48 protein-coding genes and 1 tRNA gene are annotated in these 51,800 nt (G+C 58.9%); 31 read left to right on the top strand and 18 right to left on the bottom strand.

What is annotated here, in order from left to right; translation table 11 throughout:
* Positions 1-274 precede the first annotated feature (274 nt).
* From hpf to nagA, 15 genes are all read left to right on the top strand, one after another.
* The gene (hpf, locus tag I2D41_RS02285) at positions 275-859 is read left to right on the top strand and encodes a ribosome hibernation-promoting factor, HPF/YfiA family (RefSeq protein WP_035137685.1); all 585 of its coding nucleotides are present in this window, start codon (positions 275-277) and stop codon (positions 857-859) included.
* 79 nt (positions 860-938) lie between these two features.
* Positions 939-1,892, top strand: coding sequence for a DegV family protein (locus tag I2D41_RS02280; RefSeq protein ID WP_195363403.1), 954 nt, complete (start codon positions 939-941; stop codon positions 1,890-1,892).
* Between the two features lie 98 nt (positions 1,893-1,990).
* Positions 1,991-3,070: an NAD(P)-dependent oxidoreductase gene (locus I2D41_RS02275; protein WP_195363402.1), complete on the top strand. Its 1,080-nt coding sequence runs from the start codon at positions 1,991-1,993 to the stop codon at positions 3,068-3,070.
* Between the two features lie 5 nt (positions 3,071-3,075).
* Positions 3,076-3,504, top strand: a complete 429-nt coding sequence (locus I2D41_RS02270) for a hypothetical protein (RefSeq protein ID WP_006236251.1) — start codon at positions 3,076-3,078, stop codon at positions 3,502-3,504.
* A 15-nt stretch (positions 3,505-3,519) separates the two neighbouring features.
* Entirely contained in the window at positions 3,520-4,218 is a 699-nt protein-coding gene (locus tag I2D41_RS02265) for a hypothetical protein (protein WP_195363401.1), read from the top strand.
* Between the two features lie 6 nt (positions 4,219-4,224).
* Positions 4,225-5,310, top strand: coding sequence for an isocitrate/isopropylmalate dehydrogenase family protein (locus tag I2D41_RS02260; protein ID WP_022094615.1), 1,086 nt, complete (start codon positions 4,225-4,227; stop codon positions 5,308-5,310).
* A gap of 126 nt (positions 5,311-5,436) precedes the next feature.
* Positions 5,437-6,522, top strand: a complete 1,086-nt coding sequence (locus tag I2D41_RS02255) for a hypothetical protein (protein ID WP_195363400.1) — start codon at positions 5,437-5,439, stop codon at positions 6,520-6,522.
* A gap of 631 nt (positions 6,523-7,153) precedes the next feature.
* Complete coding sequence (locus tag I2D41_RS02250) at positions 7,154-7,597, top strand: PTS sugar transporter subunit IIA domain-containing protein (RefSeq protein ID WP_055310428.1); 444 nt, start codon at positions 7,154-7,156, stop codon at positions 7,595-7,597.
* Positions 7,597-7,878 carry a preprotein translocase subunit YajC gene (yajC, locus tag I2D41_RS02245; protein ID WP_022094612.1) on the top strand — a complete coding sequence of 94 codons (282 nt, stop codon included), beginning with the start codon at positions 7,597-7,599 and terminating at the stop codon, positions 7,876-7,878. Before I2D41_RS02250 ends, yajC begins: the two co-directional genes overlap by 1 nt.
* A gap of 36 nt (positions 7,879-7,914) precedes the next feature.
* Complete coding sequence (gene agaV, locus I2D41_RS02240) at positions 7,915-8,397, top strand: PTS N-acetylgalactosamine transporter subunit IIB (protein ID WP_022094611.1); 483 nt, start codon at positions 7,915-7,917, stop codon at positions 8,395-8,397.
* 90 nt (positions 8,398-8,487) lie between these two features.
* Entirely contained in the window at positions 8,488-9,288 is an 801-nt protein-coding gene (locus I2D41_RS02235) for a PTS mannose/fructose/sorbose/N-acetylgalactosamine transporter subunit IIC (RefSeq protein ID WP_022094610.1), read from the top strand.
* The gene (locus I2D41_RS02230; RefSeq protein WP_055251210.1) at positions 9,278-10,360 is read left to right on the top strand and encodes a PTS system mannose/fructose/sorbose family transporter subunit IID; all 1,083 of its coding nucleotides are present in this window, start codon (positions 9,278-9,280) and stop codon (positions 10,358-10,360) included. Before I2D41_RS02235 ends, I2D41_RS02230 begins: the two co-directional genes overlap by 11 nt.
* A gap of 185 nt (positions 10,361-10,545) precedes the next feature.
* On the top strand, positions 10,546-11,277 hold the full coding sequence (locus I2D41_RS02225; RefSeq protein WP_022094608.1) for a GntR family transcriptional regulator: 732 nt from the start codon (positions 10,546-10,548) through the stop codon (positions 11,275-11,277).
* 114 nt (positions 11,278-11,391) lie between these two features.
* Positions 11,392-12,558, top strand: coding sequence for an SIS domain-containing protein (gene agaS, locus I2D41_RS02220; RefSeq protein WP_035137674.1), 1,167 nt, complete (start codon positions 11,392-11,394; stop codon positions 12,556-12,558).
* Positions 12,559-12,675: 117 nt separating this feature from the next.
* Positions 12,676-13,845 carry an N-acetylglucosamine-6-phosphate deacetylase gene (gene nagA / locus I2D41_RS02215; RefSeq protein WP_022094606.1) on the top strand — a complete coding sequence of 390 codons (1,170 nt, stop codon included), beginning with the start codon at positions 12,676-12,678 and terminating at the stop codon, positions 13,843-13,845.
* A 75-nt stretch (positions 13,846-13,920) separates the two neighbouring features.
* Here the strand turns inward: nagA and I2D41_RS02210 are convergent, their stop codons facing one another.
* A complete protein-coding gene (locus I2D41_RS02210; RefSeq protein ID WP_055310431.1) occupies positions 13,921-14,505 on the bottom strand; it encodes a flavodoxin domain-containing protein in 585 nt (194 codons plus the stop codon).
* Positions 14,506-14,662: 157 nt separating this feature from the next.
* Here I2D41_RS02210 and I2D41_RS02205 point away from each other — a divergent pair, with 157 nt between their 5' ends.
* The 3 genes from I2D41_RS02205 to I2D41_RS02195 all read left to right on the top strand — a co-directional run bounded on the left by I2D41_RS02205 (position 14,663) and on the right by I2D41_RS02195 (position 17,210).
* On the top strand, positions 14,663-15,544 hold the full coding sequence (locus tag I2D41_RS02205) for an aldose 1-epimerase family protein (RefSeq protein ID WP_195363399.1): 882 nt from the start codon (positions 14,663-14,665) through the stop codon (positions 15,542-15,544).
* A gap of 59 nt (positions 15,545-15,603) precedes the next feature.
* Complete coding sequence (locus I2D41_RS02200; RefSeq protein WP_195363398.1) at positions 15,604-16,539, top strand: hexose kinase; 936 nt, start codon at positions 15,604-15,606, stop codon at positions 16,537-16,539.
* A gap of 197 nt (positions 16,540-16,736) precedes the next feature.
* Positions 16,737-17,210 (top strand): YhcH/YjgK/YiaL family protein, encoded by a 474-nt coding sequence (locus I2D41_RS02195; protein WP_117654927.1) that lies wholly within the window; start codon positions 16,737-16,739, stop codon positions 17,208-17,210.
* A gap of 206 nt (positions 17,211-17,416) precedes the next feature.
* Here the strand turns inward: I2D41_RS02195 and I2D41_RS02190 are convergent.
* Positions 17,417-17,492 (bottom strand) — tRNA-Thr (locus tag I2D41_RS02190).
* A gap of 157 nt (positions 17,493-17,649) precedes the next feature.
* Here I2D41_RS02190 and I2D41_RS02185 point away from each other — a divergent pair.
* Entirely contained in the window at positions 17,650-18,132 is a 483-nt protein-coding gene (locus tag I2D41_RS02185; protein ID WP_195363397.1) for a PTS system mannose/fructose/N-acetylgalactosamine-transporter subunit IIB, read from the top strand.
* Between the two features lie 245 nt (positions 18,133-18,377).
* On the opposite strand, the gene I2D41_RS02180 is transcribed toward I2D41_RS02185, so the two are convergent.
* The gene (locus tag I2D41_RS02180) at positions 18,378-19,430 is read right to left on the bottom strand and encodes an aldose epimerase family protein (protein WP_195232833.1); all 1,053 of its coding nucleotides are present in this window, start codon (positions 19,428-19,430) and stop codon (positions 18,378-18,380) included.
* Positions 19,431-19,635: 205 nt separating this feature from the next.
* Between I2D41_RS02180 and I2D41_RS02175 the strand changes: the two genes are divergently transcribed.
* Complete coding sequence (locus tag I2D41_RS02175) at positions 19,636-20,400, top strand: DeoR/GlpR family DNA-binding transcription regulator (RefSeq protein WP_271741628.1); 765 nt, start codon at positions 19,636-19,638, stop codon at positions 20,398-20,400.
* On the opposite strand, the gene I2D41_RS02170 is transcribed toward I2D41_RS02175, so the two are convergent.
* From I2D41_RS02170 to I2D41_RS02150, 5 genes are all read right to left on the bottom strand, one after another.
* Positions 20,401-21,657, bottom strand: a complete 1,257-nt coding sequence (locus tag I2D41_RS02170; RefSeq protein WP_195363396.1) for an ATP-binding protein — start codon at positions 21,655-21,657, stop codon at positions 20,401-20,403.
* A 168-nt stretch (positions 21,658-21,825) separates the two neighbouring features.
* Complete coding sequence (locus I2D41_RS10190) at positions 21,826-22,131, bottom strand: type II toxin-antitoxin system RelE/ParE family toxin (protein ID WP_195363395.1); 306 nt, start codon at positions 22,129-22,131, stop codon at positions 21,826-21,828.
* Positions 22,121-22,387 (bottom strand): type II toxin-antitoxin system Phd/YefM family antitoxin, encoded by a 267-nt coding sequence (locus I2D41_RS02160; RefSeq protein WP_195363394.1) that lies wholly within the window; start codon positions 22,385-22,387, stop codon positions 22,121-22,123. Before I2D41_RS02160 ends, I2D41_RS10190 begins: the two co-directional genes overlap by 11 nt.
* A 457-nt stretch (positions 22,388-22,844) precedes the next feature.
* A complete protein-coding gene (gene lacG, locus I2D41_RS02155) occupies positions 22,845-24,266 on the bottom strand; it encodes a 6-phospho-beta-galactosidase (RefSeq protein WP_229042055.1) in 1,422 nt (473 codons plus the stop codon).
* Positions 24,267-24,341: 75 nt separating this feature from the next.
* Positions 24,342-26,120, bottom strand: coding sequence for a PTS lactose transporter subunit IIBC (locus I2D41_RS02150; RefSeq protein WP_195363393.1), 1,779 nt, complete (start codon positions 26,118-26,120; stop codon positions 24,342-24,344).
* Between the two features lie 284 nt (positions 26,121-26,404).
* Between I2D41_RS02150 and I2D41_RS02145 the strand changes: the two genes are divergently transcribed.
* A complete protein-coding gene (locus tag I2D41_RS02145; RefSeq protein WP_195363392.1) occupies positions 26,405-27,406 on the top strand; it encodes a LacI family DNA-binding transcriptional regulator in 1,002 nt (333 codons plus the stop codon).
* A gap of 173 nt (positions 27,407-27,579) precedes the next feature.
* On the opposite strand, the gene I2D41_RS02140 is transcribed toward I2D41_RS02145, so the two are convergent.
* The gene (locus I2D41_RS02140; RefSeq protein ID WP_117564764.1) at positions 27,580-29,340 is read right to left on the bottom strand and encodes a PTS lactose transporter subunit IIBC; all 1,761 of its coding nucleotides are present in this window, start codon (positions 29,338-29,340) and stop codon (positions 27,580-27,582) included.
* A 176-nt stretch (positions 29,341-29,516) separates the two neighbouring features.
* The gene (lacG, locus tag I2D41_RS02135) at positions 29,517-30,959 is read right to left on the bottom strand and encodes a 6-phospho-beta-galactosidase (protein ID WP_022094683.1); all 1,443 of its coding nucleotides are present in this window, start codon (positions 30,957-30,959) and stop codon (positions 29,517-29,519) included.
* Positions 30,960-31,309: 350 nt separating this feature from the next.
* Here lacG (I2D41_RS02135) and I2D41_RS02130 point away from each other — a divergent pair, with 350 nt between their 5' ends.
* On the top strand, positions 31,310-32,338 hold the full coding sequence (locus tag I2D41_RS02130) for a LacI family DNA-binding transcriptional regulator (protein WP_055310566.1): 1,029 nt from the start codon (positions 31,310-31,312) through the stop codon (positions 32,336-32,338).
* Between the two features lie 267 nt (positions 32,339-32,605).
* Here I2D41_RS02130 and lacG (I2D41_RS02125) read toward each other — a convergent pair whose 3' ends face one another.
* Positions 32,606-34,045 carry a 6-phospho-beta-galactosidase gene (gene lacG, locus I2D41_RS02125; RefSeq protein WP_195363391.1) on the bottom strand — a complete coding sequence of 480 codons (1,440 nt, stop codon included), beginning with the start codon at positions 34,043-34,045 and terminating at the stop codon, positions 32,606-32,608.
* Between the two features lie 67 nt (positions 34,046-34,112).
* Positions 34,113-35,888 carry a lactose/cellobiose PTS transporter subunit IIB gene (locus tag I2D41_RS02120; RefSeq protein ID WP_195363390.1) on the bottom strand — a complete coding sequence of 592 codons (1,776 nt, stop codon included), beginning with the start codon at positions 35,886-35,888 and terminating at the stop codon, positions 34,113-34,115.
* A 355-nt stretch (positions 35,889-36,243) separates the two neighbouring features.
* Here I2D41_RS02120 and I2D41_RS02115 point away from each other — a divergent pair, with 355 nt between their 5' ends.
* The 6 genes from I2D41_RS02115 to I2D41_RS02090 all read left to right on the top strand — a co-directional run bounded on the left by I2D41_RS02115 (position 36,244) and on the right by I2D41_RS02090 (position 41,676).
* Positions 36,244-37,248, top strand: a complete 1,005-nt coding sequence (locus I2D41_RS02115) for a LacI family DNA-binding transcriptional regulator (RefSeq protein WP_195363389.1) — start codon at positions 36,244-36,246, stop codon at positions 37,246-37,248.
* A 214-nt stretch (positions 37,249-37,462) separates the two neighbouring features.
* Complete coding sequence (locus tag I2D41_RS02110; protein WP_006234827.1) at positions 37,463-37,801, top strand: PTS lactose/cellobiose transporter subunit IIA; 339 nt, start codon at positions 37,463-37,465, stop codon at positions 37,799-37,801.
* A 280-nt stretch (positions 37,802-38,081) separates the two neighbouring features.
* Positions 38,082-39,095 (top strand): hypothetical protein, encoded by a 1,014-nt coding sequence (locus I2D41_RS02105; RefSeq protein ID WP_195363388.1) that lies wholly within the window; start codon positions 38,082-38,084, stop codon positions 39,093-39,095.
* Between the two features lie 307 nt (positions 39,096-39,402).
* Positions 39,403-39,831: a galactose-6-phosphate isomerase subunit LacA gene (lacA, locus tag I2D41_RS02100; RefSeq protein ID WP_006234830.1), complete on the top strand. Its 429-nt coding sequence runs from the start codon at positions 39,403-39,405 to the stop codon at positions 39,829-39,831.
* A 63-nt stretch (positions 39,832-39,894) separates the two neighbouring features.
* Positions 39,895-40,419, top strand: coding sequence for a galactose-6-phosphate isomerase subunit LacB (gene lacB / locus I2D41_RS02095; protein ID WP_006234831.1), 525 nt, complete (start codon positions 39,895-39,897; stop codon positions 40,417-40,419).
* Positions 40,420-40,740: 321 nt separating this feature from the next.
* Positions 40,741-41,676, top strand: coding sequence for a hexose kinase (locus I2D41_RS02090; RefSeq protein WP_195363387.1), 936 nt, complete (start codon positions 40,741-40,743; stop codon positions 41,674-41,676).
* Between the two features lie 108 nt (positions 41,677-41,784).
* Here the strand turns inward: I2D41_RS02090 and I2D41_RS02085 are convergent, their stop codons facing one another.
* The 3 genes from I2D41_RS02085 to I2D41_RS02075 form a co-directional block, all read right to left on the bottom strand.
* Positions 41,785-43,413 (bottom strand): UDP-glucose--hexose-1-phosphate uridylyltransferase, encoded by a 1,629-nt coding sequence (locus I2D41_RS02085; protein ID WP_229042054.1) that lies wholly within the window; start codon positions 43,411-43,413, stop codon positions 41,785-41,787.
* Complete coding sequence (locus tag I2D41_RS02080) at positions 43,404-44,609, bottom strand: galactokinase (protein WP_195363386.1); 1,206 nt, start codon at positions 44,607-44,609, stop codon at positions 43,404-43,406. Before I2D41_RS02080 ends, I2D41_RS02085 begins: the two co-directional genes overlap by 10 nt.
* Before the next feature lie 124 nt (positions 44,610-44,733).
* Positions 44,734-45,810 (bottom strand): aldose epimerase family protein, encoded by a 1,077-nt coding sequence (locus tag I2D41_RS02075; RefSeq protein WP_195363385.1) that lies wholly within the window; start codon positions 45,808-45,810, stop codon positions 44,734-44,736.
* 344 nt (positions 45,811-46,154) lie between these two features.
* On the opposite strand from I2D41_RS02075, the gene I2D41_RS02070 reads away from it, so the two are divergent.
* Together I2D41_RS02070 and I2D41_RS02065 are read left to right on the top strand one after the other, a co-directional pair.
* Positions 46,155-47,141, top strand: coding sequence for a LacI family DNA-binding transcriptional regulator (locus I2D41_RS02070; protein ID WP_195363404.1), 987 nt, complete (start codon positions 46,155-46,157; stop codon positions 47,139-47,141).
* A 129-nt stretch (positions 47,142-47,270) separates the two neighbouring features.
* Positions 47,271-48,431, top strand: a complete 1,161-nt coding sequence (locus I2D41_RS02065; protein WP_195363384.1) for an FprA family A-type flavoprotein — start codon at positions 47,271-47,273, stop codon at positions 48,429-48,431.
* A 74-nt stretch (positions 48,432-48,505) separates the two neighbouring features.
* Here I2D41_RS02065 and I2D41_RS02060 read toward each other — a convergent pair whose 3' ends face one another.
* Complete coding sequence (locus tag I2D41_RS02060; protein WP_195363383.1) at positions 48,506-49,309, bottom strand: DeoR/GlpR family DNA-binding transcription regulator; 804 nt, start codon at positions 49,307-49,309, stop codon at positions 48,506-48,508.
* A gap of 334 nt (positions 49,310-49,643) precedes the next feature.
* On the opposite strand from I2D41_RS02060, the gene I2D41_RS02055 reads away from it, so the two are divergent.
* The gene (locus I2D41_RS02055) at positions 49,644-50,501 is read left to right on the top strand and encodes a class II fructose-bisphosphate aldolase (protein WP_022095149.1); all 858 of its coding nucleotides are present in this window, start codon (positions 49,644-49,646) and stop codon (positions 50,499-50,501) included.
* A 226-nt stretch (positions 50,502-50,727) separates the two neighbouring features.
* On the opposite strand, the gene I2D41_RS02050 is transcribed toward I2D41_RS02055, so the two are convergent.
* Both I2D41_RS02050 and I2D41_RS02045 read right to left on the bottom strand, forming a co-directional pair.
* Complete coding sequence (locus I2D41_RS02050; protein WP_195363382.1) at positions 50,728-51,351, bottom strand: HAD family hydrolase; 624 nt, start codon at positions 51,349-51,351, stop codon at positions 50,728-50,730.
* A 56-nt stretch (positions 51,352-51,407) separates the two neighbouring features.
* Positions 51,408-51,800 (bottom strand): helix-turn-helix domain-containing protein (locus tag I2D41_RS02045; RefSeq protein ID WP_195363381.1); only part of this gene is annotated, 393 nt, incomplete at its 5' end.

Genomic DNA, 51,800 nt, shown 5'->3' with positions numbered 1-51,800 from the left:
GCCCGGGGCCCGTGGGTTATACCCTAAGAGCAAACCACCCTTTTTAAGGGTGGTTTTGATTTCCATAAAACCAGCAGGTCAAAGACACTTTTTAAGTGCAAAACCAAAGTCGCCGTCGCCCTCCTATAGCGCACTTTGCCACAGAAAAGTGCGAGACTTCGGTATGCGGTATCAAGCAATCGTTATTCGGGTCTTTAGGAATCCGCGTGATTAAATGCACGGCAATGGGTACATAGCCAGTACAGTAAGTCCCCGAGGCAGATTGGAGCCACGTATGGATATCAAGGTTTCTGGACGCAAGACGACGGTAACCGATGCTCTGCGTGCGCATGTGGATGAGAAGATCGGCGAGGCGCTCAAGGTTTTCGATATCGAGCCCATGACGGTCGACGTTGTACTTCGCTATGAGAAGAACCCCTCGAACCCCAACCCGGCAATCGTCGAGGTCACGGTTCGTGCCCGCGGTTCGGTGATTCGCGTTGCCGAGCACGGTGCAGATATGTACGCCGCCATCGACCTCTCCGCCGATAAGGTCACCCGCCAGCTGCGCAAGTTCAAGACCAAGGTCGTGGACAACCGCCAGGGCGGTGCCAGCGCCGCGGATGTCGCGCCGGTCGAGCGCGTCGAGGATCTGGCCGACCTGCTGCTGCCCGAGGAGGAGGACGACCTGCTCGTCCGCGAGAAGGTTATCGACGTCACCCCGATGACTGAGGAGCAGGCGCTGGTGCAGACCGATCTGCTCGGCCACGACTTCTACGTGTTCGAGAACGCGACGACCGGCCTTATCAATGTGGTGTATCACCGTAAGAATGGTGGATATGGCATCATCAAGCCCCGCATCGAAACACTTGACGAGTAAAATACGTTAACTTGCATGAGTTAACGGTTGGCGGCCATCCCATGCGGGTGGCCGCCTTTTTACGTAAGGAGTCGCTTTGATGGACAAGGCCGCATCCGCCGGTCATTCGAACCGTTGCCGCATCGTCGTCGATACCTGCTGCGACTTTAGCCCCGAGGTCGCCGCGAACCTCGATGTCGATATCCTGGGTTTCCCCTTCATTATCGATGGCGAGGAGCGCACAGACGACATCTGGTCGAGCATGAGCCCTAAGGAGTTCTACGACCGCATGCGCGCCGGTGCCCGTGTGTCCACCTCGGCTGTGTCGCTCGGTCGCTATATCGAGTTCTTTACCGAGTGCGCCAAAGAGGGCACGCCCACGGTCTACCTGTGCTTTACCTCGGCGCTGTCGTCGAGCTACAACTCCGCGTGCCAGGCGGCAGATGCCGTGCGCGCCGAGTATCCCGATTTTGAGCTGTACGTGGTCGACAACGCTCTGCCCTGCGCGACCGGCGCGCTCTTGGCGCTCGAGGCCGTGCGCCAGCGTTCGGCGGGACTGACCGCCAAGCAGCTGGTCGATTGGGCAAACGAGGCAAAGACCTACGTCCACGGCTACTTTACGCTCGAGAGCTTCGACGCACTGGCTGCCGGCGGCCGCATTCCGCCCGCGGCGGCGCAGCTCACGGCAAAGCTCGACGTCAAGCCCGAGCTCTCCTACGACCTGGCCGGCTCGCTGTCGCTGATCGGCGTCAACCGCGGCCGCAAGAAGGCGCTCAAGTCCATCCTCAAGTCGTTCCGCGAGAACTACGTGCCCGATCGCACCATGCCCATCGCCATCATGACGGCCGATGCCGAAAAGGATGGTGACTGGCTCGAAGCCGCCATCCGCAAGGAGGAGGGTTGCGCCGACGTCACGATCATTCGCGGCTCCGTGGGTCCCACCATCGGCTCGCACGTGGGCCCCGGCATGGTGGGCTGCGCGTTTTGGGGTAAGAACCGCGCCGACAAGGCGTCGCTTTCCGACCGTATCGCCCGCCGCGTGCGCGGTCAGTAGGCAAGCGCTGCGTCCGTAATCGCCCTCGACTCACAGCCCAAACGCTGGCACCGAGTATTCAACCTGGTAACAACACCCAACCCAAAAGGAAAGGTTTCATGGCAAACAAGCTCTCCGTCGCATTCATTGGCACCGGAATCATGGGTGCCCCCATCGCCGGCCACATTCTGGACGCCGGCTATTCCGTCACGGTCAACAACCGCACCAAGTCCAAGGCGGCGGCGCTTATCGAGCGCGGCGCCGTCTGGGCAGATACGCCGGCCGATGCCGCGGCGAACGCCGATGTCGTCTTTACCATGGTGGGCTATCCCTCCGAGGTCGAGGAGCTCTACCTGGCGGGCGACGGTCTGCTCGCGTGCACTAAGCCCGGCGCGGTGCTGATCGACCTCACTACGAGCTCGCCCGAGCTCGCCCGTGACATTGCCGAGGCCGCCCAGGTTTCTGGTCGCATGGCGTTTGACTGCCCTGTCACCGGCGGCGAGTCGGGTGCTATCGCCGGCACGCTCACGGCTATCGTGGGCGCTACCGAGAACGACATCGCGCCGGTCCGCGATATCCTTTCCACCTTTGCGGCAAACATCTGCTGCTTCGACGGCGCCGGCAAGGGCCAGGCTGCCAAGCTTGCCAACCAGGTGTCGCTGGGCGCCTGCATGGTCGGCATGGCAGACGCCATGGCGTTTGCCGAGCTGAGCGGCCTCGATCTGGAGAAAACCCGCCAGATGATCCTGGGCGGCACCGGTAAGTCCGGCGCTATGGAGAGCCTAGCGCCCAAGGCGCTCGACGGCGACTACAAGCCCGGCTTTATGGTCGAGCACTTCATTAAGGACCTGCGTCTGGCGCTCGCCTACGCCGATGACCGCGAGCTTGCGCTGCCCGGCGCCGACGTCGCCTTTACGCTTTACGACATGCTCGACGCCATCGGCGGCGCCAAGCTGGGCACCCAGGCCATCACGGTCCTCTACAAGGAGGAGGCCGACGCTATCGCCGCCGGTCTGGACTGGTCGCAGTATCGTCCCGAAGAGCACGGTGCTCACGAGGACGGCTGCGGTTGCGGCGAGCACGGCGACGATCACGAGTGCGGTTGCGGCCACCACCATGGCGAGGATCACGAGTGCTGCGGCGGCCACGGCCATGATGACGGCCACGAGTGCTGCTGCGGCCACCATCACGGGGAGTAGCGCCCATGAGCTGGACGTTCGTGGTGCTCGCGCTGGTGCTCTTTCTCTTCGCGATCTACATTGGCTTTTTGTGCGGCCAGTGGGCCTGCGAAAAGCGCGTGATCACCAAGCGCGACTACTGGATTGCCAATTTTGCAGGCGCGGCGGCAGTCGTTCTACTGACCTGGGTGTTTTCGCTGTTCCCGCTGGTGCAGTTTGCGCCGATCGGCTGGCTCGGCGGCTTTATCGCCGGCCTTAAGATGAGCTTTGGCGAGTCCGTCGGTCCGTGGCGCAAGCACGACGAGGTCTTTAACGTCAACAAGGCTCACCGCGCCGCCGCCGACGCGGGCGACGCCGAGGAGCGTCGCCGTGCGCGTCACAATGGCGCAGCCGACCGACAGCTCATCTCGGTCACCGATGACAGCAAGGGTGCTGGCAAGCACGCTAAGAAATAGTAAGAAGAGGTAACTATGGCAGAAAACAAGGAAGAACAGCTCACCGACGAGGAGCTGGCACAGCTTCAGCTGGCAGAGGAGAACGAGAACGCCGTCGACCGTCTGGTCAAGGAGCTCGGCTGCCCCACACGCCGCATCCGCCAGTTTGCCGCCCGCGTGCTGCATTTGCTGGCTGAGCGCGACCCGCAGCGCGTCGTGCCCTGCGTGCCCGCGCTGATCGAGGCGCTCAACCGCCCCGAGGCTCAGACCCGCTGGGAGGCTCTCGACGCCCTGGCGGCGCTCGCCACCACCTGCCCCGAGCAGCTGGGCGATGCCTTCGAGGGCGCCGAGACCGCGCTGTTCGACGAGATTTCCTCCACGCTGCGCTACGCCGCCTTCCACCTGCTGTGCGCGTGGGGTGCCACGAGCGTCGAGCGTTCGCGCGAGGCTTGGCCGATCCTGGATGAGGCCATCCAGTGCTACCACGGCGACCTTGAGTATCGCGATATGCTCGGTTGCCTGTACGAGTTTGGCCAGGGCGAGATCGACGCCGAGGTTGCCGAGAAGCTCGCGCTGCGTCTTAAGTTCGACGCCGAGAACGGCAAGGGCAGCTATCTCAAGGCCCGTTCGAGCGAGATTTGCGAAATGCTTGTTAAACGTTTTGGCCTTGATCTCTCCAAAAAGAAGAAGCGTGCTAGCGTTAAAAAATCTGACGACGCCGAAGACGAGGAGTAACAGATTATGGCGCACGATGTAGTCCTGATTCCCGGTGACGGTATCGGTCCCGAGATTACGCAGGCCATGCGCCGTGTGGTCGAGGCCACCGGTGTCCAGATCAACTGGAACGTCCAGGAGGCCGGTGCCGGCGTCATGGACGAGTTTGGCACGCCGCTGCCCCAGCACGTGCTCGATGCGGTCGCCGAGACCAAGGTTGCCATCAAGGGCCCCATCACCACGCCGGTCGGTACGGGTTTCCGCAGCGTTAACGTTGCCCTGCGCAAGCACTTCGACCTGTACGCCTGCGTGCGCCCCTGCCTGTCGCAGCCGGGCGACGGCTCGCGCTTCCGCGACGTCGACCTGGTCATCGTGCGCGAGAACACCGAGGACCTCTACGCCGGCATCGAGTTCGATGAGGGCGCTGCCGAGGTCGAGGAGCTCTCGCAGCTCGTCGAGCGCTCGGGTCAGAAGACCTTCGCCGCTGATTCCGCCATCTCGATCAAGCCCATCTCCATCGCCAAGAGCCGTCGCATTGTGGAGTATGCCTTTGAGTATGCCCGCCGCTGCGGCCGCAAAAAGGTGACGGCCGTGCACAAGGCCAACATCATGAAGGCGACCGATGGCCTGTTCCTGCGCGTGGCGCGCGAGGTGGCCGCCAACTATCCCGATATCGAGTTCAACGACAAGATTGTCGACGCCACCTGCATGGGCCTGGTCCAGAACCCCAACGACTTCGATGTCCTGGTGCTGCCCAACCTGTACGGCGACATCGTGAGCGACCTGTGCGCCGGCCTAGTGGGCGGCCTTGGCATGGCCCCCGGCTCCAACATTGGTGCCGACTGCGCAATCTTTGAGGCGACGCACGGCTCCGCGCCCGATATCGCTGGCCAGGATATCGCCAACCCCACGGCCGAGATCCTCTCTGCTGCGATGATGCTCGATCACCTGGGCGAGAACGACGCGGCCAATCGCATTCGTGCCGCCGTATCTGCCACGCTTGACGAGGGCGAGCAGGTTACCGGTGACGTGCGTCGTGCCCAGACCGGCTCCGTTGAGGGCGCTGTGGGCACGCAGGCCTTTGCCGATGCCGTTATCGCGCACCTGGCCTAAGACATGCACACTGCAAACGCCTAAATAGTACTTAAGTGTTTGCGTATAACCTGAGAATCAATACGCCCGGCGCTCTGTCGGGCGTATTCTATTGCGGACTATGTTTCCTAACAAGGAGTAACTGATATGGGTCTGATTCAAAAGAAGGACGAGAAGGACGAGATCGACGGCATCCAGATCATCGAGCGCGGCGAAGGCCCCGACGGTGACGAGGACGAGAAGATCGACCTGGTCGCCGGTACGTCTGCCGAGCACATTGCCGCCGGTACGACGGCCGAGGAGGAGGACGCCCGCCTGGAGGCTCAGATTGCCGCGGATGCCGCCGACGAGAATCTGATGCCCGAGGAGCAGGATGAGGTCAACGACTCCGACGTGGACGACCATGCATCCAAGCACAAGAAGACGATGATTGCCGCCTTCGTGGTTGCAGTCGTGATCGCTGCTGTGGTCGGCTTCTTTATCGGCAACGGTGGTTTTGGCGGCAAGGGCGTCGGCTCGGCGACCCTCACCGAGGACCAGCTCGATTCGACCGTGGCAAGCTACAGCTACAACGGCAAGAAGAGCGACATCACCGCGCGCGAGGCCATTGAGAGCCAGTACAGCCTCGACACCGTCAAGGATGGCGATGGCAACTACACCGCTCCCTCTGCCGACGTCATCCTGTCCTACGTGCGCAACAAGATCCTGCTCGACGCTGCCGAGGACGAGGGCATTACCGTCTCTTCCAAGGAAATGAAGCAGTATGCCGAGGATTCCATCGGCACCTCCGACTACAAGACCATGGCCACGCAGTACGGCGTGTCCAAGGACCAGGCCAAGCAGATCGTCCGCCAGTCCGCGACGCTGCAGAAGCTCTACAAGAAGAAGGTGGGCGATAGCTCCGCAAGCATGCCGACCGCCCCGACCGAGCCTGCTGACGGCAACGAGGAGACCGCGAGCAAGGACTACGCCGATTACATCATCAACCTTGCCGGTGACGAGTGGGATAGCGAGAAGGGCACCTGGAAGGATGCCGACAGCACCTATGCCAAGGCCTTCGCTGACGATGCCTTTACGGCCGATAGCGCTACCTATAAGCAAGCCATGACCGCCTATTACACCGCCTACCAGCAGTATTCCTCGCAGGCTTCGAGCGCCAGCTCCAAGTGGACCGAGTATGCGAACGGCCTCTACGCCAAGGCCAACATCAGCATCTACGGCCTGTTTGCGTAAGGTTTGCCTGCACTACTGCGCGCTAACCGATCTACCTGATTGAGCCCGCTAGAACGGACAACGTTCTAGCGGGCTTTTTGTTGCCGAAATCAATAGGATAGGCCTCGCGCCCGCACAAGCGCTCCATCGGGTTCCCCTAATTCATCTGGGAAAACAACTGCAAACGATTGCAAGTGACCGGTGAACGGTCGAAAACTACCGTTCACCGATAATCTCAAAACTGGTTCTAACTGGTATTAAGTCAAAAAGACCAATTCACATATCTTCACAATGACCTGCAATTTTTCTACACGCTATTTTTAGCCGCCCTGCGTTGTTTAGACACCGGGAAAGATCCGTTCTTTTGCCAAAGCGTTTCGAAACGGTTTCAAAACCGCAGGTAGAAGTGTTAACGAGCGGTAAACGGTCGAAATATCACCGTGAGCGGTGCAAAAACGTTTTACTGTTTGAATCAGCGAAAGCGATCTCTTCTGGGGTGATATAGTGACAACAACACGTCACGTGGTTACTACCAGTTTAGAAACCACTGGTCTTCAAAGAACGCTTTCTAAGAAGCTTTAAGGGCAAGTGCCCGCTGGCTTCCGAAAATCATCGGACTCAGATCGTACACACCTTCGGAAGGGAAATTTGAATGGTTGGCTTTATTCTTACCGGTCATGGACAGTTCGCACCCGGCCTTGCAAGCGCTATCGCTATGGTTGCCGGCGACCAGCCTGCTTTTACCGTCGTTCCTTTTGAGGGCGATCAGGCCGCATCCTACGGTGAGGATCTCCGCGCCGCTATTACCGCCATGCGCGAGGAGTGCGATGGCGTGCTCGTCTTTACCGACTTGCTCGGTGGTACCCCGTTCAACCAGTCGATGATGATTGCCCAGGATGTCGACAACGTCGAGGTTCTGACTGGCACCAACCTTCCCATGGTTATTGAGCTCCTGTTCCTCCGCGGCAATGCCACGCTCGCCGAGCTTGGCGAGCAGGCCGTGACCGTTGGCCAGACGGGCATCACCGCCCAGACGGTCGCATCCGTTGCCGGCTCCGAGGAAGAGGATATCTTCGGCGACGAGGACGGCATCTAATGGCCGATTTCGGAGCCAACGTCCTGAGCTCCTCGGTCGCCCTTTTAGGCCTGCTTGTCATCATGGGCTTGATTTACACCATCTGGTCGCAAATCAACATGAAGAAGAAGCAGAAGTACTTCAAGGAGCTGCACACCGAGCTCAAGCCGGGTCAGGAGGTTCTTTTCGCCGGCGGTATCTACGGAACCGTCAAAGGCATCGAAGGCGAGAAGGTCCAGATCAAAGTCCGATCCGGAGCCGTCGTAGATGTTTCGCGTTACGCGATTCAGGAGATCAAGTAACTGTCGTCAGCAAATATCGAAAGGAAGCTGATCAACATGGCAGAACCCAACATTCTTCTTACCCGCATCGATAACCGACTGGTTCATGGTCAGGTTGCCACCCAGTGGAACTCCACTCTGGGCTCCAACCTCATCCTCGTCGCCAACGACGACGTGGCGTCCAACACCATGCGCCAGAACCTCATGAAGATGGCCGCTCCCGCCGGCGTCGCTACGCGTTTCTTCTCCCTGCAGAAGACCATCGACGTCATTGGCAAGGCGAGCCCGCGCCAGAAGATCTTCATCGTGGCCGAAACACCGGAAGACGTGCTTACGCTCGTCAAGGGCGGTGTGCCTATAAAGAAGGTAAACATCGGCAACATGCACATGTCGGAAGGAAAGCGCCAAGTCGCCACCTCCGTCGCAGTTAACGACGAGGATGTCGCTGCGTTTAAAGAGCTGCAGGAATTGGGGGTGGAGTTGGAGATCAGGCGCGTTCCGAGCACGCCTGTTGAGGACACGAGCAAGCTCTTCTCGTAATCCTCGTGATCCACGTTGTCAGGAGTGAAACCCTGACGTTCTGTACGTGATATCCAAAGTGCGTACATTCATTTTGAAAGGAGGAGCAAGATGGAATACTCGATCATCCAGATCGCTCTGGTCTTCGTCGTCACGTTCATCGCGGCAATCGACCAGTTTGACTTCCTCGAGTCTCTCTATCAGCCCATCGTCACCGGCGCCGTCATCGGTCTTATCCTTGGCGACCTCAACACCGGTCTTCTCGTGGGTGGTACCTATCAGCTCATGACGATCGGCAACATGCCGATCGGAGGCGCTCAGCCGCCTAACGCCGTCATCGGCGGCATCATGGCAGCCATTCTCGCTATCGCCACGGGCCTCGAGCCCAACGCGGCAGTCGGCCTCGCCATTCCGTTCGCTCTGCTTGGCCAGCTTGGCGTTACCCTGGTCTTCACGCTTATGTCCCCGCTTATGTCCACGGCCGATAACATGGCTCACAACGCGGACACCAAGGGCATCGAGCGCCTGAACTACTTCGCCATGGCTCTGCTTGGCCTGATCTTCGCTGTCGTCGTCACCCTGTTCTTCATCGCTGGCGCTACCATCGGTCAGACCATCGCTTCTGCCATCCCGACTTGGCTGCAGACCGGTCTGTCCGCTGCAGGCGGCATGATGCGCTTCGTCGGCTTCGCCGTCCTGCTCAAGGTTATGATGAACCGCGATATGTGGGGCTTCTTCCTCATGGGCTTTGGCCTCGCGCTCATCACCGTTGCCAACGATTCGCTGGCAACCCCTGCTCTGCTCATCCTCGCTCTCATCGGCTTCGGCATCGCTTTCTGGGACTTCCAGCAGCAGACCGAGCTGAAGGGTGCAGCTGTTTCTGACGGAGGTGACTTCGAAGATGGCATCTAATGAGTATGTGATCCCGGAGCACTACGAGGATCTCACTCCTGCTCCGCAGCTCGACCAGAAGACCCTCAACAAGATGGCTTGGCGCTCCTGCTTCCTGCAGGCATCGTTCAACTACGAGCGCATGCAGGCCGCTGGCTGGCTTTACTCCATCATCCCCGGTCTGGAGAAGATCCACACCAACAAGAACGACCTCGCGGCTTCCATGAGCCACAACCTGGAGTTCTTCAACACCCACCCGTTCCTTGTCACCTTTGTTATGGGCATCGTGCTTTCGCTCGAGCAGAACAAGGTTGACATCCCCACGATCCGCGCCGTCCGCGTCGCCGCAATGGGCCCGCTCGGTGGTATCGGTGACGCCCTGTTCTGGCTGACGCTCGTGCCTATCACGGCCGGCATCACCTCCAACATGGCCATCAACGGCAACGCCGCTGCACCGATCATCTTCCTGGTGATCTTCAACGTCGTCCAGTTCGCTCTGCGCTTCTGGCTCATGAACTGGTCCTACAAGCTTGGCACCAGCGCTATTGACGCTCTGACCGCCAACATGCAGGCCTTCACGCGTGCCGCTTCCATCATGGGCGTCTTCGTCGTCGGTTGCCTGGTCGTCACCATGGGTGGCACCCAGATCAACCTCCAGATCCCCAACGGCACCACCCGTGGTCTCTCCGCCACTACCGTGATCGTCTCCGAGAAGGAGGCCGAGAACTTCACCGGTATGGAGGGCATCGATACCGAGACCGCTGAGGCCGGTACCATCGCCATGACCGATAAGGACGGCAACGCCCTTACCGCTTCCGATGCCGACGGCAACGCTGTCGAGTGCGGCGTCACCGATCTGGGCAACGGCATGGAGTCCGTGACCTATGGCACCGTTACCGAGGATCCGGTCAACTTCTCTGTTGCCGACACCCTCAACACCATCGTCCCGAAGCTCGTCCCGCTTATGCTTACGCTGCTGCTTTACTACATGTTCGCTAAGCACAGCTGGACCCCGACCAAGGGCATTCTCCTGCTCTTCGTCCTTGGCATCCTGGGCGCTGGCCCGCTTGGTCTCTGGCCGAGCATCTGGTAAGGCTCTAGCTTGAGGGGTGTGTCCCTACGCGGCTCACACCCCGACCCCTTAAGCCATGTGTATGTTAAAAGCCGCGTGCTCGAAAGAGCGCGCGGCTTTTGTTTTCTTAATGATTCGGGTGTGGCAGACAGATAATGCATAACACCCTAGGTAGTTAGCCGAATTCGAGCAAAAGGGAGGATAGGATGGCGATCGGAGCGCGTAAGCAACCGCTGTACGATCAGCTGGTCGATATTCTGACCGAAAAGATTGACCATGAATATCGCGCCGGTGACATGATTCCTTCCGAGCGCGAACTTTCGGAGCGCTATGGTCTCTCGCGCACTACGGTACGCCTGGCTCTGCAGGAACTGGAGCGTTTAGGACTGGTGGTTCGGCAGCACGGTCGCGGTACCTTTGTGACCGACCGTTCGGCAAAAGCAACCAATCTCATGCAGTCCTACAGCTTTACCGAGCAGATGCGCGCGATGGGTCGAGAACCCGAGACCACGATTCTCGAGTTTTGCGAGATGGAGGCCGATAAGAATCTGGCCGAGCATATGGGATTGCGCATCGGTGATCGCATTTTTAAGCTCAAGCGCCTTCGCTCTGCCGACAACATGCCCATGATGGTCGAACGCAGCTATCTACCGGTTCGTCAATTTCTGTCCCTAAAGCGACCGCTGCTGGAGCGTAAGCCGCTTTACGATGTGATTGAGCAGGACTTTCAGCAAAAGATTCGCGTGGCCGAAGAGGAGTTCTATGCGAGCATAGCCCGTCCCACCGATGCCCACCTTTTGGGAATTGTCGAGGGCTCGCCTGTGCTCGATTTGGTCAGGACTACGTATAACGAGTCAAACGAGGTTGTGGAGTACACACTCTCGGTTGCTCGTGCCGATCAGTTTAAATACAAGGTTTACCACCAGCGCAGTAACTAGTGCTCGCATCGTTTCCATATGGTGATTCTTTGCATTTAACTGGTTACTACCAGATAACCAACCGAAGTGTATAATTGCACGTCAGAGGATTACTTCTAGAGAGAGGTATTAGAAATGTTCGAGAAGAGTGTCGAGGAGCTCACCGAGCTCGGCGCCCAGATCACCACGGCCGAGATTGCTCAGCAGCCCGAGCTTTGGCGTGATACGCTCAACATCTATCGCGAGAACAAGGAGGCCATCGAGGCTTTCCTGGCCGAGGCTCGCGCTATGGGCGAGGGTCGTCTGTCCGTTGTCTTCACCGGTGCCGGTACGTCCGACTACGTTGGCGATACCTGCGCCCCGTACCTGCGTCACGCTGGCAACACTGATCTCTACGACTTTAAGCCCATCGCCACGACCGACATCGTGAGCGCCCCGCGCGACTTCCTGCGCGCCGAGGATCCCACGCTCGTGGTTTCCTTCGCCCGCTCTGGCAACAGCCCCGAGAGCCTTGCCGCCGTTGCCGTTGCCAAGGAGCTCGTCCACAACGTCAAGTTCCTCAACATCACCTGCGCTCCCGAGGGCAAGCTCGCCGTCGAGTCTGCCGATGATCCCAACGCGCTGACGCTGCTCATTCCGCGCGCCAACGACAAGGGCTTCGCCATGACCGGTTCTTATTCCTGCATGACCCTGCTCTCTACCCTTATTTTCGACACTGCCTCTGATGAGCAGAAGGCCGAGTGGGTCGAGACGATTGCCAAGATGGGCGAGGAGGTCATCTCCCGTGAGCCCGAGATCGCCGATTACCTGGCTGGCGACTTCAACCGCGTGACCTACTTGGGTTCTGGCTCCTTCGGTGGCCTTGCCCAGGAGAGCCAGCTCAAGATCCTTGAGCTCGCTCACGGTCTGGTCGCTACTTCCTACGACACCTCCATGGGCTATCGTCACGGACCTAAGTCCTTCGTCGACGATAAGACGCTCGTCTTCGTGTTCGTCAATAACGACGCCTACACCCGTCAGTACGACATCGACATCCTCAACGAGATCGGTGGCGACGAGATCGCTCAGCACACCATCGCCGTTCAGCAGGAAGGTGCCACCGTCTATGAGGGTGAGTCCTTCACCTTTAAGGGCTACGAGGCACTTCCCGAGGGCTACCTTGCTCTGCCGTTCGTGATGTTTGCCCAGGCTATCAGCCTGCTCAACTCCGTGCGCGTGGGCAACACGCCCGATACGCCGAGCCCCACCGGCACGGTCAACCGCGTGGTTAAGGGCGTGACGATTCACCCCTTCACCGCTTAATCGCGTCCCCCTGTAAAGGCGCCCGTCCGCTCATAACGGCGGGCGGGCGCTTTTTGTTTTACGTGAGCTGGGTATAAGCATCACTACAGTCAACTGCTTTAGAAGCAAGGAGTGCATATGAGCACGTACGCAATTAAGGCTGACAAGTTCTTCTTGCCGGCAGGCCCGCAACTGGGCGGCTATCTTATGGTCGAGGATGGCGTCTTTGGCGCCTGGCAGGCCGACGAGCCCTCTTGCGAGATTAAGGACTACACGGGATCGTGGATCGCACCGGGTATGGTCGATACTCACATCCATGGCTTCTACAACCACTCAACAACCGATAACGATCCCGAGGGCATCGATATCAGCTCGACCGAGCTCGCCCGTCGCGGCACCACCAGCTGGCTGCCCACGACGTTCACCGATGGCGTCGAGCAGATCAAGGACGCCTGCGCCGCCATCGCTCAGGCGGACGAGGGTCGCGGCCCCGACTTCTGCGGTGCTCGCATTCAGGGCATCTACCTGGAGGGCCCCTTCTTTACCATGAAGCACGTGGGCGCGCAGAACCCCGCTTACCTCATCGATCCCTCCGAGGAGGTCTTCGATCAGTGGCAGGAGGCTGCGGGTGGTCGCATCGTTAAGAGCGCCATGGCGGCCGAGCGCGACGGTGCCGCTGCTTATGCGGCTGCTCTGAACGCCAAGGGTGTGGTGACCAGCATCGGTCACTCCGACGCCACCTACGATGAGTGCATCGCCGCCATCAACGCCGGTGCCAGCTGCTTTACGCATACCTATAACGGTCAGCGCGGGCTGCATCACCGTGAGCCCGGTGTCGTGGGCGCTGCCATGTCCACGCCCGAGACCTACGCCGAGATCATCTGTGACGGCAAGCACGTTAACCCTGCCGCCATCAAGGCGCTGCTGCAGGCAAAGGGCTGGCAACACACGGTGCTCATCACTGACTGCCTGGGCTGCGGCGGCATGCCCGAGGGCAGCTACACCAGTGGTGGCATGGACGTCATCATGAAGGACAACCTGTGCTGGCTCGCCGACGGCAAGAGCATTGCCGGCTCGGTGCTCACGCTTGCCCAGGGCGTCAAGAACATCGTTGACTGGGGCATCGCCAGCGCCGATATCGCCATTCGTATGGCAACCGAGGTGCCGGCACGCTCCGCGCACATCGAGGATAAGTGCGGCAGCATCATGCCGGGTCGCGACGCCGACTTTGTCGTGTTCGACCATGAGCTTACCCTCGTCGAGACGTATGTTGGCGGCCAGAGCGTCGGCAACGCCTTTACCGAGTAACGATAGAAAAAGACGGCGGGCCCGAATCTGCTCGGACCCGCCGTATGGGTTAAACGCTCAAAAGCACCTTCACAGTTACAGCTTGTTAGCGATCTTCTTTGCCGTGCGCTTAACGCCGGCCACCAGGCCTCCTGCAGGATGCTCCTTCTCGTATGCTAGACGCTTCTCACGTTTGGCGTACTCTTCGACGATGATATCGCCGTACTCATCTTCGATCTTGTCGAAGAAGTCGACGGCGCCCTTAATTTCCTCAGCGGTCGGGTGTCCCTTTTGGACACCGCCGGCGAGTTTGAACGGCCCCCACGTATCAAAGCCGGGGCAGCCGTAGACACCCATAAAGATGGCCTGCCTCATGCGGCAGATGCCATCGATATCCTTGCCGTACCACTTGTTTTTGCCACCGTAGGTCATAAGGCCAAACACCTTGTCCTGCGGCTGCAGCACGTTAGTGAGCACGCGTGCCATGTCCTTATCGATCTCGGAGTAATAGATGCCCGTGGCGACGCCGATCAGATGATATTCGTGCAGGTCGGGATACTCGTTTTTACCGAGCGCCTTGACGTCGAGGGTATCGATTTCGGGGTGCGCCTCGACGATGGCGTCCACGAGCTTTTTCGTATTGCCGTGGTGGCGTGAGGCATAGAGGATGATGGTTCGCATAAGAAGGCCTTTCAGCTGTAATTGCATCAATGTCTGTATGGTACCCCGTTGTATGGCTGGGATACCGGACGCATCGATGAACGTGCGGGTTTGTCCTTTGGTTAGGGCCGAGGCGGGTTCTTGCGAGCAAAAAAGCAGTTGTTCGAAAGGATGGGCAATGGAATACGCTCTTTCAAACGATTCGATTTCTATTAAGGTTTCCACGGCTGGCGGCTCGTTTACCTCGATTGAGGCTGACGGTCGTGAGTATGTGTGGCAGGGCGATCCCGCCGTGTGGTCCGGCCAGGCGCCGATTTGCTTCCCGATTTGCGGAGGCTTGCGCGACAACAGCGCCATGACGTTTGCCGGACATCATGTAAAGCTCGCTCGCCACGGGTTTGCGCGCAAGCAAGAGTGGAAGCTGCTTAGCCAGAGCGAGAACGAGCTGGCGATGTGCCTGGCTTCGGAGGATAACGCCGCGCTGCTGAGCGCTTATCCGTACCCGTTTAAGCTTGTCGCTCGCTATACGCTTGAGGGGGATGCCGTGCGCGTCTCCTATGAGGTGACCAACGAGGGAACCGAGGACATGCCGTTCTTTATCGGTGGACACCCCGGCTTTAGGTGCCCGCTCGATGAGGGCGAGGCCTATACGGACTACGAGCTGCGCTTTGAGAAGGACGAAGCTGCTGAGCTTTGCACCGCTGTCCCTTCGACTGGCTTGATTGACGTGGACAGGCGCTCCAAGAACCCCATGGTGGGAAAGACTTTGCCCCTGTCGCACGAGCTCTTCGATTTTGCGGAGACCATCTTTGACGTGCTCGAGAGCCGTCAGGTCACGCTTTCCAAGAAGGGCGAGGACAAGGGTGTTCGCCTGAGCTTTGAGGGCTTCCCGTATCTCATTGTGTGGAGTAAGCCCGAGGGCGATTTTGTGGCGGTTGAGCCCTGGGGCGGCCTTTCGACCTGCTCCGATGAGGACGACGTGCTTGAGCATAAGCGCGGCTGCCTTGTCGCCAAGCCCAAGGAGACCGTCGTTCGCTCGTTCACGATTGAGATTCTGTAATTCCGTTTTGTCGACTCGTATCGCGAGGCACAAGGAGCCTGCGAGATAAGGAGCTAAAAATGATCCTCACCGTTACGATGAACCCGTCTGTCGATACGCGCTATCAGCTCGATGAGCTCATTATCGACGACGTTAACCGTGTGACGCCCGAAAAGACCGCTGGCGGCAAGGGCCTCAACGTGGCCCGTGTGCTGGGTCAGCTGGGCGACGACGTTGTGGCAACCGGTCTGCTCGGCGGCCACATGGGCGCCTACATGGCTGAGCTCATGGACGCCAACGGTATTAACAACGACTTTGTGCCCATCAAGGGCGAGACTCGCATTTGCCTCAACATCCTCCACGCCGGCAACCAGACCGAGCTGCTCGAGAGCGGCCCGACGATTGCCCCCGAGGAGCTCGATGCCTTTACCGCCAAGTTCGCCGAGCTTGCGAGCAAGGCCGATGTCGTTACCATCTCGGGTTCGCTGCCCCGCGGCGTCGAGGCGGACTACTACGCCAAGATCACGGGCATTGCCGAGAACGCCGGCGCCAAGGTGCTGCTCGATACCTCGGGTGCCTCGCTCGAGGCAGCGCTCAAGTCCGAGGTCAAGCCTGAGCTGGTTAAGCCTAACCTGACCGAGATCAACGGCCTTCTGGGCACGAGCTTTACCACCGACGATGTGGACGAGCTCCGTTCCGCGCTCGCCTCTGACGCTCGCTTCTCCGATATCCCCTGGGTCGTCGTGTCCATGGGCGCTGCCGGCTCCGTTGGCTTCCACAATGGCCGTGCGTTCCGCGCAAAGACGCCCGATATCCCTGCCGTTAACGCCACGGGCTCTGGTGACTCCACTATCGCTGGCTTCGCGCATGCCATTGCTGCTGGCGCAGACGACGAGACGGTGCTGCGTACCGCCAACACCTGCGGCAAGCTCAATGCCATGGATCCCATGACTGGCCATCTGGTCATGGACCGTTGGGACGAGGTCTACAACGGCGTTGTCGTGACCGAGCTGTAAGGGCTTGGGCGTCGGCCCCGGCATCGATTGCTAGCTCATGTCGACGACAAGTGCGATAGCATTATGTCGGGGCGCGACGCCGACGTTGTCGTGTTCAATCCCGACCTTACCCTGGTCGAGACGTATGTGGGTGGCAACAGCGTCGGTAACGCGTTTGCCGAGTAGCCGCCAAAGAAGCGATCCGAGAGGGGATTTAGATGATTTACGGTGCATTGGGCGATATCGAGGAGTACCGCGGAATGCTCAAGGGCCTCGACGTGCTGATCGACTGGCTCGAGGAGAACGACCCGGCGCAGCTCGAGGTCGGCAGCCATCCGATTCTGGGCGACAAGGTCTTTGCGAACGTCATGGCCCCCACGACGCGTCCGGAGGCCGAGGCCCACTATGAGACGCATCAGCGCTATCACGACCTGCAGATCGACGTCGAGGGTCGCGAGGCCTTTAAGGTCGCCACGGGCAGCCTGACGCTGGTCCAGGAGTTTGACGAGAAGGACGACTACGACCTGGTCGATTCAGACGCCTCGATCGCCGGCGATCTTGCCGACGACAAGTTCGCGCTGTTCGTTGCCGGCGAGCCTCACATGCCCACGCTCGAGTTCCCGGGCGATGGCGCGCAGCCGGTCAAGAAGATCTGCTTTAAGCTGCTTGCAGACGCTTACTGGGAGGAGTAGCGCACTGCTCGGCTGAGCTGCTCGTCTGATGACGTGATTCCATTGAGGAGCGCGCTTGAGCCCCGTTAATCGCGGTTCCCTTGGGGATTGCGGTTGGCGGGGCTTTTTTGTTGAGTAGGGGAGTTGCCGGCGGCGTTGTGCTTGGATTGGCATTGTGCGATAAATCGGCAAGAAAAAAGCCGCCCGAAGGCGGCTATCTTGTGCAATGGAGCCAGCGACCGGGCTCGAACCGGTGACCCCCGCTTTACGAGAGCGGTGCTCTACCAACTGAGCTACGCTGGCGGCCATGTGGTGACGCAACTGAGGCGTCAACGGCTGTTTATGATACGGGACATCGCACATCCGCGCAAGGGTTCTGACGGCTTTTCTCACTTTAAATGCACTAATATTGGAGACGTGATGTCCCGCTCGTATGGGTCTCAAACAGAATGGGGCAGCCATGGCTCAACCCAAGATTCTTCTCACGCGTATCGATGACCGTTTCATTTACGGGCAAGACGTTGAGCTGTGGAACGAGGCGACTGGTTCCAACCTTGTCCTAATCGTCAACGATGAGATCGCGGCGGATTCGCGCCAATGGGCACCCATGAGGGCGGCGGCGCCAGAAGGCGTCTGGACAAGGTTTTTCTCGGTGCAAAGGACTATCGACATCATTCATACCGCAACGCCGCGTCAATGGATTCTGATCATGGTAGCCTCACCCGTCGATGCGCTCGCGCTAGTTAAGGGTGGTGTGCCGATTACCAAGATCAGCATTGGCCATATGCAGGCAGGGGAGGGCAAACGCTCTGTAACGCCCGCAGTCGCTATAGACGATGCGGACATCGTCGCCCTCAAAGAGCTGCAAAAGCTCGGCATAGAACTAGAAATCCGTTACCTCCCCAGCTCCAATCCCGACCCCATCCAACTAGTCATTGGGTAGTCATTGGGGACGTTCTTAAATGACTAGTCAAGCGGGACACCCTTGGCACTTGGGGACGTTCCTTATGTGCCGGCCTTTTAGGAGCGTCCCCAAGTGCCGGCAGATTGGGACAGTCTTTCTTGCCAAACGTTAAAGACTGTCCCCAACGACTAGTCATTTAAGAACGTCCCCAATGACTAGATAGCAAAACGCCCGTCGGCGGTGGTGCCGGCGGGCGTTGCTGTGCAATATGTTGCATTGTGGGCTTAGTGCCTCATAAAGTGGTACTCGATCACATTGCTGTAGGGGTGACCCGGGCCCACAATGCCCTGCGGGAACAACGGCTGGTGCGGCGTGTCGGGGTACATCTCGGCCTCGAGAGCAAAGCCGGCGCCCCAGCCATAGTTAGCATCGTCCTTGGCGTGCTCGTCGCCCAGCCAGTTGCCGGTGTAGAGCTGCACGCCCGGGGCAGTGGTGTAGTAGTCCAGCTCGCGGCCGGTCCACATCTCCTCGACGTGCATCGCGCGGCGGAGATTGCGGCCGTACTGATAGCCATCGATGCACAGACAGTGATCGTAGCCACGGGCCTGCTTAATCTGCGGGTCGTCGGCCTCCATGCCGGGAGCGACGGGGCGCAGCTCGCGAAAGTCAAACGGTGTTCCCTCGACCGGAGCGATCTCGCCGGTGGGGATATTCTGCTCGTTGATGGGCAGGTAGTGGGCAGCGTTGGCAACAAAGAAGTGCTCGCAGTCCATGCCGGCGTTATGGCCGGCAAGGTTAAAGTATGTGTGGTTGGTCATGGACACGTAGGTGGCGCGGTCGCTCTCGCAGCCATACTCGATGCGAAAGACGCCGGTGCGTGTAACGGTAAACACGGCCGTAAAGGTGCGTTTGCCGGGAAGGCCCAGTTCGCCATCCTCAAGCGAGGTGGTCATGCGCACGGCGTTGTGAGTCTCGTCGAGCTCAACGTCCCACACGCGTTTATGCAGACCGTGCTCAAGATTGCTGTGCAGGTTGTTGGCGCCCTCGTTGGCGGGCATATGCCAGTCCGTACCGTCGATGGTGATCGTGGCGCCCGCGGTGCGGTTTGCCACGGGGCCGATGGTCGCGCCAAAGCAGGCGGGGTTGTCAAAGTAATCCTCGAGCTTATCGAAGCCCAGCACCACATCGCGCACGTTGCCGGGAATGTCGGGCACATCGATACCCAGCACGGTGGCGCCATAGTCCATAATGCGAACGCAGATCTCAGGCCCGTTGAGGGTGTAGCGATGAACGGGGGTACCGCACGGCGCGGTGCCGAAAAGCTCGGAAGTGATCATTTGGTTCCTAACATCGAGGTATTTCGGACAAACTGTAGCGCGAACAGGCGAGATTATCACTACACCCCACTAAAGCAGGGGGTATTTTTCTCAAAAAAGTGATGATTGGAGCTGTGCGGGCGTTCATTTCTGACGCGCGCGAGTCTGATACAATTTGTTCGTTATTGTTTGAATTGACGTGAGCGTGGAACAGCGAGGACTCATCGTGATTAAAGCGGAGCGACAGGATAAGGTTCGGCAGCTGCTCGAGGAACAGGGAACGGTCTCGGTCAAGGAGATTTCGGATGCGTTAGGTGTCTCGGATATGACGATCCGCCGTGACCTTGAGGAGCTTGCGAGCCTGGGCGAGATCGAGCGCGTGCACGGCGGAGCCCGCAGTGCGCAGAGCCGTCCACACGCTATGCTGCGCCATGAGTATTCGCACAGCGAAAAGCGCACGAAGCATGCCGAGGAAAAGTTGCGGATTGCGTGCCGTTCTGTGGAGCTTATCGAGGAAGGCTCGACCATCTTTTTGGGCACGGGCACCACGGTTGAGCAGATGGCCTCGATGCTGCCGGCGTTTCGCCTGCGCATTGTGACCAATTCGCTTTCGGTGTTTAACCTGCTCGAGGCGCGCGAAGACTGCGACCTGTGCCTGGTGGGCGGCATGTACCGTCGCCGCACCGCCGCTTTTGTGGGACCAACGGCCGAGGATACCCTGCGTGCGCTGGGCATCGACGCGGCGTTTATCGGTGCCAACGGCATTCTGGACGGCGACGTGTCTACATCCAATATGGAAGAGGGCCGCATCCAGCAGCTCGCCTTTAGCAAGGCCGACTCGCGCTATCTGATCGCCGACTCCAGCAAGATCGGCAAGCGCGACTTCTACACCTTCTGCCGCCTGGACAATTTGGACGCCGTGGTGTGCGAGCCGGGCATCGCCGCCGAGGATCGTGCCGCCATCGAGGAACACACGCGGGTCATCTGCTAACTAGCGAAGCAGGCGATATTTCTGCCCCCTGCCGGTGCCTTCAACTGTCGCCAGGCCTGTCTCAACGAGTTTTTTGAGGATGCGGAGTAGCTTCGAACGACTAAAGGTGACTTTAGCCGCAAGCTCGCTTGTCGATTGAGGGTGTACTCCACTCAGCAGTCCGAATACGGTAAGTTCGTCGCCTTCGAGCCCGGGGTTATCCATGAGTAGGGGAAGCGTGACCACAATAGCGTTATCCGATACTTGAAAACGAGGCTTTTTGATGCTGTCTTTATAGGTGTCTCGAATTCGCATAATGCCCGTTCCGAATGCTTCGATAAGGCCTAGGCGCAAAAAGACTTCGGCAAGAATACGATTGCGTCTTACGGACAGCATGTCGGACAGGTATTCATCGACAGTCATGCTTGCCGGCAAACCGCCGGGCGAGGCGACTTCCACGCGGTCGTCGAACATCGAGATGCGAATGTGCGCGGGTACATCCCAAGTCCTGTGAACGACTGCATTGGTAATGGCCTCGCGGAATGCTTCGAGCGGAATGAGCTCCTTGCGGATCCGCTCCATTCCCTTGATCTCTTCGTAACAGTACTGAGTTTCAAATAGTTCAAGAGCGCCGTCAATCTCCGTTAAAACCGATGCATGCGCAAGAGTCTTGCGCTGCTTAATGAGGTTGATAGTTTCACCAAACACTGCGATGTCGATACCCGGGAAGCCATTCTCGTCCGCGAGCAGTTCTGCCGCGTTGTTGTAGGTTCCGGTTTCATCGAGCAGGCCAAGGGTTTTGAGGGTATCGGTTGTGAATGACTGAAGCGAAAGTTTTGCTGTTAGGCGATTCTCTAAAACGGTAAAAGATAAATCTTGTTTGTTTGCCGGGAGCTGCTCAAAGGAGAGATTTTGACCCTCGAGCACAAGACGCGAAAGGCCTAGGGTATCAACTGGTATGGTCGCGGTGTCATTGCGCTTGTATGCCTTCGAGCGGTATAGGTAAGGCTTCGATCTGCCGGGAAAGACCGTAAGCCCCACGGTTGCATCGGGCTCGTTGATTTTTAGGGAGTAATCAGGCTGGGGGATGATCGAATCGTTAATCTTGTTTTCGATATCCAGGCAGGTCTGCTTGGGATCATCGAGGCCAACGGCTTCTCCGTCGTCGTTAACTCCAAACAGGACACGCCCGCCCGTACTATTTGCATAAGCGGAGACAGTTTTAAGGAACGAATTGGTGACGCATTCCTTGAATTCAAGATCTTTGGATTCTTGCATCGTGTTGCTCCGTTTCGCTTCAATTTGACGTGAAAAATGACACGTAAAATTTTACACGTCATTTTGCGCGTCAATAATATGACACGTAAAAATTTGCGTGTCATTTTGCGTGTCAAAGTGACGCGATTTGACACGCAAATGCGTTGGGGAAAGCAATCAGATTACAAGCTAGACCAGGCGGGCGTAGTCCTGTGACTGGTGGTAAACGTGGGCGATGTAGATCGTTTCGCGCTCAAACTTGTAAAGACACACGTAGTTGTTGACGGGAAACGATCGATAATTGCGTGTCGCCAACTCTCGTATGTGTGAGAGGGGCCGTAGGAGCGGCTGCTCGCGAAGCAGATCAAGCTGATATTCAAACTCAGCGACGAAATTGCCCGCTGCGCGCGGATTCTTGAGGATTTGGGCAAGGTATCCGACGATACTCTCGTACTCATATCGCGCGCTTTTGAGTATTACGACGTTATAAGTCATATTTGTCTCGGATCGAGGTCGCGAAGGAGTCGTAGTCGCTGTAGTCGCCTTGCGATATCTCATCTTCTGCCAACATCATGCGAGATAACAACTTGGCCTTGGCGATTTCGTCTTGCATGAGGCGATACTGGTCGCTGCTAATGCAGTGCATGGCCTCGTAGCCGTTTTTGGTGACAGTGACGTCGCGCTCAGACTCAACAAGCGCGGTAAATGCAGCAGTGTCCTTCATATCTCGGACGGGCACACAAGCGGGCATAAGAACCTCCTTTGCGATGGGGCATAATTATACCACGGTGTGTTTGCGTGACTGATGCTGCTGAATTGTCTCGATCTGTAACAGGTGGGCGGCCAAAACCAGGCTTAGTGTTACAGGTTGAGATTTTCTGGTCCGGCCTATTCTGGTTGTCTCGATCTGTAACAGTTAGGACTGAAAACTCGGCTTAGTGTTACAGATTTAGATTGAGAAGATTGACCTGCTCGTTTATCTCGATCTGTAACAGGTAGATGGTCAAAAATGGGCTAGGTGTTACAGATTTAGATTATTCGGACCGGCCTGCGCGTTCGTCTCAATCTGTAACAACTAGGGCCGAAAATCCCTGCTAGATGTTACAGATCGAGACAAACGGCCCGCTCGGGCTCGGCGAAAAACAAAAAGGCCGCATGCGAGCCCGTGGGGGATTCGCATGCGGCCGACAGGGGGTATGCGGCAAAAGTTAGGCCATAAGCAGGCCGGTCTCCGAGACGTTCTTGTACCAGTACGCGCTCGCCTTGGGATAGCGCTTCTGGGTCTCAAAGTCGATGTAGAACAGGCCATAGCGCTTGTTATAGCCGTTGGTCCAGGAGAACTGGTCCTGCAGCGACCACACGAAGTAACCGTCGACGTTCACGCCGCCGTCGATTGCCTTGAGGATCCATGCGAGATGCTGACGCATGTAGTCGATGCGAGGGGCGTCATCGATAAAGCCGTCCTCGAAGTCGTCCTTATAGCCCATGCCGTTCTCGGTGATGTAGATCTTCTTGTAGTTGGGGTAATCGTTCTTAATGCGGAGCAGCAGGTCGTAGAGGCCCTCGGGATAGATGATCCAGTCCCAATCGGTGGTGGGAACGCCTTCGCGCACGCATGACTCGCCCACGCCCTTGAGGAACCAGCGCGAGGAGCCCTTGTCGCCGGTGCCATTGTGGTTGATGTCGTTTTCGCCCTCGGCGGCACGCAGGAACTGGCACTTGTAGGTGTTGACGCCCAGGCAATCGTTGTAGGGGAGCGCGGCGGTCAGCGCGGCGATGTCCTCGTCGCGGACGTCGAGCTCGCCGCCGGCGATATGGGCCAGCTTGGTCGCAGCCTCCATGGTGTCGGCTGCATAGTGGCCGCGGAAGGTGGCGTCGAGTACCCAGCGGTTGTTGATGACATCGGCCATGCGAGCTGCCTCGCAGTCGGTGGCGTTGTTGGGGTCGAGGGGATACTTGGGCTCCAGGTTCTGGACAATGCCGATCTCGCCCTCAAAGCCGCCCTCGTGGAAGGCGACGACGGCCTTGGCATGGGCCACCATCATGTTGTGCATGAGCTGGAAGGCCTTATCCAGGCGATACTTCTCGCCGTGCGGCCAGTTGCCGACGATAAAGCTGCCCTCGGCGGTCGCGGGGATCTCGTTAAAGGTAAACCAGTGCTTGACCTCGGTGAATTCGGCAAAGCAGAACTTGGCGTACTCGACAAAGGCGTCGATCGTCGTGCGCGTCAGGAAGCCCTCGCCGCCGTTCTGGTAAAAGGCCTCGGGCGTATCGAAGTGATCGAGCGTGACATAGGGGATAACGCCGGCTTTATTGCAGGTGGCGAAAAGCTCGTGATAGAAGGCGACACCCTCGGGGTTGATCTCGCCAGTACCGTTGGGGAAGATGCGGCTCCAAGCGATGGAGACGCGGATACCGTTGATGCCGAAGCGCTGGCACAGGTCGATATCGACCGGGTACTTGTTGTAGAAATCGCTTGCGGGATCGGGGGAGAAGCGACCCTGAGCAGCCAAGAAATCGTCCCAGGGCACTTTGCCCTTGCCGTGCGTGCGGGTCTCGCCCTCAACCTGGTAAGCGGCGGTGGCGCCGCCAAACACAAAGCCGTCGGGGAACTGCATGGGGTTGGTCATGAGTCATCCTTTCTGTGGGATACGAATAGGGAGAGGTGCCCGAACCGGGAATCCGGGCACCAACAGAGGGAGGAACTAGTCGAGGTTCTCGCGGAGCCACTTGATGGCGCCGGCGGGGTCGCGGGTAAGGTCGATATATTCCTTACCGCGCGGAGCGAGCAGCTTAATGCCCAGGCGATCGGTGTCGGCCTTCATGTCGTTGTAGTAGCTACGAACCTGCGGGGCGAGCACGATAACGTCGTACTGATCCATGATGGCAGTGTGCTGGCCATAGGCGCCTGCGGAGGAAGCGATGTTCTCTCCGGTCTGTGCGGCACCTTCCTTGATGGCGTTGGCAAGCATGGCAGAGGTGCCGGCGCCGGCGCACAGGACGAGGACCTTCAGGCCATCGACGTCCTTCTTAGCGGATACGTCGGCGGCGGGCTCGGGCTGATCGGCGACAGGCTTGCTGTCGGCGGCAGCGGCGGTCGGCTCGACGGAAGCGGCGGTCTGCTCGACAGCGGGCGCAGGGGCGTTGGCGGCGATGGCAGCGGCACCATCGGACTCGAGACCCAGCTCGGCGGCGCGCTCGGCCTCCTGGTCGCAGAGCAGCTTATCGTATGCCTTCAAGAACGGCAGGTAGATGATGGCGTCCAGCAAGATGATAATCGCGACAAATACCAGGGCGATAAGCTGGAAGTTCGTGGTGATGAAGATGCCGATGGGGGCAGGGGTAGCCCAAGGCACCACGAAGGAGAAGCCGTTCATGCCCACGTTATCGATAAAGAACTTGGCAACACTCACGTTGACGCAACCGGCGGCAACAAAGGGGATGAGCATGTAGGGGTTAAGGATCATCGGCGCGCCAAAGAGCAGCGGTTCGTTGACGGCGAAGGCAACAGGAACAATCGAGGCCTTACCGACGGCCTTGAGCTGCTTGGACTTCATAAAGAGAATCAGCAGAAACGGCACGATGAACGTGGCGCCGGTGCCGCCGAACTCACCCACGAGCGACATGTTAAAGGTGAGGGAGTGGGCGGGGTGGCCACCGGCCAGCAGAACCTGCAGGTTCTCGGCCTGGTTGGCAAGACGGATGGGGTCGATGCCCGGCTGGACGATCGAGGGGCCGTGGACGCCGATAAACCAGAAGAACGCGGTGGCTGCCTGGATAAGGATAAGGCCAGGATAGGTTTCTGCAGCGGTGAAGAGCGGGGAGAGCAGTTTGATAAGCAGCTCGGAGAACGGAACGCCCATGAGGTTGCGCACGACGACATCGATGATGCCGCAGATGATGACAGCACCGCCAAAGGGGATGATGTCGCGGAAGTTCTGAGCGATGGCGCCCGGGACCTCCTTAGGCAGCTTAATGGTCAGATCGCGCGAGACGCAGAACTTATAGACCCACACGGTAATGAACGCGGCGATATAGGCCGAGAACAGACCGCGCGTGCCCATGCTGGTGCAATCGAAGACTGAAAGCTCGGAGCCGTTGAACTTGGTGGTGAACTGCGTGACTGCGAGCAGCAGCATGCTGCACTGGGCGGCCACCATGGTGGAACCGTCGTTGAGCACTTTGCCGGCGGGCATGCGACGGTTCATGGAAGCCGTGAAGTTCTTGGCAGTGGTGCCGGCAACCATGATGCCCATGACGCCCATGGTGAAGTTGTAGAGCTTGTTGCACCAGTCGATGAGCGGCTGGGGCAGCGTGACGCCGACTACGCCGGGAAGGGTGGCAATGAGCAGAAAGATCGAAGAGGTGAGGACAATGGGCATGCACCCAAGGAATCCGTCCTTAATAGCCTGGAGGTAGATGTTCCTCGAGATCTTCTCAAAGAACGGCTGATGCTTTTCGAGCATCTTTACGATGGCGTCCATAGAGCTCCTTTGCTACTTGATGCGCGATGCATGTGGATGGAACTGGTCGTCGATGGATGGTCAGGACTGCCCGGAAACCTTCCTGCTTAAGGAAGGCATTGCGAAATGACAACGTTGTCATTTCGTTAATGACAACGTAAGACATTTTTAGAAGAGCAACAAGGATATACGGGTGAGTGGTCGATATTGTCCGGTAAACGGTTGATTTATCAGTCAGGCAGGTGGTGTATGCTAGAACGCAAAAAACAAGCGATAGAGAATCGAGTGGAGAAGCAGTGACAACGATGGACAAGAAAAACGTCTCGATGAACGACGTGGCGATTGCCGCGGGCGTTTCTCTCAAGACGGTTTCGCGTGTGATCAACGAGCCCGATAGCGTGCGAGAGTCGACACGCAATAAGGTCCATTCGGCAATGGAGGCGCTCGGATTTCGAACCAACTTTGCCGCTCGTTCGCTCAAGTTGGGCCGTTACGGGTGCATCGGCGTTGTGCTGTTCCACTTGTCGGGCGGTGCCGTGGACATGATTGACGGTATCGCCGATGCCGCCGAAGAGCGAGGCTTTGCGCTCACGATGATCAAAAAGCGGGCGGGGGAGAAGATGACCCTTGCCGATGCGGCGCGCAGGATGTCGCAGCTTCCCGTCGACGGCATGATTTTCAACCTGCGTCAGATGGTCGATGACTTTGATACTTTTGAGGCGCCGAAAGACCTCAAGACGGTGATTATCACATCAATGGAACATCCTACCTGCTCCACCGTCAGTGACGACCAAGAGGGCGGCGCGCGCATGGCGTGCGAGTACTTCTTGAATCGCGGGCACAAGAACGTGTACTTCGTCTCTGGTAAGAAAGAAGCGCTGTCGAGCCAGTGCCGTATGAAAGGTTGGCGAGCGGCGCTCGAGGCGCGTGGCATTGAGCCGCCTGAGCCTCTGCAAGGCGATTGGAATGCGGATAGTGGCTATGCCGCGGGCCTTGTGCTTGCCGATAAACCCGATTGCACGGCGGTCCTCGCTGCTAACGACTGCATGGCAAACGGCGTGATGATGGCTCTACGTGACAAAGGGCTCAATGTGCCCGACGACGTGTCCGTGATCGGTTTCGACGATGAGCTCTACAAGACGATTCCCAACTCGATTCTGACGTCGGTGAAGTTTCGCCACCGCGAGCTGGGCATCCGTGCGCTTAACGAGGTCGTCGCAGGTCTGGAAGCCCCGAGCTCCAGAAGCCGTACGCTCGTCTCGGGTGTGTTGGTCGAGCGCGCGAGCGTGCGGGATTTGCGGGCGTAGACGTGCTCGGCCTGCTCGTCTAAGTCTGTAACAGGTGGGACCCGAAAACTCGGCTAGATGTTACAGATTGAGATGAACAGGAGGACGGGTGCGGTCTAAACAAAATGGCCCGCGCATCACACATCGATGCACGGGCCATTTATTGTCTGCGAGCGGCAGGTGGTGTCAGCGTCTTATGCCTCGAGGTTTTCCTCGATCCAGGCGACGGCACCCTTGGGATCCTTAGTGAGGTCGATGTACTGTTTGCCCTTGGGCGACAGCAGCGTGATGCCCAAGCGGTCGGTGTCGGCCTTCATCTCGTTGTAATAGGTGCGAACCTGCGGAGCCAGGACGATGACGTTGTACTGGTCCATGATGGCGTAGTGACTGCCGTAGGCACCGGCGTTGGCGGTAATGTCGATGCCCAGCTCGTCGGCGCCTTCCTTAAGCGCGTTGGCGAGCAGTGCAGAGGTGCCGGCGCCAGCGCACAGAACCAGAACCCTCAGATCCTTGCCCTTAAGGGCGGACGGAGCTGCGGAGGCCTCAGTGGCAGAAGCGGTCTCGACAACAGGAGCCTCAACGGCGGGGGCGTCAGCGGTCTTGACGGTCTTGGTCTCCTCGGCCTCTTCTTCGGCCAGGGTCTCGGCCTCCTGCTTGCACAGGACGTTGTCGTAGGCCTTGCAGAACGGGTAGTAGATCAAGAAGTCAACGACCAGCAGGACGACAACCAGGACCAGAGAGATCGGCTGGAAGTTGGTGTCGATGAAGGTGCCGATCGGTCCGGGGAGTGCCCACGGCATGGCATAGATAAAGCCGTTCATGCCCAAAAAGTCGATGAAGAACTTACCAATGAGGACGTTGGCCACGGGGGCAAACAGGAACGGGATCAGGAAGTACGGGTTGAGGATGATGGGCGCGGCGAACAGCAGCGGCTCGTTGACGGCGAACATCACGGGTACGACAGAGGCTTTGCCGACGGCCTTGAGCTGCTTGGAGCGCATAAAGAGCAGGAAGATGATCGGGACAATGAACGTGGCGCCGGTGCCGCCGAGTTCGCCGATGTAGTTACCGAAGTTCTCGGTCAGGGCGAGGGCGGGGTGACCGCCGGCCTGCAGCGTGGCGAGGTTGGTGGTGATGTTGCCAAACAGCGCGGCGTTGAGGGCAGGCTTAACGACCGAGGGGCCGTGGATGCCCATGAACCAGAACAGCGGGATCATGAACCAGATGAGGGCGAGGCCGGCGTAGGAATCGGCAGCGGCGAACAGCGGGCTCACCAGCGTGGAGATGACGTTGGCAAACGGGACGGCCAAGCAGGTGCGGCAGATAACGTCGATGACGGCGACAAACAGGATGGAGAAGCTGAAGGCGAAGATGTCGCGGAAGTTCTGGGCGATGGCGCCGGGGACTTCTTTGGGCAGCTTGATGGTGATGTCTCGCTTAATGCAGAAGGCATAGATGTTGACCGTGGCAAATGCGGCGACAAAGGAGCTCAGCAGGCCCTTGGTGCCCATGTTGTCGGTAAAGAACACCGAGACATCGGCGCCGTCGATCTTGGCACTCGTCTGGGTAACGGCCAAGATGAGCATAGCGCACATGGCGGCGACCATGGTGCTCGTGGCGTTGATGGCCTTGCCGGCAGGCATGCGGCGGTTCTTGGAGCCGGTCAGCGCGCTTGCGGTGGTGCCGGCGACCATGATGCCCACGACGCCCATCGTGAAGTTGTAAACCTTGTTGCAGAAGTTCACGACGTCGACGTTCCACCAGTCGGGCAGCGTAAAGCCGCCGACCGTGGCGACAACGCCCGGCAGGGTCGAAATAAGCAGGAAGACAGAAGAAGACAGGATGATGGGCATTGCTGCCAAAAAGCCGTCTTTAATGGCCTGAAGGTAGATGTTCTTAGAGACCTTGTCGAAGTACGGCTGACCTTTCTCCAAGAACTTAACGATCGATTCCATAGTTCACGCTCCTCTTTGCATGAAATCTTAATGGCATGGACGTTGAAAACCTATATGGTCTCCCGCTTGCTAAAAGCCCGGGTGCAGGCGGGGTCGGTCCCAGGGGGAGAGAGGGGAGCGGCTGGGTTTGTATCGCATAGGGCCGCTCCCTTCTCGGGGGAAAGCGAGGCGATGCGCTACTGCGCGTCCGCCATAGTGTCGGCGAGCTCCTTGTACCAGAGTGCCGACTGCTTGATGTAGCGTTTTTGCGTGTCGAAGTCGATGTAGAACAGGCCGTAGCGCTTGTTATAGCCGTTGGCCCACGAGAACTGGTCCTGCAGGCTCCAGATAAAGTAGCCCTGGACGTCGACGCCCTCGGCGCGCGCCTGGAGCACCTTCTCCATGTGCTGGTCGACAAAGTCGATGCGCTCGGGATCGGCGACGATGCCGTTTGCGTCGGGCTCGGGGTCCTTGTGGCCCAGGCCGTTTTCGGTGATATAGATGACGGGGAGGTTGGGATAGGTGGCGCTGATGTGCTTGAGCGTGTCGTAGAGGCCTTGCGGGTAGATGAGCCAATCCCAGTCGGTGGTGGGGATACCCGGCATATCGACCTGCTGCCCGACGCCCTTAAACTTAAAGCACGAGGTGCCCTTGTCTCCGGTGCCGTTAAAGCTGTTGGTGGACTCGCCATCGTAGGCGGCGATAAACGCCGACTGATAGTAGTTGAGGCCGAACATATCGTTGCGGGGCGCCGCCTTGGCGAGCTCCTCCATGTCGCTGTCCTCAACCGTAAGCGTGGCGTTGTTGGCACGCAGAATCTCGTTGATGAGTGAGAGGGTGCGCGCGGAGTAGTGGCCCAGGAAGGCGCCGTCCATGATGAAGTCGGTGTAGAAGGCGTTGTACAGGTCGGCGGCGTGCTGGTCGGCGGGCGAGTCGGTGGCAGGATATGCCGGCGTCAGGACGTTGACCATGCCAATGCGGCCGCCCAGGTGCTCGGTCTCGTCAAGATCCTTATACAGGTTGACGGCGCGGGCGTGGGCAACGAGCTCGTTGTGCTGGCTCTGGATGCCGCTCGTCACATCAAAGTGATGGTTGGGCGGGAAGTTGCCTTGGATGTATTGGGAGTGCGAGAGGCTGATGAGCTCGTTGATGGTGAACCAATTCTTGACCTCGCGGAACTCGCGGAAGCAGAACTCGGCATAGCGCACATAGGCGTCGACGGTCTTGCGGTTGAGCCAGTCGCCCTGGTTGAACAGGGCGGCGGGGGAGTCAAAGTGATGCAGGGACACATAGGGCTCGACGCCATACTTTTTGCAGCAGGCGAACAGCTCGTGGTAGTGCTTAACGCCCTCGGCGAGGGGCTCGGCATCGTCGCCGTTGGGGAAGATGCGGGTCCAGGCGATGGACACACGGATGGCGTTGAGTCCATGCTCGGCAGAAAGGCGGATATCCTCCTCGTAGCGGTTGTAGAAATCACTGGCCGGGTCGGGCAAAAAGCGACCCTGGGCGACAAGGTAATCGTCCCACATGGTCTTACCCTTGCCTGCCACCTTCGTGGAACCTTCCGTTTGGTACGCGGCGGTTGCGGCGCCCCAAACAAAGCCCTTCGGCAGCTGCTGTACGCGGTTTAGCAAAGACATATGCATACACCCTCTCGTCTCGCTGTTCGATATTGTGCGTTTGCGCTCAGGAGGCTCCCTGGTTAGCGTTCAGCGGTGAAAAAGCCCGATAAACACTATCTTAAAATGATTAGAACCAAAATGAGCACGTGAACATTTGACAATGAGCACGTTAACATCCGCCTGGGATGTATAGAAACAAAACAACTTCAAACAGCCGCGAACGGTTGTATTTGTTCGGTAAGCGGTTTTGATTGACAGAAGTTTTCATGTTGTGGTATATGGCTCGGGTATCATGAGCACGTTATCGATGTATGTACGATGCGCCATGGGCGCGGGGAATAGTTGGGAAGCAGGTTAGCGTGGAAGGCATGGCTCAGCAGACAAGGAATGGTCATTCTGCGAGCGCGGCAGAGGTTGCGGCGCTCGCTGGCGTGAGCCGCCAGACTGTGTCTCGCGTGGTCAACGGTATGCCCAACGTGACGGAAAAGACGCGCAAGCGTGTGCTGGCCGCCATGGAAGAGCTGGGCTTTCGTCCCAATTTTGCTGGAGCGGCGTTGCGCGGCGGGTCGTATCGTTCTATTGGCCTGTGCATGTACAACATCACACGTGTCGGTAACCTGGCGACGCTCGAGGGTATCATGCAAGCGGCGCGCGAGCACGATTTTGCCGTCACTATGATCGAGATGGGCGGCGACAAGCCCTATACACTTGCCGATGCCTCGCGCCGCATGGTCGAGCGACCCGTCGACGGCATGATTCTCAACATGAACCGCATGGCTCCCGATTTTGAGGAGTTTGTTCCCCAGCCGGGAGTGCGAACGGTCATCCTGTCCATGTATGCGCATCCGCGCTGCACGACGATCGACTCCGACCAGTATGGTTCGTGCGAGCTGTTGACCAATTATCTGCTGGAACATGGTCACTCGAATATGCGGTTTGTGGCGGGTCCGGAAAACTCGATTTCCTCGCGTTTTCGTGAGGCCGGTTGGCGCGATACGCTGGGTCGTGCTCATGTCGATGCCGCTCCGATGCTGCGTGGCGATTGGAGTGCGGACAGTGGGTACGCCATGGGCGAGCGGATTGCGGCCGAGGTGCTTGCCGGCGGGTCGCAGGCGCCGACTGCCGTGCTTGCGGCAAATGACCAGATGGCGCTGGGCGTTATCGCCGCGCTCGAGAACGCGGGCCTGTCCGTGCCCGACGACGTGAGCGTGGTTGGTATCGACGACGCACTCGAGGGACTTGTTCCTCACAATCGACTGACGACGCTGCGATTTGATTTGCGCGGTGTCGGTAAGCTTGCGTTTGAGGCGGCGATTGGAGAGAGCTCGTCTATCGAGGCGATTCATGTGCCGAGTACGCTGGTCGAACGCTCGACTGTTAGGGACATACGGGGTTAGGTCCTACTCCGTTTGTCTCGATTTGTAACAGGTAGACGGTCAAAAGCGGGCTACGTGTTACAGATTTAGATTCTTCGGAAAGAGCAATCCTGTTCGTCTCAATCTGTAACAGCTAGGACCAAAAAACTCGGCTAGATGTTACAGATCGAGACAAACGGCTCCCGACCAGCCCAAAAACAAAAAGACCGGGGGCGGCGCGCCGTGTGACGTGCCGCCCCCGGCTGAGAAATGGGGACAGGTTGTGTGAGCGGGCAACCCCGCCAGCCACTAGTCCAGACGACGGGTCTGCGCCACGTGCTTGTACCAGTAGGCGCTTGCCTTGGGCGTGCGCTTCTGGGTTTCAAAGTCAACGTAAAAGAAGCCGTAACGCTTGTTGTAGCCATTGGTCCAGGAGAACTGATCCTGCAGGCTCCACAGGAAGTAGCCGCCCACGTTGACGCCCACCTCCATGGCCTTGAGCAGCCAACGCAGGTGCTGCTCGATGTAGTCGATGCGCGGCTGGTCGTCCACAAAACCGTTCTTGTAGGGGTCCTTGTAGCCCATGCCGTTCTCGGTGATGAAGATCTGCTTGTAGTTGGGGTAGCGCTGCTTAATGTAGACGAGCAGATCGAACAGACCCTCGGGATAGATGATCCAGTCCCAGTCGGTGGTGGGGATGCCGGGCTTGTTCACATGCTCGCCAATGCCCTTGACGCGCCAGCGACCGGTGCCCTTCTCGCCCGTACCGTTGTGGTGCAGGTCGTTCTCGCCATCGTAAGCCTTCAAAAAACGGCACTGATAGTTGTTAACGCCCAGGTAGTCGTTGTAGAGCGCTGCCTCGCGCATAATCTCGAGGTCCTCGTCCAAGATCTCGATGGTGCCGCCCGAGACGGCAGCCAGGCGGTTGGCGCACTCGAGGGTGTCGGGGGCATACTCGCCGCGGAACGTCGCGTCGAGCAAAAACTGGTTTTGCAGCACGTGCTCGTTGTTGGCGGCTTTGATGTCGGCGGGGTCGTTCTCGTTGAGCGGGTACTTAAACTCCAGCGACTGGATGACGCCGATTTTGCCCTTAAAGCCGCCGTTGTGGAAGGCCAGCACGGCCTTGGCGTGGGCGAGCATCATGTTGTGCTCGCACTGGAAGGCCTCGGCCAGATGCGCCTTGACGCCACCGGGGAAGGTGCCCTCGATGTAGGTGTTGGAGGCGTCGGCCCAGATCTCGTTAAAGGTGAACCAGTAGGTCACCTCGTCGGCGTACTCCTTAAAGCAGAAGGTGGCAAAGTCCACAAAGGCGTCGATGGTCTCGCGGTTGAGGAAGTCGCCCTTCTCAAAGAGGGGAAGCGGCGTGTCAAAGTGATGCAGCGTGACGAACGGCTCAACGTGGTGCTTGTGGCACTCGGCGAAGAGGTCGTGGTAGAACTGCACACCCTCGGGGTTGATCTCGCCGGTGCCGTTGGGGAAGATGCGGCTCCAGGCGATGGAGAGGCGGATGCCGTTGATGCCGAACTCCTCGCACAGCTCCAGATCGACAGGGTACTGGTTGTAGAAGTCGGAAGCGGGATCGGGGGAGAAGCGGCCCTGGGCCTCCAGGAAGTCGTCCCAGGCAACCTTGCCCTTACCGTGGGTGCGGGTCTCGCCCTCTACCTGGTAGGCAGCAGTGGCGCCGCCAAAGACAAAGTCCTCGGGAAACTGCGCGGGCGGGTTGGTGACGCTGGCGGGGTTAACGGACATGATGATCCAATCGTCTAAATCGAAGGGCCAGCCGGCTGTGGATGGTCGGCTGGCCTTTACGCGTTACTTACTTCGAAAGCTGCTCGGAGACGAAGGCGAGAGACTTGTCGCCGTTCTGGGAGAGCTCGATGTACTGCTTACCGCGGCAGGCGACGCACTTGTTGCCCACGCGCTCGCAGTCTTTCTGCAGGTCGGCCAGGTAGCTGGCGGCCTGCGGGGCCAGGACGACCAGGTCAAAGTCGGGGAGCATGTCGACGTGGTTGCCATAGGCCTCGGCAGCGGTCTCCAGATTGATGCCGCGCTCCTTGGCAGCCTTGGCCAGCGCGTTGGCGAGCAGGCCCGAGGTTCCGCCACCCTGGCAGAGCACGAGCACGCGCTTGCCGTTGAGGTCGCTAGCGGTCGTTGCCTCGGCAGCGGGTGCTGTGGAAGCGGCGGGGGCGTCGGCCTTCACGGCCTCGGCTGCGGCACCGGCGGCAACGCTCTTGGCATCGGCCTTGCCCTGGAAGGCGTCGTTGAGCTTGGCGGCCTTCTCGGCGTTCTTGGCGGCGAGCTCCTCCTGGGAGATCTCGGCCTCCTCGGCGCACTTCTGGGCGTCATAGGCACGGAAGAACGGATAGTACAGGACAAAGTCGACGACCAAGATGAGGGCGAGCATCACAAAGGCGAGCGGCTGGAAGCCCAAGCCCATGATGGTGCCGATGGGGCCGGGGACAGTCCAAGGCAGGGTGTACATAAAGCCGTTCATGCCCAAGAAGTCGATAAAGATCTTGAGGATCCAGATGTTGGCGATCGGGGCAAAGACAAACGGGACAAAGAAGACGGGGTTGAGCACGATGGGCGCGGCGAACAGCAGCGGCTCGTTGACAGCAAAGCACACGGGGACGATGGCGGCCTTACCGACGGCGCGCATCTCCTGGGATTTGGCCAGGAAGCAGAACATAAAGACCAGGACGAGCGTGGCGCCGGTACCGCCCATGCAGACGACGAAGTACTGGGCGCCCTGCGTCAGGACAGCGGAGGCGTGCGCGCCAGCCTGATATGCAGCCAGGTTGTCGGTCATGTTGGCAACGAGGGCGGCGGCGATGGCGGGCTCGACGATCGAGGGGCCGTGGACGCCGACGAACCAGAAGAGGCTCATGGCGCCGTAGATCACAGCGAGGCCGATGTAGCCGTCGGCAGCGGTGAACAGGGGCTGGAACACCTGGATGACGCCCTGGGCAAAGCAGAAGCCAAAGGCAGCACGGAAGACGATGTCAAAGACCCAAAAGACGGTGATGCAGACGGAGAAGGGGATGATGTCCTTAAAGGTCTGCGAGATGTTGGGCGGAACCTGCTCGGGCATCTTGACGGTGATGTTGCGCTTGATGAAGAACTTGTAGATGATGCCGGTCACAAACGCAGCGATAAAGGCGGTCAGCAGGCCCTTGGAACCAAGATAGGTGGTGTTGAAGCCGCTGGCGGCATCCGTGGCGATGGTGTCGCTCGAAAGGAGCAGGAAGCCGATGATGGCCGCGCACATGCACGAGATGAAGTTGATCTGGTTGTTCTTGGGCAGATCGCGGTTCTGGGCGTCGGCGAAGTGCTTGGCAGTGGTGGCGGCGCAGGCGATGGCCAGGATACCCATGGAGTAGTTGTAGCACTTCCACAGGGCGTTGTTGATGTCATCGGGCCAGTAGAAACCCCAGATGTTGGGGACCGAGGCTACCAGGCAGAAGATGGACGAGAAGATGATGATGGGGATGACGGAGATAAAGCCGTCGCGGATCGCCTTGAGGTACTTGTTGCGGGCGATCGCGTTGAAAAAGGGCTGGCCCTTTTCGATGATGGCGATGAGTTGCTCCATGCAATGCTCCTAAGAGTCGGTGGGTTAGCAACGATGGTAGCTTTTGGCGTTCGGTTGCCAAAATGTTGACGTTGCCATTTTGCGACACAAATAAAGACGTGAACCAGTGGTTCCTGTGCCTGCGAACCATCGATTCCTTACGCGTAAACGTTTGAGCCGCCCGGTGGCTCTGTGTTTGCGCAATGGCAACGTTAACATTTGGGCGACAAAAGCCGTTCGGGGAAGCGGGATTGTCGGTGAACGGTAGGTTTTGGGTGGTAAGCGTATTGCGGGGAGGCGTTGGATATACTTGAAGGCGTTCATTTGACTGCGTAGGATGCCGCCAATGGCATCGTTGACATAGAAAGATCGACCTATGGCCGCTGTTAAAAAATCGGTTTCCGTTAAGGACGTGGCGCGTCTCGCGGGCGTCTCGGAGCAGACGGTCTCGCGCACCGTGCACGATTCGCCCAGCGTGCGCCCCGAGACCAAGGAACGCGTGCGTGCCGCCATGCGCGAGCTGGGGTATCGCCCCAATTTCGCCGGTCGATCGCTGCGCCGTGGCAAGTTTAAGACCGTCGGCGTCGCCATGTTCAACATTACCGGTACCGGCAACCTCGACCGTATGGAGGGCTTTGCCGCCGCGGCCGACAAACATGGCTATGCCATCACCCTCACTAAAGTAGATGGACATCCCTATACCCTCGAGAGCGCATCGTCGCGTATGAGCGCGCTGCCGGTAGACGGCATGGTCGTGATCATGAATCGCATGCCGGCGGACTTTGGCACCTTCGAGCCGCTGCCCGGCATGCAGACGGTGCTCGTTACGATGCTGGAGCACCCGCTCTGTTCAACGGTCGATAACGACCAGTTCGATTGCTCGCGCCAGGTGGTCGAGTACCTGCTGGGGCGGGGGCACAAAACCGTGCATTTTATCTCGTGTCCCGAGCGCTCGCTTTCGGGCATGCGGCGCGAGGAAGGCTGGCGCGAGAAATTGCGCGCGCATGGTATTGAACCGCCGCGACCCGTCCGTGGGGATTGGACGGCACAGAGCGGATATGCCGCCGGTCAGGCTCTGGCGGAAGATCCGACCTGTACGGCCATTTATGCTTCCAACGATGCCATGGCCTACGGCTGCATTCGCGGGCTCGAGTCGTGCGGAAGGCGTGTGCCCGAGGACGTGAGCGTGGTGGGTGTTGATGACAGCCTGGGCGATATCGTGCCCGACCGTCGCCTGACCACGGTGCGCTTTGACAACAAGCGCGTCGGCATGTGGGCGGTCGACAAGATTGCCGGCGCCGATGTGGGTGCGTCTGGCGTGGAGCACATGCTGATCCCCGGTGTGCTCGTAGAGGGCGATACGGTGCGCGATTTGCGTTAGGGTGCGGCCCTGTTTGGGTTGCCGCTAATTGTGTTCGATATTGTTCAGATTGGTTTAAAAACCGTTCACGGACGAAAAGTGACCGTTCATAGTTCGAAATTACGTTTTGAGCTGTTCTTTTTTGTTTGAATGTTATTGTTTCTGTCATACACAACGCAGCGCGTATGCCCGGACGCGATGCTCTCCATTGGTTCATATGTGAAAGGAACGCAATATGGCAACCAAAGAAGAAATCTCGATGGTTGGATTCGAGATCGTCGCATACGCAGGTGACGCCCAGACCGATCTGCTTGCAGCGCTCGATGCTGCTCGCGAGGGTGACTTTGAGAAGGCCGAACAGCTGCACAAGGATGCCAGCGATGCGCTCATCGGTGCCCACGACACGCAGACCAAACTGCTTTCGCAGGAGGCCGGCGGTGGCGAGATGGAGATGACCTTCATCATGGCTCACGCTCAGGACACTCTCATGACCACTATGATCCTGGAGAAGCAGACCCGCTTTACCATCGATGCCTACAAGCGCATCGCCGAGCTCGAGGCCAAGCTCGCCTAACGAGCCCTCACAACCAAGTCCCCTTCCAAAAGCCCTGCCGCGCGACAGGGCTTTTTCTGTCCTCCTCCAAGTTGCGGTGGAATAGGGACTGAATAGGGGCCGGCGGGCACAAAACAATCCCTATTCCACCGCAACTTATCCCGAGATAGTCATTGGGGACGTTCTTAAACGACTAGTCATTGGGGACAGTCTTGGTGCGCTCCGTTCGTCCTCCCGTTCGATTTTTGCTCGGTGGGTATACTTCCTTTCGCATTAAACGCCGGACTGAGGAGGTATCCAAATGCCGGACAACGGATCAATTCAAAAAAGAGACGCGTATGAGATGGCTCATGGGCGTCCTGTCCAGATAACCGAGCATACGACGGTTACCGAGCTGCAGCCCAGCCTGTCCGATGTCGTGTGCGCAAACAAAAAGTTGCAGATTGGCTTTATCGTTGCGCTCGTGGTGCTGGCGCTGCTGTCGGGCTTTGTCGCGCGCCCGCATTTTGCCGATACCAAGACTTGGGACTCCACCATCGAGGTCATCGATCAAAAGAAGGGCAATGTTTTGGCGCTCACGACCTCGTGCGTGGCGCTGTCTGCGGGCATTACCGCGCTGCCGGGTGATACGGGGACGCCGGTCGCCGAGCAGCTCGCGCAGCTTTCAGGCAACCTTGGTATCGTGCTTGCCGTGCTATACCTAGAAAAATATTTGCTCACGATTTTGTGGTCGGTTGGCTTGGGCATCTTAATCCCGCTTGCGTTGGTGCTCTTTGCGGTGTCGCTCGGCATTCACGGGCGCTGGAGCACGAGCGCCGTCCTGCGCCGTGCGGCGACGCGCGTGCTGGTGGTTGCCGTGATCGGCATGGCGTTGGTGCCTGCAAGCGTATGGGTGTCGCAAAAGGTCGACGAAACGTATCGAGTGAGCATCGAGGCGGCCGAGCAAAAGGCGACTGACGCTGCGAGTGCGGCAGATAGTGATAACTCCAAGGCAAGCAAGAAAAAGGCCGAGGCCACGGAGTCCAAAAACGTGCTTGAGCAGTTGACTGATGGGGCCTCGAACCTGGTCACGTCGGTGACCAGCGGCGCCAAGCAGATGACCGATGAGATCGTGCAGCAGGTGACCGACCTCATCGAAGGCGTCATCGTAATGATCGTGACCTCGTGTGTGATTCCTCTACTGGTGCTCGCGGCGTTCCTATGGCTAGGACACGTGCTGCTGGGGATCGATATCTCCGGTCCCGCGAACTATCTGACGGGTCGTTTCTTGAGCGGTCCGTCCAAACATGCCAAGAAGAGCGGGCAGTCTGAGTAGGCGGCAAAGCGATCTTTGGAAGATCAACCGTGAGAAGGGCGGTCGAGACACGTTCTCGGCCGCCCTTTTGTTTGTTGAACACATGGTCGCTACGTCCGCGCCCGGTCCAAACGGTCAGCAATCATCTGTGAACGGTATTTGTTCAAAAAAGAACAAAGATAAACAAATAGTTGTTGCAGTTACTGTTCGAATGTGTTCAAATAAACATGAACAGTGAAGAACCGCACATTCAGATGCCCGGACCTGAATGCGATTCAACACTTCCAAACAGAAACTACGCACTTGCGTATCTCTCAAGGAGGATGTCATGAGGGTTGTAATCGCTTCCGATGCCGACGGTATGTCGATGAAGGAGTCCATCAAGGAGATGCTCATCGCCGACGGTCACGAGGTCGTCGACTATTCCGAGACCCCTGCCGCGGACTTTGTCGATTCCGCGACCGCCGTTGCCAAGGACCTGCTGGAGCACAAGGATTCCCAGGGCTTCGCATTCGATAAGTACGGCGTCGGCTCCTATATGGCCGCCGTCAAGATCAAGGGCATGGTCGTCGCCAACATTTCCGACGAGCGTTCCGCTTACATGACCCGCGAGCACAACGGCTCGCGCATGGTCACCATGGGCCCGGGCGTTGTGGGCACCGAGGTCGCTAAGAAGATCGCCCGTGAGTTCCTGCGTGCCCAGTACGCCGGCGGCCGTCACCAGATCCGTGTCGACATGCTCAACAAGATGGCCTAACGAGAGCCACCGAGAACTCGAACTTCTACCTCAACTTGTGAATTCAGACGAAAGGACGTTCTGATGAAGAAGACCATCGCAATCGGTTGCGACCATATCGTTACGGACGAGAAGATCTATCTGGCCGACCGCCTGGAGCAGGCTGGCTACAAGGTGCTCGACTGCGGCACCTACAGCCACACCCGTACGCACTATCCCATCTACGGCAAGGCCGTGGGCGAGGCTGTTGCCAGCGGCAAGGCCGACTTTGGCGTGGCCCTGTGCGGCACCGGCATCGGCATCACCAACGCCGTCAACAAGGTCCCCGGCGCCCGCTGCGCCCTGGTCCGCGACATGACCTCTGCCCTGTATGCCCGTCGCGAGCTCAACGCCAACATTGTGGGCTTTGGCGGCAAGATCACCGGCGAGTTCCTGATGGCCGACATCATGCTTGCCTTCCTGGAGGAGCCCTACGAGAAGACCCCCGAGCACGATGCCCTGATTGCCAAGATCGATGCCTGCAATAAGGCCGACGCCGAGGCTCAGGCTGACCCGCACTTCTTTGACGAGTTCCTCGAGAAGTGGGACCGCGGCGAGTACCACGACTAAGGAGGTTACGCGGTTTTACCAAACCGCGTAACGGGTCGACGCTGCGAAGCCATCTGGCGGGCAATCTGCCGTTCAGCTTCGGCGGCATGACCAGAAGGTCAATGCCGCCTCGCTTCACGGCACCTTGCCTCACCAGCTGGCTTCTCGCTGACGTTGAAGTGAACTGCGAGGTCTTCTGGCAAGCGAACTGCTCCGATAACACGTTTGCTTGCTTGGCTTGTGTGCTTCGTTTTGGCGGTACCTGGTATTCTACAGCTTTTTAATTGACGGCTCGCGTTTCTGTAATGGGGCGCGGGCCGGTTTTCTAAACAGGAGTTCAATATGATTCTGACCGTTACCATGAACCCGTCGATTGATACGCGCTATCAGCTCGACAAGCTGGTCATCGACGATGTTAACCGCGTGACGCCCGAAAAGACCGCTGGCGGTAAGGGTCTCAACGTGAGCCGCGTGTTGCTGCAGCTAGGCGACGACGTACTTGCAACCGGTCTGCTTGGCGGCCACATGGGTGCCTATATGGCCGAGCTCATGGATGCCGATGGCGTCAAGAACGACTTTGTGCCTATCGCCGGTGAGACGCGCATCTGCCTGAATATCCTGCACGAGGGCAATCAGACCGAGCTGCTGGAGAGCGGCCCGCAGATCGCCCTGGCCGAGCTCGAGGCCTTTACGGCCAAGTTCGCCAAGCTTGCAGCGAAGGCGGACGTTGTGACGCTTTCGGGCTCGCTGCCGCGTGGCGTCGATGCCGGCTACTATGCCGAGCTCGTCAAGATCGCCGAGGAGGCGGGCGCCAAGGTGCTGCTCGACACCTCGGGTGCATCGCTGGAGGCCGCGCTGGAGTCCGACGCTAAGCCTGAGCTCGTAAAGCCCAATCTGACCGAGATTAACGGCCTGCTGGGTACGTCCTTTACGACCGATGATGTCGATGCCCTGCGCGAGGCGCTTGCCGCCGATGGCCGCTTTGCCGGTATTCCCTGGGTTGTCGTTTCGATGGGCGCTGCCGGTTCGGTGGGCTTCCATGAGGGTCGCGCGTTCCGCGCCAAGACGCCCGCGATTGCGGCCGTGAACGCGACGGGTTCCGGTGACTCGACCATCGCCGGCTTTGCGCATGCCATTGCTGCCGGCGCCGACGACGTCACGGTGCTCAAGACCGCCAATACCTGCGGCAAGCTCAACGCCATGGATCCCAAGACCGGCCACCTGGTCATGGATCGCTGGGACGAGATCTACAACAGTGTTGTCGTGACTGAACTGTAGGAGTCGCGACACCGAACACTTAAAAACGGCGCCCGCCGGCGATGTTGCCGGCGGGCGCCGTTGTCTTGAAGACGAAATGATTCGTTTTCCTCCGTCCCCAAGGGATCATTACAACGAGTCGATAAAGCGCTGCTGGGCGGCGCGGCCGGCTTCGTCCCACTTGAAAACGCCGGCGTTGTCGAGCACGTGGCCAAACACCACGCCGACCTCCTCGTGCAGGATATCGATGGCGTTGTCGGCCGTAAGTTCGTCGGCGCGGCGGGCATAGACATCCTCGGCCCATGCGGCGTGGCTGCGGCATAGATCATCGCCCTCGAGCGCACCGGCAAGGTCGTAGCTGGCATCGGCCTTGGCTGCCAGCAGATGCTCGCGGACAGCGCCGAGCTCGGGAACCAGGCGCGGCGGAAGAATGGCCAGGCCCATGACCTCGATCAGGCCGATGTTTTCCTTTTTAATATGGTGATACTCGGCATGCGGGTGGAAAACGCCCAACGGATGCTCGTCGGTCGTGATGTTGCAGCGAAGCGCCAGGTAGGCCTCGTAGATCTCGCCGCCAGCATTGCCGCGGGAGTCGACACGGCGGATGACGGGCGTCACGGTGTTGTGCGCAACGCCGTCGGCTGTGCGCGCGACGACGCCAACCGACTCATCGGTCCACTCGCGCCAAGCGAGGATAATCTTCTCGGCAGCGTCGAGCAGCTGAGCACGGTCATGCGAGCGCAGCCGCAGCACCGAGAGCGGCCACTGCAGCACGGTGCCGCTGACCTGGTCAAATCCGGGCACGCTAAACTGCGAGACCTCGGCGGCATGCATCATGGGGAACTCGTGTGCGCCGCCCTGGAAGTGGTCGTGCGACAGAATTGAGCCGCCCACGATGGGCAGGTCGGCGTTGGAGCCAATAAAGTAGTGCGGGAACAGGTCCACAAAGTCGAGCAGGCAGGTCAGCCCCTTGCGGTCGACGTGCATCGGGCGATGCTCGGAGCTCATAGCAATGCAGTGCTCGTTAAAGTATGCGTACGGGCTGTACTGGAAGCCCCAGCGCTCGCCGTCGAGCTGAATGGGGATAACGCGCAGGTTCTGACGGGCGGGGTGGGCGCCGCCGTCGGCTGTTGCGGAGCGTCCTGGATAGCCCTCGTTTTCGATACAGAGCTGGCAGGCGGGATACTTCTCGCCCGTGTTCTTGGCCACACCGGCCGCGGCGATATCGCGCGGGTCCTTCTCAGGCTTGGACAGGTTGATGGTAATCTCCAGGTCACCCCAGTTGGTGGGGGTGCTCCATTTGATGTTGCGCGCGATAGCGGCGCGGCGCACGTAGCCGGCGTCGCAGCACAGGGCGTAGAACCAGTCGGTCGCGGCGCGGGGCTCGTTGACGCCCATGCGGCCGTTGAATTCCTCGTTTACAACCGAAGGCCTCGGCATGAGCGCGCCCATGATGCGCATGGCGATGCGGTCGCGGCCCGACACCGTGTCCTCGGCGGCGCCGTTGGCAACGGCAGCCTCGGAAAGCGCGGCAAGCGTGCCCTCTAGGTCAAAGTCGGGGAGGGTATCGGGGTGTAAGAGCGAGAGTTTCTCGACCTGGAGCGCCCAAGCCATGTCGAGTGCGGGACCCGTGGCGCCGATGCACTCCAAAATGGTGTTGTATGCCCAGATGCGATCGTCCTGGCCGATCATCGATCGGTGGATAGCGTACTCGATCAGGTTCTGCGCGGCCTCGCGCACGTCAGTCATTACAGCCATGCCGCGTAAGCCCCCTTGTCAGAGATGGCGTAGTGACGGGCAGAGCCCTCGCCCAGCCAGCTGTTCATCTTGGTGATAAAGGTGTCGACCAGATCGAGCGGCACGAAGGCCTGGATGGTACCGCCAAAGCCGCCGCCGTGAATACGAACGGCGCCACGGCCGTCGAGCACATGCTCGGCCAGTGCCAGGGCATACATGGAGGGCTGCTCGGAGCCCAGCTTGGCAACGACATTCTGCAGGTACATGGCAGAGCTGGCTCCGGACTCGCGCGTCAGGACCAGGAACTGGTCAATGTCGCCGGCGTTCAGGGCAGCCCAGCGCTTATCGACCAGGCCGTTCTCGTACCAGTAGTGAACGGCGCGCAGGCAGGCACGGTCGCCCAGCTTGGCGCGCAGCTCGGGGAGCTTGGCGTCAAAATCGGCAACGTTTACCTCGCACAGGCGTGCCTTGCCAAACTCGGCGGCGACGTCTTGCATTTCGCGCGGAACGGCGGCGTAGTCATCGGTGGCGGCCACGTGGTCGGCGCCGACCTTAACGAGCACGAGCGCATAGCCGTGGTCCTCAAAGTTGAGCTCGAGCTTCTGGGTCTTAGGCTGAGCCTGGTCCTCAAAGTCCATGTAGGCAAGGCCGCCCAGACATACGGCGGCCTGGTCCATCAGACCGCAGGGCTTGCCGTAGTAGTTGTTTTCGGTGCGCTGGCTCATCTGAGCGAGCGTGACGGGCTCAATGGCGGGCGCGCCCCAGAGAGTCTCCATGGCACGACCGTACGCGGCCTCGACGGCGGCAGAGCTGGAAAGGCCGCCACCCGAGGGGACGGAGCAGGTGAAGGCGAAGTCGAAGCCGTGGGGCTCAACGCCAAGGGCTGCAATCTCGTGCGCCATGCCGCGGACGAGGCTTGCGGACGTGCCCTTCTCGGACTCCTGAACATCTAGCGTGTCGAGCGCGATCTCAAACGTAGGATAGCCCTCGTCGGCGACGCGAATCTTGTTGGAGTCGGTTGCCACGGCGATGCCGTCGACGGCGACATCGAGCGAGCCGGCGATAACGTGACCGCCCTCGTGATCGGTGTGATTGCCGCTGATCTCGGAACGCCCGGGCGCGTGCACGTAGAGCACCTGGCGGTCGCCGATGGGGCCAAACTCCTCCTCAAACAGCTTGGTGAGCGTGGCGAGTGTCTTTTCGTCGGGGGCGGTCATGGTGTCTTCCTTTCTTGGCTATCCCGAGTTACCGGGCTTTGCTTATGAGTACGTAAACATATCAAGGTGCGAGGGAGTGGGCGGGAGTCATAACGCTGCTTCCTCGCACCTCGACGAGGGTGGGTTAACAAATCGTCGAGAATCGGTAGACGATCGTCGAGCTAAACGGGTGGTCAGGTGTGCAGACGGGATGTGCCCAATCTGTGTGATGATTGTTGTCAGGCCAAAACTCGGGCTCAAATGCGACGCCGTCGCGAGGACCGTAACTGCAGCCGTCTTTGGTGTCGATATCGCTGAGCCAGTTGCCAGTATACAGATGCGCGCCCGGTGCGGTTACGAAGATGTCGAGCGTGCGGCGCGAGTTTGGATCTTGCAAGCGCAGTGCGTGGCGCGGATCGGCGTCGGGGGTAAAGCCATCCAGGCAGAAACAATGGTCAAAGCCCCGTGCAATCTTGAGCTGCTCGTCGTTCGCCTCGATGTCGCGGCCGAGCGCCTTGGGTGCGCGGAAATCGAATGGCGTGTCGGCCACGGGGCGAACTTCGCCAGAAGAGACGTTGTCCTGGCGCTGAGGGAGGAAAGCCTCGGCGTCGATAGTCGCGACCTGGTCCAGAACCGTGCCGGCATCGTGCCCCGCAAGGTTGAAGTACGTGTGGTTGGTCATGTTGACGAAGGTGTCGGCATCGGTAACGCAGCTTTGCGTGCAGGTGAGCTCTGCGGCACCCGTTGGCCCCGCCTGCAGGACATAGGCAACAGTAAAGGTGCGGTTGCCCGGGAGGCCCAGTTCGCCGTCGGCCAACTTACATGTAAAACTCACCGTGTTGGTAATCTCGTCGACTGTGGCGCTCCACACGCGCTTATGAAGGCCATGCTCAAGGTCGGTGTGCAGATTATTGGTTTTGTCAGGACCATCGTTGCATGCCATCTGATAGACCGTGCCGTCAATCTTGATTTGGCCTTTATCCGTTCGGTTGGCCGAAGGGCCAATAGTTCCGCCGTAGCATGCCGGATTGTCGAAGTAGCCATCGAGGGCATCGAAGCCGAGCACGATGTCGGCAACATCGTTTGAGGCATCGGGAACCTCGATGCCAAGGATGGTCGCGCCATAGTCCATGACACGCACGCGGGCACCCGCGCAAACAAGGTTATAGACCGTAACCGGCGAGCCGCTGGGGGCGGTGCCGAACGGAGTTGTGGTAATCATGAGCGTCCTTTCGAATACGACGCCATAGTCTGCGCGCCCGGAACGCAGACTATCATGGTATCGGTGTGTTTACGCCTTATGTTAACGTACTCATAGCCTGGAACCACGGACTTCTTCGCTTTCCTGCAATCGGTCGAAAATGAGCCGTGAACGGTATTCAGGTGGTGTTGAGGGCGCTGCATAACTGCTGATAGGTATAGTAGAGTACGTTAACATTATCGATAGACAACAAAGCCTCCCGTGTGACCTGCAATTTCGCATGGGGCATTTAGGTTTCCTACAGGAGCGAAGGTGATTTTGTGGCAAGGCGCCCTTCCAATGACACGGGTTCGCGTCCGGTCTCCATGGCCGACGTCGCCCGCGCTGCCGGCGTTTCGCAGCAGACGGTTTCGCGCGTCGCCAACGGCTTGCCCAACGTTAACGAGCAGACGCGCCAGCGCGTGCAGGCCGCTATGCAAGAGCTCGGCTTTCGTCCGAGTTATGCCGGTCGCTCGCTGCGCGACGGTCGCTACCATTCGGTCGGCCTGTGCGTCAACGATGTCACCAAGTTTGGCAACCTCTCAATGATCGACGGCATCGCCAGCGCTGCTCGCGAGCATAATTGCGCCATCACGTTGGTCGAGATGTCCAAGACCGAGGAGTTTTCGCTTGCCGAGGCCACGTGTCGTATGGCCGCATTGCCGGTGGACGGCATCATCATCGGCATGAGCCGCATGGCGCCCGATTTTGAGACGTTTGATCCACTGCCGGGCATTGGCACGGTCATCGTTACCATGTACGCGCACCCGCGGGTGACCACGGTCGATTCCGACCATTACGGCTGCTCGCTATTGCTTATGGATCACCTGTTTGAGCTGGGGCACGAGCAGATTCGCTATATCGGCGGCCCGTCGTTCTCGGTCGACGAGCAATTTCGTCGCGCCGGTTGGCAGGATGCGCTCGAGCGTAAACACATCGAGCCGGCAGAGCCGCTCGAGGGCGACTGGTCTGCCAACAGCGGTTACGAAGCCGGCAGGTATCTGGCCGAGCACGATCACACCATGACGGCGATCTATGCGGCAAACGATCAGATGGCAAATGGCGCGATTGCCGCGCTGCGTGATAGCGGCCTGCGCGTGCCCGAGGACGTGAGCGTGGTGGGCGTCGACGATTCGCTCGATGATTTTGTGGCACACAACGAGCTCACGACCGTGCGATTCGATCTACATCAGCGCGGACGCGAGGTGTTTGAGCATGCGGTTCCCGAGGCGGGTACGGCGGGCAAAACCGTTGCCATCCGTATTCCCGGCCAGCTCATTATTCGACATAGCACGGCGATACTGCGCGCATAGTTTGTGCAGGTCAACGGCAGTATATTCCGCCTCAATTACAATCGGTAAGGATGCTGACGGATAGCCGTGGCTATGAAGGCGAGTGTTATGATAGACGGGTTCTTTTGTCTATCTAGGAGGCTTTGCCTGATGGAGATCACCAAGGATATCCGCTACATCGGTGTCGACGATCACGACATTGACCTGTTCGAGGGCCAGTACGACGTGTCCGAGAACGGCATGGCATACAACAGCTATGTTATCTTGGGCGATAAAATCGCTGTCGCCGATTCAGTCGACGGCGGTTTTGTTGACGAGTGGCTCGGCAACCTCGAGGCCGTGCTCGATGGCCGTACGCCCGACTACCTGGTTGTCCATCACATGGAGCCCGATCACTCCGCCGGTATCGCCGCCTTTATGGAGCGCTATCCCCAGGCACAGATTGTGGCCAGCATGGGCGCCTTCCGCATGATGGTCAACTACTTTGGCACCGACTACCCCGAGCGCAAGATGGTCGTCAAAGAGGGCGACGTGCTCGACCTGGGCGGCCACAGCCTGACCTTTATCGGCGCCCCCAACGTTCACTGGCCCGAGGTAATCTTCTCCTACGAGTCCACCGACAAGGTGCTCTTTAGTGCCGACGGCTTTGGCAAGTTTGGCGCCAACGACATCGAGGATCCCGAGGGGTGGGCTTGCGAGGCTCGCCGCTACTACTTTGGCATCGTCGGTAAGTTCGGCAAGTTCGTGCAGGCCGTGCTCAAGAAGGCCGCCGACCTGGACATCCAAATCATCTGCCCGCTCCACGGCCCCGTGCTGACCGAGAACCTGGGCTACTACCTCGACACCTATAACACCTGGTCGAGCTATCAGCCCGAGGACGAGGGCATCACGATTGCCTATGCGAGCGTGTATGGCCATCTGAAGGCTGCCGTCGAGGAGCTCGCATCTGCGCTTGAGGCTCGCGGCCAGAAGGTCTCCGTCTTTGACCTGGCTCGCGACGACATGGCCGAGGCCGTTGAGGATGCGTTCCGCTACGACCGTCTGGTGCTCGCCTCCATTACCTATCAGGGCGAGATCTTCCCGTGCATGAGCACCTTTATCCACACGCTCGCCGAGCATGCCTACCAGAACCGCACCGTGGCGCTTGTCGAGTCCGGTTCCTGGGCGCCCGCAGCTGCCAAGGTTATGACCAAGGAGCTCGAGGGCATGAAGGACATCACCCTGACGCAGAACAAGGTGACTGTGCTGGGCTCGCTCAACGACGCCTCGCGCGCTCAGATCGAGGCCCTTGCCGACGAGCTGTCCAAGTAGCGACACATTCACTTTTGACGCTCAGCCATCACAACCACCACAAAGGGGACAGGCACCTTTGTGGTGGTTTTTATTTAGTTGGCGGCGATGATGAGTGCTGGACGTGCGCCGTCGGCGGTCTTGGCGATTGAGGTGGCGACGGCGCCTTCGGGGTCTCGGTCCATCACGATGGCGTCGACATCGGTCAGCTCGGCAAAACGGTACATGCCGCGTCCGTTGACCTTACTGGCGTCCATGAGGGCGACGCTTTGATGGGCTGCGGCGATCATAGCCGTTTTGGTCTCGGCCATCTGCGGAAAGTCGGTCGTAAAGCCGCAGCCGGGAACAAAAGCGCCAGGGCACATGACGGCCAGATCGGCATGGACCATTTGGAGCGCCTGCATGGTAAGTGGACCGTACAGATAACGATGGCCTTTGCGCAGCGCCCCGCCCAGCATGACGACATCGACTGAGGGCATGCTCTCGTCGATGTAATCGGCAATGGTAATGTCTGCTGTGATGACGGTGATACCGTCGCGTTGATCGAGGAGCCGGACGAACTCGAGCGCCGTGGTGCCCGAGTCGACGAGCAGCGTGTCGCCGTCATTGACGAGCTCGATGGCGCTTTGCGCGATGGCCTGCTTGGCGGCGACGTTGACATTGATGCGGCGATCCTGCGTGGAGACGGTCAGGCGCTTGTGAAGCGAAACGGCACCACCATGTGTGCGGCGCAGCTTGCCTGCTTCGGCGAGCGCGTCCAGGTCGGCGCGGGCGGTGACGGAGGACACGCCAAAGGTCTGGGCGATTTCTGCTACCTGCACCGAGGCGTTGTGCTCGAGCATTTCCATGATGGCGGCGCGGCGTTCGTCGGCAAAAGCACGGTTGGTAGCTTGGGTCATGTCTGCTCCATTCTCGGCTAAATTTGCAGGAATTGTGTTGACTCTATTTTCGTTCATTTTCTTTTTGAGTAAGAAAACACCTTTCGATTACTTATCTTTTCTATAAAAGAAAGACGCTCAACGCCCAAAATTCAATATCGAACACGCCCACTCGGCTCCAATTCCTTCCGTTTACTTTTCAAAAACGACGGTATTGACCTGCATGGGCTCAATATCTCGCACGTGCAAAGACGCTGAATTTCATACAATGAGCGCAGTAAAACGCAAGGTAAAACGCCTTGTGAACAACTACGCCCGATGTCCAGATGCGGGCGAGGGAGAGGAGCAAACGCTCATGGCACTTGTTACCACCGAAAAGATGCTCAAGGACGCTCAGGCCGGCCACTACGCCGTCGGCGCGTTCAACGTTGAGAACCTCGAGTTTGTTATGGCCGTTCTGGCTGCTGCCGAGGAGACCAAGTCCCCCGTCATCATGCAGACCACCCCGGGCACCATCAAGACCGCTGGTCTGGACTACTTCTACGGCATGGTCAAGGCTGCCGCCGAGCGCGCTTCCGTGCCCGTCGCCCTGCACCTCGATCACGGCGATGGCTATGACCGCTGCATGCAGGCTTTCCGCACTGGCTACACCTCTGTCATGATTGACGGTTCGCACGAGTCTTTCGAGGACAACATCGCTCTGACCAAGTCCGTCGCTGACGCTGGCCGCGCCATGGGCGTGCCCGTCGAGGCCGAGCTCGGTAAGGTTGGCGGCAAGGAGGACGACGGTCCTGCGGTTGAGGGCGAGAGCCCCTACACCGATCCGGCCGAGGCCAAGGAGTTCGTCGAGCGTACCGGCTGCACCTCCCTTGCAATTGGCGTTGGCACCAGCCACGGTGTGTACACGAGCGATCCGCACATCGAGCAGTCCGTGGTCAAGGCCATTCGCGACGCCGTCGACGTGCCGCTGGTTCTGCACGGCACTTCCGGTGTGCCCGATGAGCAGGTTGCCGAGGCTGTGAAGAACGGCATCTGCAAGGTCAACTACGCCACCGAGCTGCGTCAGGCCTACACCAAGGGCTTCATGGCCTACATGGCCGAGAACCCCGCCTGCTTCGACCCCAAGAAGCCGGCCAAGGAGGGCATGCGTGAGATCACCGAGCTGGTTAAGATCCGCATGACCAACCTCAACTCTGTGGGCAAAGCAGAGTAACAGCAAGGGTACTCCGATCCCACCGGACGGCTTGGGCGGGTCCCCGTACTTAGTTTCCAAAACGTCCTCGCGCATGAAGGCCCCCGTTGCCTCGCTTCTACGAAGCGTTGGCAACGGGGGCCTTCGCGCTGCGGAATGATTTTGGAAACTAAGTACGGGGACCCGCCCAAGCCGTCCTGCTCGATCGCCCTTGTGGTGTTGGGGCTGAAAGGGTGGGGCGCGGGGGTTACTTGGTTGTTAGGGTTAGCAGGTCGTTGGGGGTTTTGAGGTTGTAGGTGGCGTTTGGGATGTCTTGGTGTGATCCCCATGCCGCTCTGGCAAAACTGACCCCTGCCGAAGTTGCGCATTGTTCGTCGTAGACGGTGTCGCCAACGTAGACGACGTTGCCAGGATTCGCGCCCGTACGCCGGAGATATTCGAGCATGGGTGCGGGCGAAGGCTTGTGCTCGGTTGTGTCTTCGACAAGGATGATGTGTTCAAAAAACTTATCGAAGCCAAGAGGTGCTATTTCTTCTGCGTATTCGTCGCGCGCACGTGAGGAGACAATGCCAAGATTGCAACCGCTATCGGCGAGTTTTGCGATGACTTCAAGCAAACCTGGAAACACGCTGATGGTGCTTTTAAAGCTGGCGGCAACTTGGCACCAGCGATCCAACGTTGCTTGCGAGTAGATTCCAAGTTTCTCAAGGGCATTCTTGCCGGGTATGCCGAGGGCAAATTCAAGCTCGTTTCGTGGGAGCGTTTTGCCGGTCTTTTCTTGGACAATCTGGGCAAGCGATGACAGAACGCTTTCTTCTGTATCTGCCAATGTTCCATCAACATCAAACACGATATGGTCAAAGTGCTTCATATGGTTGCTCCTATCTGTTGTTTGCCTGCAAGTTTGATGCAGTGACAGAAGAAGGGCTAGCGGGATTTCTGCCTGGTACTATCGAAATTCTGCCTCACTGCTCGATAGCTCGAAGGAGTGCATCCCATTTGTTCTTTAAATACCTGCCCTAGATGGCTTGCTGTCGCAAATCCGCATTGCCGAGCGATTGCCTGCACCGTTCGCGTGGTGTGCGCCAAAAGTTCGCAAGCACGGTTGATGCGGTATGCGCGTAGATATGCCGCCGGGGTCGTTCCTGCGCAAGCTTCGATAATGCGGTAACACTCTCTTTCGCTTACGCCGGCTGCAGATGCCATCTGGGGCACATCTATAGCGGCTGCATAGTTTGCGCGGATAAAGTCCAGGATTGCCTTGAACTGTACGTCGCGGCCGGTCATCCAAGAGGCGCCGTCGGAGGAAAAGAGCGGTTC

This window comes from Collinsella aerofaciens (assembly GCF_015552075.1).
Taxonomy (GTDB): Bacteria; Actinomycetota; Coriobacteriia; order Coriobacteriales; family Coriobacteriaceae; genus Collinsella; species Collinsella aerofaciens_Y.
The sequence above is the reverse complement of the archived record's forward strand: the minus strand, read 5'-3'. Positions and strand labels throughout refer to the sequence as shown.

What these genes read in the sequence shown, in the direction of transcription:
- hpf (WP_035137685.1), top strand. Translation starts at nt 275, where the DNA reads ATGGATATCAAGGTTTCTGGACGCAAGACGACGGTAACCGATGCTCTG.
- I2D41_RS02280 (WP_195363403.1), top strand. Translation starts at nt 939, where the DNA reads ATGGACAAGGCCGCATCCGCCGGTCATTCGAACCGTTGCCGCATCGTC.
- I2D41_RS02275 (WP_195363402.1), top strand. Translation starts at nt 1,991, where the DNA reads ATGGCAAACAAGCTCTCCGTCGCATTCATTGGCACCGGAATCATGGGT.
- I2D41_RS02270 (WP_006236251.1), top strand. Translation starts at nt 3,076, where the DNA reads ATGAGCTGGACGTTCGTGGTGCTCGCGCTGGTGCTCTTTCTCTTCGCG.
- I2D41_RS02265 (WP_195363401.1), top strand. Translation starts at nt 3,520, where the DNA reads ATGGCAGAAAACAAGGAAGAACAGCTCACCGACGAGGAGCTGGCACAG.
- I2D41_RS02260 (WP_022094615.1), top strand. Translation starts at nt 4,225, where the DNA reads ATGGCGCACGATGTAGTCCTGATTCCCGGTGACGGTATCGGTCCCGAG.
- I2D41_RS02255 (WP_195363400.1), top strand. Translation starts at nt 5,437, where the DNA reads ATGGGTCTGATTCAAAAGAAGGACGAGAAGGACGAGATCGACGGCATC.
- I2D41_RS02250 (WP_055310428.1), top strand. Translation starts at nt 7,154, where the DNA reads ATGGTTGGCTTTATTCTTACCGGTCATGGACAGTTCGCACCCGGCCTT.
- yajC (WP_022094612.1), top strand. Translation starts at nt 7,597, where the DNA reads ATGGCCGATTTCGGAGCCAACGTCCTGAGCTCCTCGGTCGCCCTTTTA.
- agaV (WP_022094611.1), top strand. Translation starts at nt 7,915, where the DNA reads ATGGCAGAACCCAACATTCTTCTTACCCGCATCGATAACCGACTGGTT.
- I2D41_RS02235 (WP_022094610.1), top strand. Translation starts at nt 8,488, where the DNA reads ATGGAATACTCGATCATCCAGATCGCTCTGGTCTTCGTCGTCACGTTC.
- I2D41_RS02230 (WP_055251210.1), top strand. Translation starts at nt 9,278, where the DNA reads ATGGCATCTAATGAGTATGTGATCCCGGAGCACTACGAGGATCTCACT.
- I2D41_RS02225 (WP_022094608.1), top strand. Translation starts at nt 10,546, where the DNA reads ATGGCGATCGGAGCGCGTAAGCAACCGCTGTACGATCAGCTGGTCGAT.
- agaS (WP_035137674.1), top strand. Translation starts at nt 11,392, where the DNA reads ATGTTCGAGAAGAGTGTCGAGGAGCTCACCGAGCTCGGCGCCCAGATC.
- nagA (WP_022094606.1), top strand. Translation starts at nt 12,676, where the DNA reads ATGAGCACGTACGCAATTAAGGCTGACAAGTTCTTCTTGCCGGCAGGC.
- I2D41_RS02210 (WP_055310431.1), bottom strand. Translation starts at nt 14,505, where the DNA reads ATGCGAACCATCATCCTCTATGCCTCACGCCACCACGGCAATACGAAA.
- I2D41_RS02205 (WP_195363399.1), top strand. Translation starts at nt 14,663, where the DNA reads ATGGAATACGCTCTTTCAAACGATTCGATTTCTATTAAGGTTTCCACG.
- I2D41_RS02200 (WP_195363398.1), top strand. Translation starts at nt 15,604, where the DNA reads ATGATCCTCACCGTTACGATGAACCCGTCTGTCGATACGCGCTATCAG.
- I2D41_RS02195 (WP_117654927.1), top strand. Translation starts at nt 16,737, where the DNA reads ATGATTTACGGTGCATTGGGCGATATCGAGGAGTACCGCGGAATGCTC.
- I2D41_RS02185 (WP_195363397.1), top strand. Translation starts at nt 17,650, where the DNA reads ATGGCTCAACCCAAGATTCTTCTCACGCGTATCGATGACCGTTTCATT.
- I2D41_RS02180 (WP_195232833.1), bottom strand. Translation starts at nt 19,430, where the DNA reads ATGATCACTTCCGAGCTTTTCGGCACCGCGCCGTGCGGTACCCCCGTT.
- I2D41_RS02170 (WP_195363396.1), bottom strand. Translation starts at nt 21,657, where the DNA reads ATGCAAGAATCCAAAGATCTTGAATTCAAGGAATGCGTCACCAATTCG.
- I2D41_RS10190 (WP_195363395.1), bottom strand. Translation starts at nt 22,131, where the DNA reads ATGACTTATAACGTCGTAATACTCAAAAGCGCGCGATATGAGTACGAG.
- I2D41_RS02160 (WP_195363394.1), bottom strand. Translation starts at nt 22,387, where the DNA reads ATGCCCGCTTGTGTGCCCGTCCGAGATATGAAGGACACTGCTGCATTT.
- lacG (WP_229042055.1), bottom strand. Translation starts at nt 24,266, where the DNA reads ATGACCAACCCCATGCAGTTCCCCGACGGCTTTGTGTTTGGCGGCGCC.
- I2D41_RS02150 (WP_195363393.1), bottom strand. Translation starts at nt 26,120, where the DNA reads ATGGACGCCATCGTAAAGATGCTCGAAAAGCATCAGCCGTTCTTTGAG.
- I2D41_RS02145 (WP_195363392.1), top strand. Translation starts at nt 26,405, where the DNA reads ATGGACAAGAAAAACGTCTCGATGAACGACGTGGCGATTGCCGCGGGC.
- I2D41_RS02140 (WP_117564764.1), bottom strand. Translation starts at nt 29,340, where the DNA reads ATGGAATCGATCGTTAAGTTCTTGGAGAAAGGTCAGCCGTACTTCGAC.
- lacG (WP_022094683.1), bottom strand. Translation starts at nt 30,959, where the DNA reads ATGTCTTTGCTAAACCGCGTACAGCAGCTGCCGAAGGGCTTTGTTTGG.
- I2D41_RS02130 (WP_055310566.1), top strand. Translation starts at nt 31,310, where the DNA reads ATGGCTCAGCAGACAAGGAATGGTCATTCTGCGAGCGCGGCAGAGGTT.
- lacG (WP_195363391.1), bottom strand. Translation starts at nt 34,045, where the DNA reads ATGTCCGTTAACCCCGCCAGCGTCACCAACCCGCCCGCGCAGTTTCCC.
- I2D41_RS02120 (WP_195363390.1), bottom strand. Translation starts at nt 35,888, where the DNA reads ATGGAGCAACTCATCGCCATCATCGAAAAGGGCCAGCCCTTTTTCAAC.
- I2D41_RS02115 (WP_195363389.1), top strand. Translation starts at nt 36,244, where the DNA reads ATGGCCGCTGTTAAAAAATCGGTTTCCGTTAAGGACGTGGCGCGTCTC.
- I2D41_RS02110 (WP_006234827.1), top strand. Translation starts at nt 37,463, where the DNA reads ATGGCAACCAAAGAAGAAATCTCGATGGTTGGATTCGAGATCGTCGCA.
- I2D41_RS02105 (WP_195363388.1), top strand. Translation starts at nt 38,082, where the DNA reads ATGCCGGACAACGGATCAATTCAAAAAAGAGACGCGTATGAGATGGCT.
- lacA (WP_006234830.1), top strand. Translation starts at nt 39,403, where the DNA reads ATGAGGGTTGTAATCGCTTCCGATGCCGACGGTATGTCGATGAAGGAG.
- lacB (WP_006234831.1), top strand. Translation starts at nt 39,895, where the DNA reads ATGAAGAAGACCATCGCAATCGGTTGCGACCATATCGTTACGGACGAG.
- I2D41_RS02090 (WP_195363387.1), top strand. Translation starts at nt 40,741, where the DNA reads ATGATTCTGACCGTTACCATGAACCCGTCGATTGATACGCGCTATCAG.
- I2D41_RS02085 (WP_229042054.1), bottom strand. Translation starts at nt 43,413, where the DNA reads ATGGCTGTAATGACTGACGTGCGCGAGGCCGCGCAGAACCTGATCGAG.
- I2D41_RS02080 (WP_195363386.1), bottom strand. Translation starts at nt 44,609, where the DNA reads ATGACCGCCCCCGACGAAAAGACACTCGCCACGCTCACCAAGCTGTTT.
- I2D41_RS02075 (WP_195363385.1), bottom strand. Translation starts at nt 45,810, where the DNA reads ATGATTACCACAACTCCGTTCGGCACCGCCCCCAGCGGCTCGCCGGTT.
- I2D41_RS02070 (WP_195363404.1), top strand. Translation starts at nt 46,155, where the DNA reads ATGGCCGACGTCGCCCGCGCTGCCGGCGTTTCGCAGCAGACGGTTTCG.
- I2D41_RS02065 (WP_195363384.1), top strand. Translation starts at nt 47,271, where the DNA reads ATGGAGATCACCAAGGATATCCGCTACATCGGTGTCGACGATCACGAC.
- I2D41_RS02060 (WP_195363383.1), bottom strand. Translation starts at nt 49,309, where the DNA reads ATGACCCAAGCTACCAACCGTGCTTTTGCCGACGAACGCCGCGCCGCC.
- I2D41_RS02055 (WP_022095149.1), top strand. Translation starts at nt 49,644, where the DNA reads ATGGCACTTGTTACCACCGAAAAGATGCTCAAGGACGCTCAGGCCGGC.
- I2D41_RS02050 (WP_195363382.1), bottom strand. Translation starts at nt 51,351, where the DNA reads ATGAAGCACTTTGACCATATCGTGTTTGATGTTGATGGAACATTGGCA.